52 protein-coding genes, 1 other RNA gene and 1 riboswitch (1 of these 54 running past the window's edge) are annotated in these 57,671 nt (G+C 43.2%); of the genes, 29 read left to right on the forward strand and 24 right to left on the reverse strand.

What is annotated here, in order from left to right; genetic code table 11:
- Positions 1 to 635: 635 nt before the first annotated feature.
- On the forward strand, positions 636 to 2,213 hold the full coding sequence (locus tag ACED60_RS19240; protein ID WP_371728239.1) for a hypothetical protein: 1,578 nt from the start codon (positions 636 to 638) through the stop codon (positions 2,211 to 2,213).
- Positions 2,214 to 2,495: 282 nt separating this feature from the next.
- Here the strand turns inward: ACED60_RS19240 and ACED60_RS19245 are convergent, their stop codons facing one another.
- Positions 2,496 to 2,744, reverse strand: a complete 249-nt coding sequence (locus ACED60_RS19245) for a hypothetical protein (RefSeq protein ID WP_371728240.1) — start codon at positions 2,742 to 2,744, stop codon at positions 2,496 to 2,498.
- 115 nt (positions 2,745 to 2,859) lie between these two features.
- Between ACED60_RS19245 and ACED60_RS19250 the strand changes: the two genes are divergently transcribed.
- Positions 2,860 to 3,960, forward strand: coding sequence for a hypothetical protein (locus ACED60_RS19250; RefSeq protein ID WP_371728241.1), 1,101 nt, complete (start codon positions 2,860 to 2,862; stop codon positions 3,958 to 3,960).
- A 210-nt stretch (positions 3,961 to 4,170) separates the two neighbouring features.
- Entirely contained in the window at positions 4,171 to 4,863 is a 693-nt protein-coding gene (locus tag ACED60_RS19255; RefSeq protein ID WP_371728242.1) for an inovirus Gp2 family protein, read from the forward strand.
- A gap of 34 nt (positions 4,864 to 4,897) precedes the next feature.
- Here the strand turns inward: ACED60_RS19255 and ACED60_RS19260 are convergent, their stop codons facing one another.
- From ACED60_RS19260 to ACED60_RS19270, 3 genes are all read right to left on the reverse strand, one after another.
- Positions 4,898 to 5,398 carry a lecithin retinol acyltransferase family protein gene (locus ACED60_RS19260; RefSeq protein ID WP_371728243.1) on the reverse strand — a complete coding sequence of 167 codons (501 nt, stop codon included), beginning with the start codon at positions 5,396 to 5,398 and terminating at the stop codon, positions 4,898 to 4,900.
- 65 nt (positions 5,399 to 5,463) lie between these two features.
- The gene (locus ACED60_RS19265) at positions 5,464 to 6,285 is read right to left on the reverse strand and encodes a hypothetical protein (protein WP_371728244.1); all 822 of its coding nucleotides are present in this window, start codon (positions 6,283 to 6,285) and stop codon (positions 5,464 to 5,466) included.
- 153 nt (positions 6,286 to 6,438) lie between these two features.
- Positions 6,439 to 6,588, reverse strand: a complete 150-nt coding sequence (locus ACED60_RS19270) for a hypothetical protein (RefSeq protein WP_164880363.1) — start codon at positions 6,586 to 6,588, stop codon at positions 6,439 to 6,441.
- Positions 6,589 to 6,688: 100 nt separating this feature from the next.
- Between ACED60_RS19270 and ACED60_RS19275 the strand changes: the two genes are divergently transcribed.
- Positions 6,689 to 6,913 carry a helix-turn-helix domain-containing protein gene (locus tag ACED60_RS19275; protein ID WP_371728245.1) on the forward strand — a complete coding sequence of 75 codons (225 nt, stop codon included), beginning with the start codon at positions 6,689 to 6,691 and terminating at the stop codon, positions 6,911 to 6,913.
- A 108-nt stretch (positions 6,914 to 7,021) separates the two neighbouring features.
- Here ACED60_RS19275 and ACED60_RS19280 read toward each other — a convergent pair whose 3' ends face one another.
- The 5 genes from ACED60_RS19280 to radC all read right to left on the reverse strand — a co-directional run bounded on the left by ACED60_RS19280 (position 7,022) and on the right by radC (position 9,147).
- A complete protein-coding gene (locus tag ACED60_RS19280; RefSeq protein ID WP_240697024.1) occupies positions 7,022 to 7,237 on the reverse strand; it encodes a hypothetical protein in 216 nt (71 codons plus the stop codon).
- On the reverse strand, positions 7,213 to 7,581 hold the full coding sequence (locus tag ACED60_RS19285) for a tyrosine-type recombinase/integrase (RefSeq protein ID WP_371728246.1): 369 nt from the start codon (positions 7,579 to 7,581) through the stop codon (positions 7,213 to 7,215). The genes ACED60_RS19280 and ACED60_RS19285 overlap by 25 nt, the downstream gene beginning before the upstream one ends.
- Positions 7,582 to 7,768: 187 nt before the next feature.
- Positions 7,769 to 8,212, reverse strand: a complete 444-nt coding sequence (locus ACED60_RS19290; RefSeq protein ID WP_371728247.1) for a DUF2787 domain-containing protein — start codon at positions 8,210 to 8,212, stop codon at positions 7,769 to 7,771.
- Between the two features lie 27 nt (positions 8,213 to 8,239).
- Complete coding sequence (locus ACED60_RS19295; protein WP_371728248.1) at positions 8,240 to 8,674, reverse strand: DUF2787 family protein; 435 nt, start codon at positions 8,672 to 8,674, stop codon at positions 8,240 to 8,242.
- Positions 8,671 to 9,147 (reverse strand): DNA repair protein RadC, encoded by a 477-nt coding sequence (gene radC / locus ACED60_RS19300; RefSeq protein WP_371728249.1) that lies wholly within the window; start codon positions 9,145 to 9,147, stop codon positions 8,671 to 8,673. Before radC ends, ACED60_RS19295 begins: the two co-directional genes overlap by 4 nt.
- A 220-nt stretch (positions 9,148 to 9,367) precedes the next feature.
- Here radC and ACED60_RS19305 point away from each other — a divergent pair, with 220 nt between their 5' ends.
- The 9 genes from ACED60_RS19305 to ACED60_RS19345 all read left to right on the forward strand — a co-directional run bounded on the left by ACED60_RS19305 (position 9,368) and on the right by ACED60_RS19345 (position 21,524).
- Positions 9,368 to 9,805 (forward strand): RNase H family protein, encoded by a 438-nt coding sequence (locus tag ACED60_RS19305; protein ID WP_371728250.1) that lies wholly within the window; start codon positions 9,368 to 9,370, stop codon positions 9,803 to 9,805.
- A gap of 120 nt (positions 9,806 to 9,925) precedes the next feature.
- Positions 9,926 to 10,141, forward strand: a complete 216-nt coding sequence (locus ACED60_RS19310) for an AlpA family transcriptional regulator (protein ID WP_371728272.1) — start codon at positions 9,926 to 9,928, stop codon at positions 10,139 to 10,141.
- Positions 10,142 to 10,301: 160 nt separating this feature from the next.
- The gene (locus tag ACED60_RS19315; RefSeq protein ID WP_371728251.1) at positions 10,302 to 10,499 is read left to right on the forward strand and encodes a ribbon-helix-helix protein, CopG family; all 198 of its coding nucleotides are present in this window, start codon (positions 10,302 to 10,304) and stop codon (positions 10,497 to 10,499) included.
- Positions 10,496 to 13,621 (forward strand): anti-phage-associated DUF499 domain-containing protein, encoded by a 3,126-nt coding sequence (locus tag ACED60_RS19320; RefSeq protein ID WP_371728252.1) that lies wholly within the window; start codon positions 10,496 to 10,498, stop codon positions 13,619 to 13,621. Before ACED60_RS19315 ends, ACED60_RS19320 begins: the two co-directional genes overlap by 4 nt.
- A gap of 39 nt (positions 13,622 to 13,660) precedes the next feature.
- Positions 13,661 to 14,743: an anti-phage-associated DUF3780 domain-containing protein gene (locus tag ACED60_RS19325; protein ID WP_371728253.1), complete on the forward strand. Its 1,083-nt coding sequence runs from the start codon at positions 13,661 to 13,663 to the stop codon at positions 14,741 to 14,743.
- 98 nt (positions 14,744 to 14,841) lie between these two features.
- Complete coding sequence (locus ACED60_RS19330; protein ID WP_371728254.1) at positions 14,842 to 17,868, forward strand: anti-phage-associated DUF1156 domain-containing protein; 3,027 nt, start codon at positions 14,842 to 14,844, stop codon at positions 17,866 to 17,868.
- Positions 17,869 to 17,911: 43 nt separating this feature from the next.
- Complete coding sequence (locus tag ACED60_RS19335; RefSeq protein WP_371728255.1) at positions 17,912 to 18,871, forward strand: phospholipase D-like domain-containing protein; 960 nt, start codon at positions 17,912 to 17,914, stop codon at positions 18,869 to 18,871.
- Entirely contained in the window at positions 18,844 to 20,658 is a 1,815-nt protein-coding gene (locus ACED60_RS19340; protein WP_371728256.1) for a helicase-related protein, read from the forward strand. Before ACED60_RS19335 ends, ACED60_RS19340 begins: the two co-directional genes overlap by 28 nt.
- The gene (locus tag ACED60_RS19345) at positions 20,655 to 21,524 is read left to right on the forward strand and encodes a restriction endonuclease (protein ID WP_371728257.1); all 870 of its coding nucleotides are present in this window, start codon (positions 20,655 to 20,657) and stop codon (positions 21,522 to 21,524) included. The genes ACED60_RS19340 and ACED60_RS19345 overlap by 4 nt, the downstream gene beginning before the upstream one ends.
- Positions 21,525 to 21,577: 53 nt before the next feature.
- On the opposite strand, the gene ACED60_RS19350 is transcribed toward ACED60_RS19345, so the two are convergent.
- The 3 genes from ACED60_RS19350 to smpB all read right to left on the reverse strand — a co-directional run bounded on the left by ACED60_RS19350 (position 21,578) and on the right by smpB (position 23,903).
- Positions 21,578 to 22,819 carry an integrase domain-containing protein gene (locus ACED60_RS19350; protein WP_371728258.1) on the reverse strand — a complete coding sequence of 414 codons (1,242 nt, stop codon included), beginning with the start codon at positions 22,817 to 22,819 and terminating at the stop codon, positions 21,578 to 21,580.
- A 165-nt stretch (positions 22,820 to 22,984) separates the two neighbouring features.
- Positions 22,985 to 23,351: a transfer-messenger RNA gene (ssrA, locus tag ACED60_RS19355) on the reverse strand.
- Positions 23,352 to 23,417: 66 nt separating this feature from the next.
- The gene (gene smpB / locus ACED60_RS19360) at positions 23,418 to 23,903 is read right to left on the reverse strand and encodes an SsrA-binding protein SmpB (RefSeq protein ID WP_004735156.1); all 486 of its coding nucleotides are present in this window, start codon (positions 23,901 to 23,903) and stop codon (positions 23,418 to 23,420) included.
- Between the two features lie 119 nt (positions 23,904 to 24,022).
- On the opposite strand from smpB, the gene ACED60_RS19365 reads away from it, so the two are divergent.
- Together ACED60_RS19365 and ACED60_RS19370 are read left to right on the forward strand one after the other, a co-directional pair.
- Positions 24,023 to 24,451, forward strand: a complete 429-nt coding sequence (locus ACED60_RS19365) for an SRPBCC family protein (RefSeq protein WP_004735157.1) — start codon at positions 24,023 to 24,025, stop codon at positions 24,449 to 24,451.
- Between the two features lie 3 nt (positions 24,452 to 24,454).
- Positions 24,455 to 24,766 carry an RnfH family protein gene (locus ACED60_RS19370; protein WP_009848325.1) on the forward strand — a complete coding sequence of 104 codons (312 nt, stop codon included), beginning with the start codon at positions 24,455 to 24,457 and terminating at the stop codon, positions 24,764 to 24,766.
- A gap of 199 nt (positions 24,767 to 24,965) precedes the next feature.
- Here the strand turns inward: ACED60_RS19370 and bamE are convergent, their stop codons facing one another.
- The 3 genes from bamE to nadK all read right to left on the reverse strand — a co-directional run bounded on the left by bamE (position 24,966) and on the right by nadK (position 28,336).
- Positions 24,966 to 25,325 carry an outer membrane protein assembly factor BamE gene (bamE, locus tag ACED60_RS19375; protein ID WP_009848326.1) on the reverse strand — a complete coding sequence of 120 codons (360 nt, stop codon included), beginning with the start codon at positions 25,323 to 25,325 and terminating at the stop codon, positions 24,966 to 24,968.
- Positions 25,326 to 25,492: 167 nt separating this feature from the next.
- On the reverse strand, positions 25,493 to 27,157 hold the full coding sequence (gene recN, locus ACED60_RS19380; RefSeq protein WP_371728259.1) for a DNA repair protein RecN: 1,665 nt from the start codon (positions 27,155 to 27,157) through the stop codon (positions 25,493 to 25,495).
- 294 nt (positions 27,158 to 27,451) lie between these two features.
- Positions 27,452 to 28,336 carry an NAD(+) kinase gene (nadK, locus tag ACED60_RS19385; protein WP_009848328.1) on the reverse strand — a complete coding sequence of 295 codons (885 nt, stop codon included), beginning with the start codon at positions 28,334 to 28,336 and terminating at the stop codon, positions 27,452 to 27,454.
- A gap of 143 nt (positions 28,337 to 28,479) precedes the next feature.
- On the opposite strand from nadK, the gene grpE reads away from it, so the two are divergent.
- From grpE to dnaJ, 4 genes are all read left to right on the forward strand, one after another.
- Positions 28,480 to 29,061 carry a nucleotide exchange factor GrpE gene (gene grpE / locus ACED60_RS19390; protein WP_009848329.1) on the forward strand — a complete coding sequence of 194 codons (582 nt, stop codon included), beginning with the start codon at positions 28,480 to 28,482 and terminating at the stop codon, positions 29,059 to 29,061.
- Positions 29,062 to 29,449: 388 nt separating this feature from the next.
- The gene (locus ACED60_RS19395; RefSeq protein ID WP_009848330.1) at positions 29,450 to 30,724 is read left to right on the forward strand and encodes a dicarboxylate/amino acid:cation symporter; all 1,275 of its coding nucleotides are present in this window, start codon (positions 29,450 to 29,452) and stop codon (positions 30,722 to 30,724) included.
- A gap of 337 nt (positions 30,725 to 31,061) precedes the next feature.
- Positions 31,062 to 32,975, forward strand: a complete 1,914-nt coding sequence (gene dnaK / locus ACED60_RS19400; protein ID WP_009848331.1) for a molecular chaperone DnaK — start codon at positions 31,062 to 31,064, stop codon at positions 32,973 to 32,975.
- Between the two features lie 284 nt (positions 32,976 to 33,259).
- Positions 33,260 to 34,405 carry a molecular chaperone DnaJ gene (dnaJ, locus tag ACED60_RS19405; RefSeq protein ID WP_371728260.1) on the forward strand — a complete coding sequence of 382 codons (1,146 nt, stop codon included), beginning with the start codon at positions 33,260 to 33,262 and terminating at the stop codon, positions 34,403 to 34,405.
- A gap of 216 nt (positions 34,406 to 34,621) precedes the next feature.
- Here the strand turns inward: dnaJ and ACED60_RS19410 are convergent, their stop codons facing one another.
- Positions 34,622 to 35,104 (reverse strand): type IV pilin protein, encoded by a 483-nt coding sequence (locus ACED60_RS19410; RefSeq protein WP_017103931.1) that lies wholly within the window; start codon positions 35,102 to 35,104, stop codon positions 34,622 to 34,624.
- A 51-nt stretch (positions 35,105 to 35,155) separates the two neighbouring features.
- Here ACED60_RS19410 and ACED60_RS19415 point away from each other — a divergent pair, with 51 nt between their 5' ends.
- The 7 genes from ACED60_RS19415 (at position 35,156) to tadA (ending at position 42,084) form a co-directional block, all read left to right on the forward strand.
- Positions 35,156 to 35,662, forward strand: a complete 507-nt coding sequence (locus ACED60_RS19415; protein ID WP_017098042.1) for a GspH/FimT family pseudopilin — start codon at positions 35,156 to 35,158, stop codon at positions 35,660 to 35,662.
- Complete coding sequence (locus ACED60_RS19420) at positions 35,643 to 36,275, forward strand: PilW family protein (protein ID WP_371728261.1); 633 nt, start codon at positions 35,643 to 35,645, stop codon at positions 36,273 to 36,275. The genes ACED60_RS19415 and ACED60_RS19420 overlap by 20 nt, the downstream gene beginning before the upstream one ends.
- On the forward strand, positions 36,272 to 37,582 hold the full coding sequence (locus ACED60_RS19425; protein ID WP_017098040.1) for a hypothetical protein: 1,311 nt from the start codon (positions 36,272 to 36,274) through the stop codon (positions 37,580 to 37,582). Before ACED60_RS19420 ends, ACED60_RS19425 begins: the two co-directional genes overlap by 4 nt.
- Positions 37,572 to 38,021 (forward strand): prepilin-type N-terminal cleavage/methylation domain-containing protein, encoded by a 450-nt coding sequence (locus ACED60_RS19430; RefSeq protein ID WP_371703286.1) that lies wholly within the window; start codon positions 37,572 to 37,574, stop codon positions 38,019 to 38,021. The genes ACED60_RS19425 and ACED60_RS19430 overlap by 11 nt, the downstream gene beginning before the upstream one ends.
- A 297-nt stretch (positions 38,022 to 38,318) precedes the next feature.
- Positions 38,319 to 39,881 carry an AbgT family transporter gene (locus ACED60_RS19435; RefSeq protein WP_012603342.1) on the forward strand — a complete coding sequence of 521 codons (1,563 nt, stop codon included), beginning with the start codon at positions 38,319 to 38,321 and terminating at the stop codon, positions 39,879 to 39,881.
- 216 nt (positions 39,882 to 40,097) lie between these two features.
- Positions 40,098 to 41,387, forward strand: coding sequence for a hemolysin family protein (locus tag ACED60_RS19440; RefSeq protein ID WP_012603343.1), 1,290 nt, complete (start codon positions 40,098 to 40,100; stop codon positions 41,385 to 41,387).
- Between the two features lie 76 nt (positions 41,388 to 41,463).
- Positions 41,464 to 42,084 carry a tRNA adenosine(34) deaminase TadA gene (tadA, locus tag ACED60_RS19445; protein ID WP_371728262.1) on the forward strand — a complete coding sequence of 207 codons (621 nt, stop codon included), beginning with the start codon at positions 41,464 to 41,466 and terminating at the stop codon, positions 42,082 to 42,084.
- A 61-nt stretch (positions 42,085 to 42,145) separates the two neighbouring features.
- Here tadA and ACED60_RS19450 read toward each other — a convergent pair whose 3' ends face one another.
- Positions 42,146 to 42,280, reverse strand: a complete 135-nt coding sequence (locus ACED60_RS19450; protein WP_010438952.1) for a hypothetical protein — start codon at positions 42,278 to 42,280, stop codon at positions 42,146 to 42,148.
- A gap of 291 nt (positions 42,281 to 42,571) precedes the next feature.
- The gene (gene mltF / locus ACED60_RS19455) at positions 42,572 to 44,140 is read right to left on the reverse strand and encodes a membrane-bound lytic murein transglycosylase MltF (RefSeq protein ID WP_371728263.1); all 1,569 of its coding nucleotides are present in this window, start codon (positions 44,138 to 44,140) and stop codon (positions 42,572 to 42,574) included.
- Positions 44,141 to 44,469: 329 nt separating this feature from the next.
- Here mltF and purL point away from each other — a divergent pair, with 329 nt between their 5' ends.
- Complete coding sequence (gene purL / locus ACED60_RS19460; RefSeq protein ID WP_371728264.1) at positions 44,470 to 48,393, forward strand: phosphoribosylformylglycinamidine synthase; 3,924 nt, start codon at positions 44,470 to 44,472, stop codon at positions 48,391 to 48,393.
- A gap of 168 nt (positions 48,394 to 48,561) precedes the next feature.
- On the opposite strand, the gene dapD is transcribed toward purL, so the two are convergent.
- The 6 genes from dapD to ACED60_RS19490 all read right to left on the reverse strand — a co-directional run bounded on the left by dapD (position 48,562) and on the right by ACED60_RS19490 (position 54,116).
- Positions 48,562 to 49,593 carry a 2,3,4,5-tetrahydropyridine-2,6-dicarboxylate N-succinyltransferase gene (dapD, locus tag ACED60_RS19465; protein WP_009848346.1) on the reverse strand — a complete coding sequence of 344 codons (1,032 nt, stop codon included), beginning with the start codon at positions 49,591 to 49,593 and terminating at the stop codon, positions 48,562 to 48,564.
- A 264-nt stretch (positions 49,594 to 49,857) separates the two neighbouring features.
- Positions 49,858 to 50,499: a MarC family protein gene (locus tag ACED60_RS19470; RefSeq protein ID WP_371695309.1), complete on the reverse strand. Its 642-nt coding sequence runs from the start codon at positions 50,497 to 50,499 to the stop codon at positions 49,858 to 49,860.
- 200 nt (positions 50,500 to 50,699) lie between these two features.
- Entirely contained in the window at positions 50,700 to 51,689 is a 990-nt protein-coding gene (locus ACED60_RS19475) for a GGGtGRT protein (RefSeq protein ID WP_017110228.1), read from the reverse strand.
- A 23-nt stretch (positions 51,690 to 51,712) separates the two neighbouring features.
- Positions 51,713 to 52,405 carry an iron-sulfur cluster assembly scaffold protein gene (locus ACED60_RS19480; RefSeq protein WP_371728265.1) on the reverse strand — a complete coding sequence of 231 codons (693 nt, stop codon included), beginning with the start codon at positions 52,403 to 52,405 and terminating at the stop codon, positions 51,713 to 51,715.
- A 194-nt stretch (positions 52,406 to 52,599) separates the two neighbouring features.
- Positions 52,600 to 52,683: riboswitch (Fluoride riboswitch) on the reverse strand.
- Positions 52,684 to 52,837: 154 nt separating this feature from the next.
- Positions 52,838 to 53,131, reverse strand: coding sequence for a YebG family protein (locus tag ACED60_RS19485; protein ID WP_371728266.1), 294 nt, complete (start codon positions 53,129 to 53,131; stop codon positions 52,838 to 52,840).
- Between the two features lie 88 nt (positions 53,132 to 53,219).
- Positions 53,220 to 54,116: a LysR family transcriptional regulator gene (locus tag ACED60_RS19490; RefSeq protein ID WP_009848350.1), complete on the reverse strand. Its 897-nt coding sequence runs from the start codon at positions 54,114 to 54,116 to the stop codon at positions 53,220 to 53,222.
- 161 nt (positions 54,117 to 54,277) lie between these two features.
- Here ACED60_RS19490 and ACED60_RS19495 point away from each other — a divergent pair, with 161 nt between their 5' ends.
- Together ACED60_RS19495 and recC are read left to right on the forward strand one after the other, a co-directional pair.
- Entirely contained in the window at positions 54,278 to 55,273 is a 996-nt protein-coding gene (locus ACED60_RS19495; protein WP_371728267.1) for a TDT family transporter, read from the forward strand.
- 127 nt (positions 55,274 to 55,400) lie between these two features.
- Positions 55,401 to 57,671, forward strand: the 5' portion of a protein-coding gene (gene recC, locus ACED60_RS19500) for an exodeoxyribonuclease V subunit gamma (protein ID WP_371728268.1). The gene runs 1,242 nt beyond the window's last position; the window shows 2,271 of its 3,513 coding nt (coding positions 1-2,271); its start codon is at positions 55,401 to 55,403; its stop codon lies off the right edge, out of view.

The raw sequence follows: 57,671 nt of genomic DNA on the forward strand, positions 1-57,671 counted from the left end.
ATCTTATTCTTCGTGCCGGTTAATTAGAATGCGGGGTTCATGACGCGCTTACAGTCAAATTATTGAATGTGCGAATACAAAAAGGGCGGTAAATCAGTGATTTACCGCCCTTTCCAAACGTTTGGTGGGCTGGCGTAAGTTGAACTGATTACTTAAGCTTCTGATTTAAATGGATAGATTTAAATTTGATTTCTTCCTGTGTACCTTGTGATGTACCCATTTTTGTTTATCACCTCAGATTTATTCATAATTAGCTTATTTTTTATTTGCTGTTTTTAAAGTCGGACTGCTAACGCATTTCTACTTTAAGGTGGGTATAGGGTGAGTATGCTTTGCAAAAGTTGGTGTTAGGCTCAATGTGTTCGAAACTTGTTGCCAATATGCAGGTAGAGAAACTACCGTAAACATATTAATTTTATCAACGAAGTCCTCACATACTGTGATGGTTTTTAATATATGATATATAAGGATTAATTATGTCTAAAGATAACAGTACTCGTGGTCCATCAAGTCATCCAGGCCCTGGCGGTAATTGGCCTTCTAGCACTGGTGGTAAGTCTGGAGGTGGGCGCGGTAATGCTCCTGCTAAAAAGTAAATAATATTCAAGGAAGGGCCTGTAGGCCCTTTTAAATATATGAAAAATGAACATTGTAGTTTTCCTACCATTGGTGATTTGATTAGGGGAATCTTCAACGCTTCAGGGCTACTCGCTAGGAAAAACTCTGAAGAACGAATTATTAATGAAAGTAATAAAAAAACAATCCAGATGAAACTTAAGAGGTTGTCAGATGAAACCTCAAGGCTTGATGATCAACTTAATGAACTACTCTCTTTATTGACAGATTTACTATATGAGGTAATTCGTGACGAAAAGGTTGTGTTGGCTATAATGGCTTCATTGGATGATGTTTTAGCTCAATACAAAGACTTGATAAGGGAAGAAGGGACTTACTTATCTTATAGTGGTAGTGTGAAATGGTTGATTTACTCTCGAGGTTTGGAGAGATTAGTAATATCGATTAATAAAAATCAGCTAGCTTTTAATATTTCTCAATCTAATTTTAACTTTCCAAAAGATTTTCGGTGGTGGCTCCCAACTTTTAGTAAAGAGGGCGTTGTTTGGCCTATTAAAAAAGTGTGGTTATGGATTTACTCTGAAATGGGTATGTCTCAACGTCAGTTTCATTTGATATCCGGAAAAAATGCTGAACAACAAGAGCGATATTTAGAAAATGTACAACGTTGGAGTTGTGATAGACAATTACCTTCTACCAACGCAATGTTAGATTGTTTGGATAGGTCATTATGTTTATTAAAAACAGATAAGAATATTAATGTTTCAGAGTGCCAGGAAAAGTCCTTTCGCACTGCGTTGCTTATCGCCAGGATTTCAACTTACGTATTTAAATCAATTCAAACACACTTTGGTAATCACTTTACTAAAAGTATAACTAGAACGATTTCTGTTCAGTATAATAGATTGAAAAAAGAGTCTAAAGATATCAGGGGAATATGCAAAAAGGTAAATGACCTCTCTAGTAATATACCGAAAAATATCACAGATAACTTGATATTTGATGCGGTTACTCAATACTGGTATAACAAATCAGATAAAATAATAAATTATTCTCACTTGAATAAGAATGTAATAATTTCTCTTTCAAAAAATAACAAGTTACCGTCTAGGCATAAAATTCGGCAGATAAGGAATCAGGTTGGAGAGTTTATGCTATCCTCTGTATTAAGGCAATATAAGATTGATTTTATAATGATGCCAAGTCAAGACTTTGGCAACTTATATTTTGAAGGGCTAAGTATAAAGAAAGGGCCGAAATCGATAGAAGAAATTGTTAGCTATAGAAATAAATTAATAAATAACAATTTGATTGAACAATTAGAATGGTTAGTGAATTGGTCCTATGCGAATTACTATTACCGAATAGAGTCTTTTTCAGATGCCTATCCTTATTATAAAATGGCTTTTGAACAAGGAAAGTACAGTGCTGGAAAAAATCAATATATGCTAGTTAACCAGTATATTGAGATTTGCGCAAAAAATAACAAACTAAAAGATTTTAAAAAAGGAATCTCTTGGGCTAATTATTTAGGCTTAGATGTTCGTTGGTTAAGGAATATGGAAGATCCTGAATCAGAGGGAAGTATAAAATGCTTGTATACTTTATTTAGTAAAGCAAGATATTTCGATGTGTAACTTTTAATATTGAAATTTGGTTTTTGCTTTTATTTGTATTTTTTGAAATGTTACTTATTTCTGTTTTAGTCTAGATACTTGGTTGTCTAGACTTTTAATTTTATTCTCTAATCTTGTTATTTCTCGTTTGAATACAGAGTTATCAATTAAAGATTCAATACTTTGGCTAATATTTTTTAGTTTTTGAGTCTTTTTTATATACTTTAATTTTTCGTAAGTATCCTTGTTCAAGGTTATTGTTATATCCTTATTATCTTTCTTTTTCCTTCTCTCAAATTGATGCTAGGAATCCTTCATTTTTTTTAAGTCCTGATAACGTATCAGTTGATCTTTTAATGGGGTGAAATATTCAGCGGATTGCTCTAACAGGTGATCTTTCGTTGGGTCTTTTTCTGTTGAGGTGAACTGTAGTAAATCTGGATTAGGAATACCATTTTTTTCAAAATACTGACTTAGCCAAACTCGCATTCTTTTACTACCAAAGTTAACCCATTGTTCAAAGTCTCTATGTTCTTTTGTCTCCACTAACATATCACAATTACCCTGCTCATATGAGATTTTACATGTAATTCTACATGTAAGTTTAGTGCTGTCAAACTATTTGTGATATGTTCATAATAGGTATTATGTATGAAATGGTGGTGTGATGCTAGATGCTTTTGAAGGAAGAAAAGGTATAAAGGCCCAAGATAGGCTTATCTACCTACGGTGGCTTTGGTTCGTTCACAAAGGTAAAAAGGAGGGAGTGCCTATTGCTAAACTAGCCAACATACTGATGCTAAGTGAATCGACAGTAAGAAACGCGATTGCTCGTTTAAATACTGCTGATTATTTAGAGATCACGATGAATGAGGAAAAGACGTCAGAAAAGATCTATAAGATAAAAAACACTCATAAAATACCAGTGTTTTTTTACGGTAAAAAAGCAAATTACATACAAGCCTTGTTAGGCGTTGATGATTTGACTAAATCATCGGCTGAAAGCTTGGCCCGAAAATTTATGAAAGCGGCCTTAGTAATGCTAAGTAATGATATTGGTCTGGTTTCAAATATAGGCCTCAATAAGTTAGCTTGTTTCACGGGCTTATCATTAGCAAGAGTACGTAAATTTATAGATGAGTTACTCCATGATGATTTCATTTTAAAATTTATTTCGGGAGGCAATGTTCCAAATTTATACCCAAAATGTAAGTCAATTTTTATTTTAAACCCTAGTTATTTTGGTGGCGGGTTACTAAGAATAAATAACTTTCCTGAAGAGAGATTGTTTGGACTAAAAGTAAATGATGAAGTAAGTAGAGCGCTAAACAAGCGTAACCGTAAAACAGGCAAAATCATTCTTGAAGTTGAGGTGCTGGCGATAAACAAACACAGATTAGCGCAGCGAATGTATCACTATTTTTATGATCTAGTATCTGAGTCTGTCGCTGAACGTGCTCCGTTTAAAGATAAGCAATTTATTACTTATATGTTAGCACCATCAACTAACACTGTAGTAAATACAGCAATTAAGTCATCTTGTAGTGAAGCTGTAACTCAATACGGTGATTTTATACTTGATCTTATTACCTACCTAGAAAAAAATATGCATTTACTAAATAAAAAAATACAGTTTTATTGTTTTAAAAGTAATGATGATTTTTTCGTCGTTTCGAATGCGAATACGTCATTTGAAGGAGAGTTGGAATGGACAGATCAAACAACCATTAACTTTCAAGGTGCAGGCTTTTCTTGGCAGTTGCACTAGTAATATAACTTTACAGTAGTTTTGAAGCCCTATTTATATACATGGCGGTGTTTAGCGGTATGTTTTATATTCTGTCTGTTTAATATACCAATATCACCTCTTAGTTATGACACCTATTAGGTAACTATAATCCCTGTAGTAGTTAAGCAATAAATCTATAAAAAATAACATCAATAGCCTTTCTATGAATCAAACATAGGAAGGCTTAAAGTGAATCATAACCATCAACGTTCTAAACAAAATAAAAACTTAAAACTTACTACTAAAAAAGCCTTTAGGGGGAGGCCTATACTTACAAGTCATGGTGCACTGTGTATTCCATACTTAGATAAAATCTATAATACGATTGAAATAGCTTTAGATAACTACCCTAGGTTAATGGCTATACGTGTAGACCTAAGGTTCCCTAAGTTAAAAGCGCATCAAGAGTGGGGTAATGTCGTTCAGCTTTTTATCCGCTCGTTACAATCTCAAATCGATTGCACAGCACGAAGAAAACAAAGGCTTGGGGAAATGGTTCATCCATGTAAAGTTCGTTATGTATGGGTAAAAGAACGTTCTACATCGATAGCAGATCATTATCACTTGTTGCTACTTTTTAATAAGGATCGGTTCAATTGGATAGGTACAACCAAAAATAAAAGTAATAACTTGGGTTCACTAATAGTTGAGGCGTGGGCCCGTGTGGTTGGTATTGATTACAACGAAGCTATTGGCCTAGTGTTTTTCTCTAAAGATAAGGGAAGTGTTGTTATCCATCGACTGCATAGTGGTTCAAATAGCTTTGATGATGACTTTGATGATGACTTTGATGAATTGTTTAAACACGTGAGCTATTTAGCAAAAGAAAAAACAAAGCACTATGGTGAGGGTAGTCGATGTTTTGGTTGTAGCAACCGATAGGTATTGGATGAAAAATAAAGGGGAGTGAATCCCCTTAACCTTTGTGACGATGTTTTAAGTCCCATACACGCCACTGACTGGCTTGAATGTGCACACGAGCGTCACGCTTAAGCTGAGTCAATGTGAAGGTGCTTGAGAACATGTCACCGTTTAGACAGTAGCTACAGAACTGATGGCAGTTTTCATTTAGCAGGGAATAGTCTGTTTGTACACCTAGCATGGCTTCTGCCATTTGAGCACAAGACTCACTCCCAACGGCACTACCTTGTACATTGCAACTGATATAAATGGAAATGGCTGTAGTGTCTGCTAGAAACTGACGAATCGATACGGCTTCGATAAGACCTTTCCTATTGCGATGGATGATATGTCCATCTCCCACGTAGACACCTGAATGTTCAGCAGAGCCAAATGCGAGATCGCAATACACAATGCTGCCTCTTTCTGGAGCCTGAGTTGTATGAAAGAGATTGTCGGCTAGACTTCTCCCTAATTGAGTTAGCCCTAGGGCTCCTAGTATTTTTAGTGGATTCATTATGAGCCTGTAATAAAAAAGCCCTGAGTTCTGATCTCAGGGCTTATGGTATGAACGTGAAACTTTTATTGGATTTGGCATTTCAGATCGTTGAGGTAGATAAGGTCATCACCGCCAAAGTTAAGCCGCTGGCTCCAGTGTTTCAGTGTTTGTTTTAATAGATAGTACGTTTCAGCTTGCTGGTCTTTGTATAGAAGGTTTAAAGACTTAAATAGGTCAAACTCGCAGCTTAATGTTTTATCATCAGAAAATTGAGCAGAGAAGCCATTGTATAGAAAGTGACTTTTCTCATTATCATCAACACTCCATTGGTAAATCTCATCGACGTTTACAAGGGTGATAAATTTAGAGCGACGATCTTCTAGTTGAGCGAGAGCTCCATCAATTCCGTCTGGATACTTTTCTTGTAACTCTTGCTGAGCTCGCTTGCTTCTTTCTAAAAGGTTTTCGAAGCGTTTCTTATCAAAGTATCCCGTTGCTTCATCATATTGCTCTTGATAGCTGGCTTGGTTATCAGCTAGCTTTTTGATTTTCTTGTATTCACTTGAATTTCTCTGAGCGAGTTTGTCTGCACTCTTGTTCAGTTCAGCCGATAATAGGTTGGAGAACTTCTGTGAAGGTATATCCATATTACAACGGTATTCAATCACTGTTCTGTCACGATTATCTTCAAATGTTTGCCATTCGACCTCATTACACACCTTACGATGATTGAAGGCTTGGTTGATAGTCAGTGACGGCTCATATTGAGTCAGTTGATTTTCTCCGTTTATATAGCTGAAAGGCTGTAGCTGTAGAGAGTCGGCTACATTGTCACCGCAGCCGAAGAGTAAAAGTGTAGTGGTAAGAGCGCTGATTGAAGTAACGGTACGAATTGGTACTGACATTGTTTTATCCTTAAGTGAAGGAGTGATTGATTCCCCCTAATAGCTGACTATCGTTTTAGTTGTCTTTATCTCATAGTCAGTAGCAGGTGATTTATTACCCGGTTAATTTACAAGGAGGGGGAAGTTGCGGTGATGGTGGGTTTGATGCTTCTTTTAATCAGCAACGACTTTATAAAGAATCCAGGCCAAAATAGGGTCAATTACCAGTCCGAGTAAAAGCCACCAACCAAAGCTGCGACCATTACTCTTCGCGTACAGCGCCAGTATAAAAGCGAAAAAGACCCATAAAAGCACTAAAATCATAATTTATTCTCCTTTTTGAATTGCTTGCACCGATACGGGTGCAATTTAAATAGTACATTAAACATAATCTATCTGCACCCATAATGGTGCAGGTGTGTTTGTGAACAAGATTGAGAAAAACATTACTGGAAATCAAATCCGCAATATCAGATTGTCTCAGCAGCTTTCTCAGCAAGATGTTGAACGAATGTGTAGCCTCAAAGGGTTTGATATGACAAGAAGCAAATTAGCGAAAGTTGAGTCTGGCATGGTTAGAGTGACGGACGAGATGCTAAAGGATCTTGCTGATGTATTGAATGTTGGTGTTGAAGAGTTCTTCTGTTAATTCTTAATCCAATATCGAATGACTTACTTAATATTGCGGTTTCAATAACCTCTGAACTCAATGTTTATAAGGGATCGTCGCTCCCGCCCCCTCACAAAATGTTCATTCTTAAAGTTCAAGAGAAACAAAATCTTTATCGACTTCATCTTGAGTGATACCGATATAGCGAAGCGTCACGCCCTCAGAAGTATGGCGAAGCATTTTCATGACACGGCCTATATCCTTTGTGGATTGGTAAAGAAAGTAACCTCGCGTCTTTCTCATCGAGTGAGTACCTAAAGCGATATTCAGCTCTTGGCCTACTTGCTGAAATGCCATCGACACAGCAAATCTCGCGACGCGCTGTGTCGATGGCATTTCAGCTGTTGGCATCGGTGGGATTGAAACAAGTAAATGTGGTCGGGATGTTGCTCCCTTAATCTAGCAATATGCTGCTGCGCTTTGGTATTGAGTTGAATGTTGGCGATCTTGCCCGTTTTACTTTCACGAATAATGAGTCGCTCCTGATGAATGTCTTCAAAGCGGATTGACAACAAATCAGAAATCCGCAGTGCTAAGTTTAATCCGATATGCCACACATCGGCCATTTGTGGATGACAACGATGACTCAATAGGTGACCAACCATACGTATAGTGTCATCGTCTTTAATTGCTTGGACTTCAGCCATAGTCTGCTTCCTTTTTTTTCTGTACAGAGGTGTTTTGGGAAGCACAAAGCCGACGATATTAAAGAGCCCTTACTGTATAAGGGATGGAAGCTTCCCGTTTTAACAATATGGGAAGCAGCTTCTTTTTGGCTCTGTGCTGATGGTTGTGTAGAGTGTTTGTGAGGTGAAAGGTAACGGGGTGATGTGTCTAACTACACTCGACTTGGATTTGGTCGTAGGCGTCCATCGACATATAGCTAAGAAAGTTTCCTTCCCATAGCTCGTAGAGTTCTCTCATCGTTGGTAAGCGAATGCTTTGCCATCCCGCATAACGCGAAAAGACCACTGAGTTTCCGATATCAAAATCAATATCTCTATCTAGCTCTGGGTAAGCACCACCGCAATAACTGAAGTCAGTGATGTAAAGGATGGTGTAGTGATTGTCTGAAACCTGGCTTAAAGCAATTTCAACAGGATGATAACCACCATTTTCAGCGCTGTAGCTTTTATCTCTGAAGTTCACAATGATGCTCTGCTTACCTCGGCTGTCAGAGTGTTGGCTAAGTACATGGTTTAAGCAGCTATGAAGCTTCTGGGAAATAGGTAAGCATGAAGGACTGAAAGTAACGGTTGATGATTGAGAGTTTGACATAGTCGATCCTTGTTTTTAAATATGAGATTACTTGATGGTCGTTGCAGCGAAGTAATCAAAGCTTTGCTGGTGGAAAGTGTTGGTTAACGCGTGTTGCCAAGAATGAAAGAGTTCGATGACTTGTGGCTGATTGAGGTCGCATCGCTCGATATCTGGTTGATAGAACCATTGATGGCTGAAGTTGAAATAAAGCTCTACTTCCAACTGCTCATCCTCATCGGAAGGAAAAGCAAAGCTGGTCATCGTCGCAATTTTCCAAGCTTCTTCTGGAGACTCTCTGAACAAGTGCACTTCCAATGGATGTGGACCTGATCTATGCGTTAGGTAGGGTGAGTGTCTAAAGTTAAGGGCAATACGCTCAGTAGTCTCAGGAATAGTGCACAAACTAATAGACGCTTCTAGGTAGCGTAGAAGATGCTGTGATAATGATGCGTAGCGACAAGGCAATAATACGGTCTTCATACCCACCCCTTTTCTGCAAATGACACACAATTCTCACCCACAACGATGTGGTCCAATACTCGTATATCCACCAGCTTAAGCGCATCCACTAGACGCTGCGTAATGCGTCTATCAGCCTGAGAGGGCTCGGCAATGCCTGAAGGATGGTTGTGAGCAAAAACCACCGCAGCAGCATTGTGGTTTAGTGCAGCCTTGAGTACTTCACGTGGATAGATTGAGGCCGCATCAATGGTGCCAAAGAACAGTTCTTCAAAACTGATCAACTGATGTTGGTTATCAAGAAACATCACAGCAAATACTTCGCGGTCGTGAGCCCCTAACTTGAGCTTTAAGTACTCTTTAACATTGGTGGGGTTAGTGAAGGTGCCTTCTCGTTTGTACTTTGCAGCCAGTGCTTCGGCTGCACGTTCTAGCAGTTCATTCAACTCTGAGGTTTTAAATGGGTAGTCGTGTTGGTTGTTAGAGTTACGCATAAGAGTTCCTTAGATCATCTGTTTGGTTATGCGTACTGATGAAATATATCTGAGAGCGTTTTGAATAGGGGAGTGAAGAGGATGAATTTCCAGAGACAGGTAAAAAATAACTTACTTACCGTTGTTATGTAGCAATCGCAATAAAGCGACGGATTAACATTCAACACAACAGAGCGGTGCAAAATTTGTATCGGCTGTTTAGTCTCTGGAGAGTATAAAAGTGAACAAAGAAATTTATGTAGAAACGGCCATCGTAAACAAGCAAAGAGGATTGATTGTTGGTGGAGTTGGAATGATTGCTCTTGATGATGGCGGAAGCATTAGTGATGAAGACTGGCAGACCTTTGACAGCATCATGGAGCGTAATTACTTAGAGTTATCAGCACTTGCGTTTGGATTAAAGTGCGCCTGTGATGGCGATATTATTTATTCAAGCAGTGACTATTGCGTTGATGGTTTTAATGATTGGCTTGATGGCTGGAAACGTCGAAATTGGCGTAAAGCAAATAAAAAGCCGATAGCTCATCAAGATCTTTGGGAGCTAGTGGATAAACGAAGTGAAGATAAACAAGTTGAGGTAAGAAAAGTCGCGGCTTGTTCCGCAGGAAAAGATGCGGCGTATAGATACGCACTCGCAGTGGCGAATGGTCAGTTATAACGATAATGAATCACTTGTTGGCACAGCCAGCAGGTGTTTTTTTTGTTGTTACTGGATTTGAAGGTGGCATTGAGCACCACAAGGTACAAAACGGTATTTTTCTACGTGACAGGTAATCCCATGGGAACCAATAACATAGGAGGACGTCCCATGAGATTTCTAAAGCTAAAAGAAGTAATGCAAAAGACGGCACTTAGCCGTTCTGCAATCTACAGAAAAATGGATGAAGGGAGTTTTCCTAAATCCGTGAGCTTGGGTGATAGGGCGGTTGCGTGGATAGAAAGCGAAGTGGAAGAGTGGATGGAGGCGATTCTGTTAGCTCGAATTAGTGTCTAAAATCCAGTAGCTGTTTAGTTAATATGCGTACTATTGACCGTTCTAGATCAAGGTAATTTAAAAACAAATTTTGACTTCGAATTTATGTACCTAGGTACTAGGTAAATTCTTAGACTGAATGTAAAATGCAGTACATCTGCAGGTACTTAGAGATAATAAAATGGCTACTACCAAAACTGCAACGTTGACCATACGAGTAGAACCAAATTTAAAAGAAGCGTTGCGCGCAGCGGCTCAAGCTGAACATCGCTCTATCGCTAATATGATTGAAGTGATGATTCGCGAGCATTGTGAAAAAAACGGTATAGCTATAGATAACGCCCAAGAATTAGATCAGCGTCAGGAGCTTAAGAAATGATTAAAACGGTTAAACAGGCATGTAGTTTCAACCCTGTAATTCAAGATTACAGGATGAGTCAAGGGATTGAAAACCTCGCAGACCTAATCACTGATGCTGGTGATGGAAGTGAGTTCTTTTCTCGTAACTTCGTTACTCACGGTATGGAGCAACTTTTCCGAGAAGGCATGCTGAGGTTGTCAGGAAAGTCTGATCAAGCTGTTTTCGAACTAACTCAAGCAATGGGTGGTGGTAAAACCCACATGATGATCGCCTTAGGTTTACTTGCTAAACATGCTCACCTAAGACCTGCTGTTTTGCCTGAGTCCCTTAATAGTCGTTTAGATTTTGGTAACGCTCGCATTGCTGCTTTTAACGGACGTAATAACCCTGATAATTATATTTGGGGTGATATAGCGACTCAACTTGGTGCTGCTGACGAAATTAAAGATTATTGGGTTAATGGACCAAAGTCAGTTGACCAACAAAAGTGGAAAGAAATTATCGGTGATAAACCAACACTGATTATGATTGATGAACTACCTCCGTATTTAGACAATGCAAGTACACAGGTTTTCGGTTCAGGCACTCTTGCTAATATGGTTGTTTATAGCCTGAGTACGTTGATGAGTGCAGCTTTAGAATTACCAAATTGCTGTATCGTTATGGCGAACCTTTCAGGTAGCTATAAAGCTCAGACAAAAGCACTTGCAGACTCTATATCTAACCTGCAACAAGAAACTCGCCGTCAATCAATGACTATCACCCCGGTACAATTATCGGGCAACGAAATCTATGATATTTTGAAAAAGCGTCTTGTTGATGAAATGCCGAGTGAGCAAGTAATCAACGACATAGCAGAAGAGTATGCACAGCAAATTAAGAAGGCGGAAGACGGCGGTTACATTATTGCCTCAAGCATCGAGCAGATAGCTGACCAAATTCGCGAGACATATCCGTTCCACCCTTCTTTCAAGCATTTAGTTGCTTTGTTTAAAGAAAACGAAGGCTTCCGCCAAACGCGTGGCTTGATGCAGTTTACTGCTCGACTTCTTAAAAGTGTTGACCAGCGGAAAACTGATGATGTGTTCCTTATTGGTACTCAGCACCTCGATTTAAATGACGAGCAAGTTAAAGATGAGATTGAGAGAATCTCTCCGAAGCTAGTCCCTGCAATAACACGAGACATTGCGGATAAGGGAGATGCAATTTCAGAGATTATCGATACAGAACAAGGTAACGATGCTTCAGCTCAATTAATGACTCTTTTGTTAGCTTCGTCTCTCTCTAGAGCGGTTGGTGGTCGCATTGGTTTATCTGAAAGCGAAATTATTGAGTTTTTAGCAGCACCAAACCGAAAAGCAGATGAATTCTTAGATGCTATCCAAAAACTACGTGAGCAAGCATGGTACTTGCACCGTGAAGATGAACGCTTCTTCATCAAAGAAACAGAAAATTTATCACGTCAGATAGAGCGAAGTGCAAAGGAAGTTCCACAACCAAAAGTTGACCAAGCGTTGATTAACCGCTTGAAAGGGATCTTGCAACCAAACTCTCGCAATACCTATCAAGATGTTCAAATTTTACCTCGAATGGATGAGCTTAAGCTAAGTGGTCCTCGTACTCTCATTGTTATTAAACCTGATGGTAGAGTACCACCAAGCGAGCTAATGAACTTTTTTGAATTCCAGCAAGAGAAAAACAACCTTTTAGTATTAACTGGGCAAGACAGTATCATGGCTGATGCTGTAGAAGAGAGGTTGCGTGAGTTATATGCAATAGAGTTGATTAACAAAAAGCTGAAATCTGGTGACACTTTATTCGAAGAAGCTAGAGACCGATTAGAAGAGGCCGAAGGACGTTTTGCCAAAGCACTATCTGCGTCTTATAACACGATTCTTTTCCCAGGTGTCGATGAGTTAGATGGTTCTGAGCGTTTGCTAAAAGTGACGATCGACAATGGATTAAAAATTGGTGATGGTGATCAGTCTGCCGAAGCCCAAATTGACAAGTTAATGGCAGATCCTCGCGCCAACTATAAGTTAGCTGCTGATCTAAAAGACGACTTTGCTCAGTACTTTGCAATGGCAGAGGTGGAGCTTTGGCCTTCTGGTGCAGGAAATAGACGCACTCCATGGAAAGATGTTGTTAGTAAAGCCAAATGTAACTCTGGTTGGCCTTGGATGCCTGGCAACAGTGGCATGGATACGTTAAAAGCAGAAGCACTCAAACAAGGTCGTTGGCGTCAAGGTGAAGATGGTTACGTTGAAAAAGGACCATTCCCTAAAGAGAAAACCAGCGTGAACGTATCTTTACTAAGTACACATCCAGATACTGGAGAGTCAGTGCTTAGCCTAACGCCGAGAAATGCTGGTGACAGTCCTGTAATTCATTATTCAAAAAGGTCTGAGGTTTTAGAAACGGATGCACAAGTTGAAGATAGTGAAAGCTTTAGTACAACTGATAGTACGCTTTACTTCCTAGTGAGAGACCCAAGTGGTAAATATGAAACAGGTGCGGCTACTCGTTGGGTTGCAGACCTTAAGATAAGACATCAGGTAGAGGCGTTGGCAGATAAACGAAAAATCACTCTGCAATGCACACCTAATGCTGACATGTTTTACACTTTGGATGGCTCTAACCCTAAAGATGGCTCAGCTTATGACAAGCCATTCGATATCGGTTCGGATGCAACACTGTTATTAGTTTATGCCAAATCAGGTGAAGCATCTAAGACAGCGGAATTTTCTATTCCACATTTTGGCGATAAAACTGTAAAAATTGACGACACTAAACCAGCAAGAATCAATAGTGCAAAGCGTGTATCACTTGATACTACCGATAAGGTTTTCTCAGTTATCAATCGATTCAAAGACCAGGCTTCAACTCAATTCAAAGGAGTTAGGATCGAAATTGGTGAAGGTGAAAACACCGTTGGTATTCGCTTTGGTGAGCGCCAAGTTACAGCAACCATGATCGAAAAAACAGTGAACAGCCTAAGAGAGCTACTCAATGAGGCAGATGCTGCGGTCACAGTTAACGTGAGAGATGGCATCGAGTTTGAAAATGGCTTTGAAGCAAAAGAGTTTGCTAAGTTAGCAGGTATTGAGCTTCGCCCTGGTGATGTAGCGCAGGAAGAATAACCCTGTATGTATAAAGTAAACAGTGATGAGGATAAATAGATGTCAAAGGTAACAGCAAAACAAAATGCGCCTAAGTATTCGACGCTTGGTTTTGGGGTACCAGCATCCAGCGATCCTCATCACTTTAAAGTTATCATTCCAAAAGCGAATAGCGGCAAAGTAGAAATTAGTGAGCACCTGGGCATGCAAGCGCAGAGCGAACAGCTCTCGGTCGTTGAGCGTGTGGTCCTAGACCGTCCTTGTTGGTCCGCAATACGTGCAGAGGTGCAGCGAGCGTTTAATGCTCGATTGAAAAGCTATGATCTAAAGCCAAGCTCTTGGACAGTCGGTGAGAATGTTGTCGATCGTTTGCTAGGTAAAGAGCTTTGTGTACTTGCCTGGGCTATAGAGAGTATGGAGGTTGACAATATCTCTGTCGCTGTTCGTAACTGGTTAGCACTTCGCCCTGAAGAGCGCTGGTGGTTATTTGGTATGACAGCAATGAGCACAGGCCATAAGGATGACCGTGATGTAGGTTGGCGTATTGCGCTACGCCACGCCCTTGGTGACATAGTACAAACGGAGCTGACGGAAAAAAACAACCAGGTTCGTGAAGTATCACCAAGTTACTCATTGCCTCAAGCTGATAGTGGGGCTAACTCGCTGCCATCTAATGAAGAATTACTGAAGGCTAATGAAAATATAAGTGAGTTGCCAGCTAGCAATGCAAATCCAATACTCCTAAACGAGGAAACTCCATTGCCTGTTACTGAACCTAAAGAAGAGAGTTCATTAGCGGAGGATGTGCTATTCCTATTTGAAGCCAAAAAAGCTAAAGCTGGTGGTCACCCAGTTGGTGACATGAGTAAGCCCGAATTTGTTGTCGGAAAAGGTTCGACGGCAAACGTAGTTGTTGCGAAGTCGTTACGACCTGCTATTCGAGAACTACGACAGAAGCTATTAGATGAAGGTGTTCTGGTGGTGGATGGAGAGGTTTACTCCTTTACATGTGAGTACACGTTTAAAAGCCCAAGTTTGGCTGCTTGTGTGATTGCAGGTAATCCTCGCAGTGGCATGGATGCATGGCGGGATTTAAAAGGACGCAGCCTTAAAGAGTTAGGATACGGTAAAAAAACTAAATAATTTTGCAATGGGGCGGTGAGATGGCTTTGCCCCAAAATGCACCGAAATAAATATAGAGCGATTTTTTAATATATCGCTCTTTTTGGAGATAAAATTAAATGGCACAACTAACGCCTTTTGCATTAAAAGACGCCCCGGCGTTAATTGAGGCAGCTTTTCCCGCACAAAAAGTTTCTTTTGAAGCTCAACAAGAAAGGACATCAGTACAAAGTCAAACTTTGACTGGTCTAGGCTCTTACTGGAAGGGACGTAAGCCATTAATACTGGTCAAAAGTATAATACTCGGTTCATTACTACCAAAAACCGGTGACAGTGAGAAAGACCTAGAAATTTATGAAATGTTAATGGCTTTTGATTCCGAGAGTATAGCCAAAAGAGCTGTTGCTTTGGGCGCAATCAAACCAGTCGACCTTATCTCTTCTATTGACATACATAATCCTTGGGACTATTTCAGCCACAATATCAAACAAGATGATAATAGATTCAGTGACGTTGAGGCATTAAAAGCACCTTTCGATAGTCATGCTTTGGGATTGAAAGTTAGGTGGCGTAGAGATATTGGTGATGATGAAAAAGTTCCTCTGTTTAAAGACTACCTGCAGAGGTTTGATACATATGAGGAAAAAACGTCGTTATGCAAGCGCCCAGAAGAATGCGACCAAAACTGGTTATCTAGTCACGTTTGGGCAGAAACAAACTTGTATTTCTCAGATCTTGGTATTTCAGCAAATAGTTTGGAAGAACTAGTTGAACAACTTGGAGTTCTTCGGTTTGGGAGCAAGCCTTCAGTCGGTGATGTTTTTTCTGGTGGTGGTTCTATTCCATTTGAAGCCGCTAGAGTAGGCTGCAACGCATTTGCTAGCGATTTAAATCCAGTTGCTTGCATGTTGACCTGGGGAACGACCAATATAATTGGAGCCGAACCAGAAAAAAGACAAATAATTGATGCTGCGCAGCAAGAGCTTGTTGACTTAGTTGAGAAGGAGATAGAGCGACTTGAGTTAGAAGTTGACGAGGAAGGAAATAGGGCAAAAGCTTTTCTATGCTGTCTCGAAACAAAATGTCCAGAAACCGGTTGGGTAGTCCCCCTTATACCTAGCTTAGTGGTCTCAAAAACTCGTAGCGCTATAGCTAAGCTTAGGCCTGATTTTCAGGCGAAAAGAATTGAAGTAGACATTATTTCTGGAGTTTCTAAAGAAGAGCTTAAGCAAGCAGAAAAAGGTACAGTTCAAAGCGGTAATCTTGTATACGAGCTTGAAAACAAAATTTATCGAACCCCAATTAAAACTTTAAGAGGGGATCAAAAAACTCGAAATGGGGTCACGCAAAATAGTTTAAGACGTTGGTCAAAAAGTGATTTCAAACCTGATTTTGATGATGTTTTTAATGAGCGGATATATGCAATTCAATGGATTGCAAAGGATACAGTAGATCTTGGTAGACAGGTTACATACTTTTCATCTGTAAGGCCTTGTGATTTAGAAACAGAAGCGAAAGTTGAAGCTATTGTTCATGAGAATATAGAAAGCTGGCATGAAACCGGTTTAATTCCGGATATGGAAATTGAAGCGGGGGATGAAACCGCTCGGCTAGCTAGAGAGCGAGGTTGGACTTATTGGCATCACTTGTTTTCTCCAAGGCAGTTACTTATTGCTGCAATCGTTAAAAAGAATATTTTATCGATGCCTGATTCAGTACAACCAGCACTCTACCTTTCTTTAGCTAAGATGCTTGATTGGTCTAGCAAACTTTGTCGCTATGGTACTGGTGCGGCTAGAGAGTCAATAGCACAAACTTTTTATAACCAAGCTTTCAATACTAATTTTGCATATGGAGTGCGTTCGTTTGTTACTGGAAGAAACTATCTGTTCCTGACTAAATCTAGCAGTGAAACTGCTGGTGAATTAGAAGTTAAGAATACACAGGCAACGGATCTAATCAGTAACTGTGAATATTGGATTACTGATCCACCTTACGCTGATGCTGTTAGTTACCATGAAATTTCAGAGTTCTTCATCGCTTGGTTGAGAAAAAATCCACCAAAACCTTTTGATGAATGGACTTGGGATTCAAGGCGAGCCTTTGCAATTAAAGGTTCGGGTGATGATTTCCGTAAAGGTATGGTTGGTGCATATAAGACAATGGCAGATCACATGCCAGATAATGGGATGCAATGCGTGATGTTCACTCACCAAGATACCGGTGTGTGGTCAGATATGATTGGCATATTCTGGGCTGCTGGACTTCAAGTCGTAGGGGCATGGTATATTGCAACTGAGACAAGTACGGAATTAAAGAAAGGTGGTTATGTTCAAGGTACTGTGATTTTGATGCTACGTAAACGTCCAGTAGGTGAAAACTCCGGTTTCAAACAACGCTTATTACCTGCAGTTCGAGCTGAAGTGAAAAATCAGATCGAAACGATGATGCATCTTAATGATGAAGTGAAAGATAAGATGGGCGAGCCAGTCTTTAATGATTCTGACTTACAGATGGCAGGTTATGCCGCCGCGTTAAAAGTGCTTACATCTTATACCCACATTGGTGGTGAAGACGTAACAGCATTTGCACTACGTCCCCGCACTAAGGGTGAAGTAACCGTAGTTGATGAAATCGTCCAACAAGCGGCAGAGGCTGCAAATGGCCTTCTAGTGCCTGAAGGGTTAAGCGCTGATACTTGGCAGAAGCTAAGTGGTATTCAACGTTTTTACTTAAGAATGATGGATATTGAAACCACTGGAGCTGGCAAGCTAGACAACTATCAAAACTTTGCTAAAGCATTCCGTGTTGAAGACTACACTCGTGTAATGGGAAGCATGGCTGCCAACAAAGCACAATTGAAACGAATCCCAGAGTTTGAATCTCGTGACTTAACAGAAAGCAACGAGATTGGTTCAACATGGTTAGGGCAGTTAATTATAGGCTTACAGCAACTATCAGCTGAAGCAGAGCCGCAAACCGTGATTAGTCACTTCCAGGAAGAATTACCTGACTTTATGGAAATTCGACCAGTCTTGATTGATATGCTGAAGTTCGTTGAAAACAAAGCTCCGGAGCAAACCACCCGTGATGTCGCGGAAGTGCTGGGTGCTCGTTTACGCAATATGCGTGCGTTAGGAAACTAAGCGATAGATGATGAATTACTCATGGTGTGAGGGGAAATAATACATGGCGATCAGACGGTTTTCTTCGCGAACCCATCGACTTGATAGTAGCTTTTTACTTGAACATCTGAAAGGAGCCCGCAGCTACAAGCGCATTGCTGGGTACTTTACCAGTTCTTTGTTTGAAGTTGCTCATGAGCTCATGGAGGCGATCCCCGATGTGAAAATTGTCTGTAACGTGGATATTCATCCTGACGACTTGAAAGTAGCTCAGCTTCGAGAATCTAAGATGATTGGTCGCTGGAATGAGCAGGACATAGAAACAGAAGCTTTGCTTAATCGTGACCGTTATCGAAGGCTTGATAGCTTTTTAGCTAAGCACGGGCAAGTCATTCGTGTAGCACCTGACAGTGTGTGTGGATTTTTGCATGGTAAAGCCGGTGTCATCGAGTGTGCAGATGGCCGAAAGCTGGGCTTTATGGGGTCCATGAATGAAACAAGTAGTGGTTGGCAAAGGCACTATGAGATCCTTTGGGAGGATGATTCTCCTGAGGGGGTCGCATGGATAGAAGAAGAGTTTGAATACTTGTGGAACGCCGCTCGTCAGCTACCCGATGCAGTAATACGTGAGGTTAGGCGCCGTGGATATCGTCGTGAAATCGTATTTGATGAGATAGACGATGAAGATGACGTAGCACCAGCTGCATTGATTGAATCACCACTCTATCGTCAAGGGTTTTCATTAAGGCCCTGGCAACAAGGTTTTGTTACCGAGTGTATTCGTCATTATCGTAATCATGGAATTGTACGCTTGCTTATTGCGGATGAGGTTGGTCTAGGTAAAACTTTATCAATGGCAACAGCCGCATTGAGCCTTTGCCTTCTTAGTGATAAAGAAAATAAAAAGCGTAAACCTGTTATTATTTTTGCGCCAGCTACACTTTGTGAGCAGTGGCAAACAGAAATGATCGACAAGCTAGGTATACCTTGTGCCAGATGGCATACACAAAAAAAGCTTGGATAGATTCAGATGAGCGGGTTATCTCACCTTCTGGACAAGAGTTTATCGCCAAGTGCCCTTTGCGTATTGGTATCGTCTCTACTGGGTTGATGATGCAAGAGTCTTTAGAGAAACAGCATCTATTGGGTTTAAGGTTTGGACTTACCATTCTTGATGAAGCCCATAAAGCGCGAAGCAGACAAGGGTTTGGAAAGGAAGCGGGTACGCCTAATAATTTACTTGCTTTTATGCGTGATATTGCTGTGCGTTCTGATCATGTGATCTTGGGTACGGCGACACCCATTCAAACTCGTTCAGAAGACCTTTGGGACCTTATGGGCATATTGCATCAAGGAGAAGGCAACTTTGTACTAGGAAATGATCTAGCCAAGTGGCATCGTCCAAAAGATGTACTACCTATTTTGTCTGGTGAGCAGCATGTAAGCTCGCCTAGTTTTGCATGGGAGCTGTTACGTTCACCGCTCCCGATGGTTGATTCTAGCAACGAAAAGCATTCGCGGAAGCTGATTCGCTCCATTCGCGAAGATCTTGAGCTATTAAACGATAGAAAGTCGGACATTAGAAATGCACTAACTGATTTATCTGCGGACTCTAGGGACTACCTAGAAGACGAGCTAGATCGTGATATTGCTGGAGCAAGTTTTTTCCAACGAGAGAACCCTTTCGTTCGTCATATCGTTTTACGTAAACGTGTGACATTAGAGGAGGCAAATCTACTCCCTCGTATTGGTGTTCACGTTCACCCAGATAGGCAATTAGCTAAAGAAGAGCATAAGTTTGGTAGCTTGTTTACGAGTAAGGCGCTAATTACTAGTGAAGAGTTTCGCCAAGCTTACACAGAAGCTCGAAATTTTGGCAAAGCGCTTTCGCAAAGCGGTAAAGGTGGTGGTTTCATGAAAAACCTCATGGAGCAGCGTATTTGTTCAAGCATTGTTGCTGGGTTAAAAACAGCCAAAATGCTGCTAGAGGGGCGAACCGTTCGAGAGGAAAGCGATGAGCAATTGATTGAACTAAAAGCGGAAAGCCCAGAAGAAGTAGCGGTTCTTGAACGGATGATTGCCAGTTTAGAAAGTGTTGATGAAGATCCGAAACTACGTGCTGTACTGCATTACTTAGAACAGGAGGACTGGCTCATGCATGGGGTTATTATTTTCAGTCAGTACTACGACACAGCAAAATGGGTTGCGGACTCTTTAGCGGAGCGGTATCCAAATCAAGCAGTAGGGTTATATGCTGGTGCAGGGCGAAGTCGTCTCTACCAAAAAGGTGATAGCGTAAATATTGAGCGTGAGACCTTAAAGAAAATGGTATCAGAACATCAATTAGAAATAATGGTTGCCACAGATGCAGCCTGTGAAGGCTTGAATCTACAAACTTTAGGCACACTTATAAATGTTGATCTCCCTTGGAATCCAACCAAGCTGGAGCAAAGAATAGGTCGGATCAAGCGTTTTGGACAAGTTCGAGAGCAGGTGGACATGCTAAATTTGGTCAATGAACAGACGGTTGATGAAAAGGTGTATGACAAGCTCTCTGAGCGAATGCAGGATCGTTACAACTTGTTTGGTGCATTGCCAGATACGATTAAAGATGAGTGGATAGAAGATATTGAGTCGATGGGCGAAAAAATGGACGAGTACATTGACGCGCAAAAGAAAGCCAATGGCTTTGATCTTCGTTACACGAGCACTATGGAGCCTTCGGATAAAGATTGGCGAGATTGCTCTAATGTCTTGTCCAGAAGAGATTTTAGTGAACTCATGACTTCAGGCTGGAGTGATACAAAATGAGCAGTGTTCAGATGGTCACCTACGATCAACTGATGCTACCGTTAATGAAGGCTCTGGTAAGTTTAGGTGGTTCAGCTAGCATTGATGAAATGTATGAAGAAGTTGTCGAACAGGAAAATTTCAACGAAGAAATCATCACCATATTACATAATCCGGAAAAGAGTAGTCAGACAGAAATAGGCTACCGACTTGCATGGGCACGTACCTATCTAAAGAAAGCAGGCTATCTTGAAAATTCTACTCGTGGTGTCTGGGCGCTCACTGACAAAGCTAGACTGTCAGACCAAATCGATAGCCGTACAGTCGTTAACTACGTTCGCTCTTTAGATAAAAAGATAAAAAAGGTGCCCCAAGATCCAACTGACCCAGCAACTGCTATCGATGATTCCCCAGAAGAAACACTTGCTTGGCGAGAGCGACTTCATCAAATCTTGATTGAAGAAATGAGTCCCGACGCATTTGAACGTCTGACACAGCGACTGTTACGTGAATCCGGCTTTGTTCATGTCGAGGTTACTGGCCGTACTGGTGACGGCGGAATAGATGGGAAAGGAATCGCACGTATAAACGGTTTAATGAGCTTTCATATTGCATTCCAATGTAAGAAATATAAAGGGTCTGTCGGCTCTCCAGAAATTAGGGATTTTCGAGGTGCAATAGTTGGACGTGCTGATCGTGGTATGTTTATAACGACGGGGAGTTTCACAAAAGCAGCAATTGAGGAAGCCAATCGAGATGGCGCATCACCAATCGATCTTGTGGATGGCGACCAGTTAGCAGATAAGCTGAAAGAATTAACTCTTGGAGTTAAGACTGAGCTTGTTGAAAAGGTAACTGTTGATCCGCAATGGTTTTTGAATATATAGATTAGACCAACTAGAAAATTAATTTCAATTGGCCTATCGAATACAACAGTTGTTTACCCAATGACTTTTAAACTTTTAGTACCCGTTACAGAGAGGCTGCCTTTGGCGGCCTCTGTTATATGCCCGCTCCACCAGCTCATCATTGGCTTGCGTCGCTCAAGGTAATCGGTACGGTTGTATGCGCTGCGAACTTGGTTATCGTCGACGTGGGCTAGTGCTGCTTCAATTAAATCAGCTTCGAAACCTTGTTCGTTAAGCGTTGTACTTGCAAGTGAGCGCAAGCCATGACTAACAAGTCTTCCCGCAAAGCCCATGCGCTTAAGTGCCATATTCGCTGTTTGGCTGTTACATGGTTTCTTAGGATCTCGATCAGAGGGAAACACGAACTCTCTATGTCCACTGATAGGTTTTATCACTTCAAGTAATTCAAGCATCTGCTCCGTTAGCGGAATGCGATGATCTCTTCTTTTTTTCATACGTTCTGCGGGAATAGTCCAAACTTTTTCATCCAAGTCAATTTCGCACCAACGAGCTCCAGAAGCTTCGCTAGGGCGTGTCATGGTATAAAGCTGCCATTCAATTAAACAGCGGGTAGTGCGCTTTATACTAGCATTAGCAATAGCTCTCATTAACTCTGGTAATTCAGTTGGTTTGAGAGCGGCCATATTTTCTTTTTTTGGCTTTTTAAAAGCAGCACGAATACCAGTTAGGGGATTGGCTTTTATGAGTCCACAGTTCGCTGCATAGTTCATGACTTCATTTAGACGTTGCGATAATCGCTTAACCGTTTCTAAACTTCCTTTCGCTTCAATGGGTTTTAGAAGGTCGATAATTAAGGGAGCATCGATATCTTTTACTGGGATAGTTGCGATAGATGGAAAAGCATGAAGCTCTAAAGAGCGCCAGATATCAACGGCATAGTCAGGGGTAACGGAGTCTTTTTTTATTTCGAACCATTTTTGTGCAACGTTAATGAAAGTATGTTCGTGAACAGCTTTGTGTTCATGTTGCTGTCGCTTTCTATCTTCTTGAGGATCGACTCCTTGTGCGATCAGCTCTTTTGCTTCCATTATGCTTTTACGTGCATTAGCAAGAGAAAGGTCAGGGTATTTACCCAAGCTTAGATTTGCTCGTTTACCATTTGTTGGTCTGTAGTAGTTCAATAACCAGTGTTTTGAACCATTGGGCTTAATTCGTAAACGTAAGCCATCGCCATCAAAAAGGTTGTATTCTTTATCACCTGGTTTAGATGCTTTGATCTCTTTGTCTGATAGTCTAGTTGTCGTTTTAGCCATAATGGGTACACCAAATTAGGGAACTAAAACTAGTGTACCCTTCTGTGTACCCATAATGCAAAGAAGCTGTGGGATGCTATGGAATCTTATAATACGCTAAGTTGTTGATTTTGCATTATTGCAGGCACAAAAAAAGACGTCCTGGGACGTCTTTAAATGTTGAATTGGTGGAGCTGGCGGGAGTTGAACCCGCGTCCAAAAATCATTCATCATTGGTACTACATGCTTAGTCGATCTTTAATTTCACCAGCAACCTGCGAACCGACACGCTAGTTAAAGGCTAACCTGAATTGTTATTCGCGCTTTTCCTCTCAGGTGGGAGAATCCGCGCTAGCTAGTTTGGGTTTGATCTCTTATTGGTCCCCGTCTTACGAGCGGAAGCTAGGGTAAGAGAGCTCTGAGCAGGTTATTAAGCTGCTAGTGCGTAGTTTTCGTCGTTTGCGACTATTTTTTTGCGGCTTTTAACGTGGCCAACCGCCCCACGGCATGCACCTCAGACTTCAAAATTCCTGTCGAATCCTAAATCAGCCCCAAGTGTTATTTGCATAGTACCAGAAAAGCTTTGCCTGTCTAGCACTGTGCGTTTAAGTGCTTAAAATTAACGCAAATTACTCTTCATAATTCGTGCTTTATCTCTCGCCCAATCTTTTTCTTTCATATCAGTACGTTTATCGTGCAGCTTTTTACCTTTCGCTACGCCAACTTTAATCTTCGCCCAAGAGCGAGACCAGTAAAGCGCGGTTGCGACAAGTGTCATGCCTTCACGGTTAATACGACCGATAAGGTTGTCGAGTTCTTTTCTCGACATTAGTAGTTTACGGATGCGTGTTGGGTTCGCCACGATATGAGTACTCGCTTGAGTGAGCGGAGTGATCGTCATACCACTGATGAATGCTTCGCCGTCTCTGATGTAGACGTAGCTTTCTGCGATATTGGTTTTGCCTTCACGTAGGGATTTTACTTCCCAGCCTTGTAGCTCAAGCCCCGCTTCTATCTCATCATCGATGAAATATTCGTGGCGAGCTTTCTTATTAAGCGCAATGGTATTACTACCGGCTTTTGATTTTGATTTATTCTTTGCCATAATGGCCTCATTATACGGATTGCACCCTAGTTGGGGAATCCTTTTTATTTGCGCTCTGGCCCAATACAATTAAAATTGCAGTTTGTGTTAATGTAACGCTGTCTTTAACAGGAGTCTATATGCCAAAGGTTACTCGTTCAGCATTAGTGTCGTTTAGTGCCGACCAGATGTTCAGCTTGGTCAATGATGTTGCTCGTTATCACGAGTTTTTGCCAGGGTGTTCTGGTTCACGTGTGATCGAATCTTCAGATTCAACTATGGTAGCTTCAGTTGATGTCTCTAAAGCGGGTATCAGCAAAACATTTACCACATCGAACCGCTTAGCGGATGGCGCTGAGATCTTGATGGAGCTGGTGGACGGCCCGTTTAAAAAGCTGCAGGGTGGTTGGTATTTTACTCCGCTCGATGAGCAAGCGTGTAAGGTTGAGCTTAAGTTAGAGTTTGAATTCTCTAGCCGAATGATTGAAATGGCATTTGGTAAGGTTTTCAATGAGCTGACGAGTAATATGGTCAGTGCTTTTACTCAACGCGCGAAACAGGTCTACTAAGCCATGACTATTGAATCGGATATGATCCACGTAGAGGTTGTGTTTGCACTTCCGCATGAACAGCGTGTGTTTACTTTAGTAGTAAACAAGCACGCGACCGTTGAAGAGATCATTGCGCAGTCTGGCGTTTTGGAATTGTACCCAGAGATCGACTTAGCAAAAAACAAGGTTGGCGTATTCAGCCGCAACGTTAAGCTAGATGCGACGGTTCGCGATAAAGATCGTATCGAAATCTACCGAGCACTGTTAGCCGATCCAAAAGAGATCCGCCGTAAGCGTGCTGAGCAAGCGAAAGCAGCCGCAGCTAAATCGTAGTGCTAAAAAAATTCGACTAAGAAGAGAGCTCGCAATGTTGGCGAGCTTTTTTGTGCCTGTTGGTTAGACACGCAGCTAATTTGTTAGCAGATATTAAAAAGCCTGCTCATGTGAGCAGGCTTTTGCGATTCATACCTTGTCGACTGATAGTTTTGTCGACTGGAAAGCTTTATCAGCTGAGAGCTTTGTTGACTGAAAGCTAGCGAAGGCTTTCGAAGAACTCATCACTGGCTTCAAAATCACCATTGATCGTTACTAGAGTGCCAGTGGCATCAAAGTTCACGACAAGGTTTTTCTGGATAGGGTCGTTATGGCCTTTTTGGTGGTGGTAAATGTAGTACCACGTATCTGGGTAGCCATTTTCGATAAGCATAGGTGAGCCCATAACGTAACGAACTTGTGTTTTTGTCATGCCAAACTTGAGCTGATCGACAGCTTCTTGTTCAACATAGTTACCCTGATTGATGTCAATTCGATAAACCAACTTCTCTAGTAGAGAGCAACCGGTCAACATTGTTAGTGCAAGTGGAACTGCAACTAACCACTTTTTAATTCGCATAGTTTGAGATCTTTCTTCGCTAAAATACTGCCTGATAATAAACAAGCTCCAGCAAGAAGTAAAAAGCTCCTTGCGCTTTGAGCTTGTTATGACTGGCAATTTTGAATTAAGTTGCAAAATTGCCAAGAATTTTCGGTAAATTATCAGAAAGTTGCTGAATATGTAACCTATGCAGCGATTAATAACTCTTTTGCATTGGCAAGCGTCGATTCGGTAATTTGGCTGCCACCAAGCAGTCGAGCAAGCTCTGAAACGCGTTGTTGTTCATCAAGCGTGTGCATTTGAGTCTCGGTTTTACCTGATTTCGTGTTCTTTGCAACGAACAGTTGTTGATGTCCACAACCTGCCACTTGAGGTAAGTGCGTTACACACATAACTTGCGTAGATTCGCCCAGCTTACGTAGCATTTTTCCGACAACCGCAGCGGTTGGTCCACTGATACCCACATCGACTTCATCGAAAATCAGGCTTGGTGTATCCACTTTTTGCGCTGTGATCACCTGAATCGCTAGTGAGATTCGTGATAACTCGCCCCCAGAAGCCACTTTAGCAATGGGCTGCATTGGTTGACCTGGGTTGGTCGAAACAATGAAGGTCACGTTATCCATACCTAATGGAGAAGGGTGTGTGTTGGTGTTGTTTACTTCAATGGCAAACTGCGCTTTTTCCATGCTCAGTTCATGCATGCTTTGCGTGATCAGCTTGTTGAGTTCTTTTGCGTAACGAGTTCGAGATTTATGAAGCTTCTCTGATTTAGCCACGAACGACTGGTATTGGTTTTCTACCTCGTTTGCCAATTCTTCCAATTTTTCATCAGAGCAATCAAGCGCTTCAACTTGTTGTAGTAAGTCTTGATGGTGCTTATACAGTTCTTCAGGTAATACGTGGTGTTTACGAGACATCGACATCACTTTAGAGAAACGCTCCTCAACGTAAGCCATACGACCGGGATCAACATCAATGCTGTCTAGGTATGTTCTTAACTCGTTGTTGGTTTCTTCAATCTGAATAATGGCTTCAGACAATAAGTTTGGTAACTCAGCCAATCTTTCATCTAGCTCCGCTAACTGAATTAAGGAGTTATTGGCCGATTGCAGAATACCAAGCGCATTAACTTCTTCACCTTCATAAATAAGCACGATAGCTTGTTGGCAGGTTGTGGCCAGTTCTCCGCTATTGGAGAGGCGCTTATGCTCTTGTTCGAGGTCTTCATATTCTTCCTCCCCAATAGACAGCTCATTTAACTCTTTGATTTGGTATTCAAGAAGTTGTTTTTGAGCTTGGTTTTGCTGGCTATTTTCACGTAACTCTTTCAAGTGGTTATCGGCTTGTCGCCAGGCTTGGTAAGCATTACGTGTCGATTTCAATAGGTTCAAGTGACCTGCGTATTGATCAAGCATGGCCATTTGGTAATCGCTTTTCATCAACTGATGGTGCGCGTGTTGACCATGAATGTTGATCAACAGCTGTCCAAGCGATTTTAATTGTGAAAGAGGCACGGGACTGCCGTTGATGAATGCGCGAGAACGACCTTCTTTAGAGATGGTTCTGCGTAGGATGCATTCACCGCCATCAAGCAGTTCATTGTCTTCTAACCAGCGGGTAGCATGCAGATTGTTCTCAAGTAAAAAAGCGGCACTGACTTCGGTTTTTTCTTCACCTTGTCGAACCATTCCTGCATCAGATCTTCCTCCAAGACACAAGCCTAAAGCGTCGATAGCGATAGATTTACCCGCACCAGTTTCTCCGGTGATTGTTGTCATGCCTTTAGAGAGTTCTAGCTGTAAAGACTTAACAATAGCGAAATTATTAACACTTAGATGAGCCAGCATTTTTATTTACCTGTATAACTGAACAATACTGTATATAAGCTCAGTATATACTGTTTCTTTATACAGTAAAGTCAGCAGGTGAAAATTTTTTGCGACAGATCTCAGAATTGAGGTTGTTCGTAGATCACTGAAACCGCAGTAGATTCCCAACTCAGTTGTTCCTCCCTGTCGGGAGTGGAGGTATAAGGAATTGCAGAGAAGCGAGAGCCTACGGGCTTTCTATGGGCAATAAAAAAGGCTGACGAATGTCGTCAGCCTTTCAAATTTTCGGTTACCACTGGCGCTTTTATTCTTTTAGAACAACTTACTCGACCAGCCTAGTTTGTTACGCAGAACATGGTAGTAGTTGTAGTCTTTAGGGTGGATCAGCTTGAGTACATTCGGGCTTTGGTAAATGTGGATCTCATCACCAGGAGAAACCGGTAGCGAGATTTGACCATCGCAGCTCACTTCCTGAGTTCCGCGGTTATCAGGCGATACGATCAGCTTGATACGACGTTTTCCATCCACTACCAGTGGGCGGCTTGAAAGGGTGTGTGGGAACATCGGTACTAATGAAATTGCATTTAAACTTGATGACAGGATAGGACCACCACCAGAAAGCGAATAGGCGGTTGAACCTGTCGGTGTTGAGACGATCAAGCCATCAGAACGCTGTGAGAAGGCGAAGCTGTCATCGATATACACTTCGAACTCGATCATATGTGCGACTTGACCGGGGTGAAGTACTGCTTCGTTGAGTGCGGCGTTATGGCTTTTTATTTGGCCATGACGATGAATTTCAGTTTCAAGTAAGAAGCGCTCTTCTTCCATGAATTCACCCTTGAGTACATCAGTAAGCGCACTCTGGAAGTTTTCAGGATTAAGATCGGTAAGGAAACCTAGGTTACCTCGGTTTACGCCAATCACTGAAATATCGAAACGTGACAAGATTCTAGCGGCACCGAGCATATTTCCGTCACCACCCACCACAATGGCGAGATCGGCGCGTTTACCTAATTCAATTAGGCTAGAAAAATGTTCTTGTGGGATATCGTCTAAAATTGTAGCGAGTCTGTCATCCACAAACACTTGATAACCCTCAGTACTTAACCACTGATAGAGCTCTCTATGAGTCTGAATTGCTTGCTGATCTCGAGGTTTACCAATAATGGCGATGACTTCAAATGGCTTTTTCATAACGTTTCCAAACGAATTAGGCTTGAATCAAAATTCTTCATCCCCATAATAAAGGCAAGTTGAACGTCTATGCGAGTGTTTTATATCAATTTGGGGTGCAAACACACCTGTCACTTGCATTGAAAACGAATTCTGGAGAGATCATGAGCAACGAAGAAAACAAAGTAACGGAAGAAGAGCTAGATCAAATCATTGCTGAAGCTGAGAAAGTTGAAGAAGCTGAGCTAAATGAAGAGTCTGTTGATGAGCAAGAAGCAAAAATCGCTCAACTAGAAGCTGCACTACTTTCTAGCGAATCTAAAGTGAAAGAGCAGCAAGATTCTGTTCTTCGCGCAAAAGCTGAAGTTGAAAACATGCGTCGCCGTAGCGAGCAAGAAATTGATAAGGCGCGTAAATTCGCTTTGAACAAGTTTGCTGAAGGTCTACTTCCTGTCATCGACAACCTAGAGCGTGCAATGCAAGCGGCAGATGCTGAAAACGAAGTGGTTAAGCCACTGTTTGAAGGTGTTGAGCTAACGCACAAAACGTTCGTAGACACAGTTGCTAAGTTTGGTCTTAAAGAGATCAACCCTGAAGGTGAAGTGTTCAACCCTGAATTCCACCAAGCGATGTCTATCCAAGAAAGTCCAGATCACGAATCAAACACGGTTATGTTCGTAATGCAAAAAGGTTACGAGTTAAACGGTCGTGTGGTTCGCCCTGCGATGGTTATGGTTGCTAAGTAATGACGTGTTATGCTGCCAAGTGATTGAGTCGCGCATTGACTGAGTAAGTCGCGGCGACAAAATAAATCACTGGTTTACGTAAAATGAAAAGAGAGGCATATGCCTCTCTTTTTTTGTGCCTATAACTTGAGAACCCACGTAAATATTCATCAAAACCGCATTAAGAATGTTGTTCCTTTTATATTACCCAGAACAATGATTTAGAGTTTTATATTATGAAACTGGTTGTTAATGAAGAAATGTTTTGATGTCACACTTGTAATGTTTTTGTAAATAAATGCTTTTAATTGTTATCTTTGTATGTAAAATCCACTGCGATATAGCGATTTAACTCGCATATATAACTATAAAAGTACAAATTTCAAACACAACAAACTGGAGAAGAACGATGGACAAATCGCTCTCAAGTAAGATTTTTGTAGGCTTGTTTGCCGGCCTACTTATTGGTACTGCTATTCAGTACCTATTCAACGGTATTGCAGTATTTGATACTTACCTGCTAGGTCTAGCAGAAGGTGTCGGTGGTATGTTTGTCTCTTTGATCAAACTATTGGTTGTTCCACTGGTATACGTATCTATCGTTTGCGGAATTGTTGAATTGAAAGACATCCGTTCTTTCGGTCGCCTAGGTGGTAAAACTTTTGCTCTTTACATTATCAACACCATCATCGCGATTTCTGCAGCCCTAACTGTTGGCCTTATTTTCCAACCGGGTGCTGGTGCAGATTTAGCCGGAACGATCTCTGAGACAGTTCAACTAACAACAACTGAAACTCCAGATATCTTCTCTCTTGTTGTGAACATCGTTCCTAGCAACCCAGTTCAGGCGTTTGCAAGCGGCGACATGCTACAGATCATCTTCATGGCAATTTTGACTGGTCTTGCTATTCAGGCTCTTGATTCACGTGGCGGTCCAGCGATCAAAACGTTCAAGATGGCTAACGAAATCATGATGAAGCTTATCGGCCTGGTAATGAGCTTGGCACCATTTGGTGTATTCGCTCTGATGATTCAACTAGGTGCGACACTGAACGCCGAGACACTTATGTCTGTAGCGGGCTACGTAGCGCTTGTTGTTGCGATGCTAGTGTTCTGGATTTTCTTCTTCTACCCAATGATGGTTGGTATCGCGACAGGTATTACGCCTAAGCAATTCCTACGTGCAACTCGTGAGCAAATCCTTTTCTCACTATCGACGGCAAGTTCGAACGCGACTATCCCAGTAACAATGCGCACTCTAACTGAAAAACTTGGTGTATCAAGATCTGTGGCAGGCTTCGGTGTACCACTGGGTGCGACAATGAACATGTCTGGTGTCTCTATCTACATCGCACTAGCGACAATGTTCGTAGCAAACGCATTCGGTCAACCAATCAACACGGCTGACATCTTTACTCTGGGTCTAACTATCTTGCTACTGTCTATCGGTGCTGGTGGTGTTCCAGGTGGTGGTGTTGTAATGGTCGGTGTTCTATTGCACCAACTAGGTTTACCACCAGAAGGTCTAGCTATCATTGCTGCGGTAGACCGTATCAACGATATGTTCTGTACTTCTTCTAACGTAGTAGGTGATACAGCGGTTAACACTATCGTTGCTAAGTCTGAAGGCGAAATCGGTGTTGAAACAAACGAAGAAGCTGAGCTAAAGAAAGCAGAAGCGTAATCAGAGATTTTCCTCTATAGATGAAATCTAAGTGGAAAGCCTGAATAGACAAACGGAGCCCAAATGGCTCCGTTTTTTATTGGGTGATAATCCCAGTTACTGGGCTTATGTGAAGGTAATGATATGTATTCGTGTCTAACCATTCCTTTTATCAAAATAAATGTGAAAAAATCCAGTATCCCCCTTGAAAAGGATTCGTGAGCCCTTATCTATGGTGCATACGAAAGCAAATTACATTTGCACTTAAATTTGTGTATTAGGGTTGAATCCCTGATTACTACCCCCCACATAGTGGGTATAGCAAAAAACTAAATAGAATTTATTCGGAGAAAGCCTGATGGGTCGAATCATTGGTATTGATTTAGGTACTACTAACTCTTGTGTTGCTGTTCTTGACGGTGACAAACCACGCGTATTAGAAAATGCTGAAGGCGAACGCACAACAGCATCGGTAATCGCATACACTGAAGGCGAGACGCTAGTTGGTCAACCTGCGAAACGTCAAGCTGTTACTAACCCTCAAAACACGCTATACGCGATTAAGCGTCTAATCGGTCGTCGTTTTGAAGATGAAGAAGTTCAACGCGATATCGAAATCATGCCTTTTAACATTGTTAAAGCTGATAACGGTGATGCATGGGTTGAAGCGCAAGGCCAAAAGATGGCTGCTCCTCAAGTATCTGCTGAAGTTCTTAAGAAAATGAAGAAAACAGCTGAAGACTTCCTAGGCGAAGAAGTAACTGGCGCAGTAGTAACTGTTCCTGCTTACTTCAACGATGCTCAACGTCAAGCAACGAAAGATGCTGGCCGTATCGCTGGTCTAGATGTTAAACGTATCATCAACGAACCTACTGCTGCTGCTCTGGCTTACGGTCTAGACAAGCAAGGTGGTGATCGCACTATCGCTGTATACGACCTTGGTGGTGGTACATTCGATATCTCTATCATCGAAATCGATGAAGTAGAAGGCGAGAAGACTTTCGAAGTTCTTTCAACTAACGGTGATACTCACCTTGGTGGTGAAGATTTCGATAACCGCATGATCAACTACCTAGTAGATGAGTTCAAGAAAGAGCAAGGTATCGACCTTAAAGCTGATCCACTAGCAATGCAGCGTGTTAAAGAAGCAGCAGAAAAAGCGAAAATCGAGCTTTCTTCTACTACTCAAACTGACGTAAACCTACCTTACGTTACTGCAGATGCGACTGGTCCTAAGCACATGAACATCAAAGTGACTCGCGCGAAGCTTGAGTCTCTAGTTGAAGACCTAGTTCAACGTTCTCTTGAGCCACTAAAAGTTGCTCTAGCAGATGCTGACCTATCTGTAGGCGAAATCACTGACGTTATCCTAGTAGGTGGTCAGACTCGTATGCCTATGGTTCAAGCTAAAGTAACTGAATTCTTCGGTAAAGAGCCACGTAAAGACGTGAACCCTGACGAAGCTGTTGCAATGGGTGCTGCTGTTCAAGGTGGTGTACTAGCTGGTGAAGTTAAAGACGTTCTTCTTCTAGACGTTACTCCTCTATCTTTCGGTATCGAAACGATGGGCGGCGTAATGACTAAGCTTATCGAGAAAAACACAACTATCCCTACTAAAGCGGATCAAGTGTTCTCTACAGCTGAAGACAACCAAAGCGCAGTAACTATCCACGTTCTTCAAGGTGAGCGTAAGCAAGCGACTTACAACAAGTCTCTTGGTCAGTTCAACCTAGAAGGTATCCAACCAGCACCACGTGGCATGCCACAAGTTGAAGTAACATTCGACCTAGATGCTGATGGTATCCTGAACGTATCTGCTAAAGATAAAGCGACAGGTAAAGAGCAGAAGATCACTATCCAAGCATCAGGCGGTTTGTCTGAGGAAGAGATCGAAGCAATGGTTCAAGAAGCAGAAGCTAACAAAGAAGCTGACAAGAAATTCGAAGAGCTAGTAACTGCACGTAACCAAGCTGACCAAATGATTCATGGCACTAAGAAGCAAGTAGAAGAAGCTGGTGAAGCTCTACCTGCAGACGAGAAAGCTAAAATCGAAGCAGCTATCGAAGCTCTAGAATCAGTTAAGTCTGGTGACGACAAAGAAGCTATCGACGCTAAAGTTCAAGAACTTATGCAAGCAGCTCAAAAGCTAATGGAAATTGCTCAACAGAAAGCTCAAGCTGAACAAGCTGGTGCTGACGCTGGTGAACAACCTAAGCAAGACGACGATGTGGTAGACGCTGAGTTCGAAGAAGTTAAAGAAGACAAGAAATAATTTCGTTGCAGAGTAGCCTGATTTCGTTGTCGGAAGTGCTTACCTACTAACGTAGGCTCCGCGCTTCCTCCTAGAGCTCAAGCTATCTGCTTAGAAATTTGTCTCAAAGACTTATTATTGCGGGCGTCAGAGGTAACTCTCACGCCCGTAAATTTGTATTTAGACTTGTCGATCTAGATAATAGCTTTATTCGGCGTTTCAGCCGACAGAACTTTTATCTAGATTGATACACAGACTGCTGAAGTGATCATTCGGCAGTAGCAATTATTTTGGTGACCTAGAACATGTCAAAACGTGATTTTTACGAAGTATTAGGCGTAAGCCGCGATGCATCAGAGCGCGATATTAAAAAAGCGTACAAACGCTTAGCGATGAAATTCCACCCAGACCGTAACCAGGGTGATAACAGCGCAGCAGACAAATTTAAAGAAGTAAAAGTAGCGTACGAGATCCTAACCGATGCTCAAAAGAAAGCAGCTTACGACCAATACGGCCACGCAGCTTTTGAACAAGGTGGCATGGGTGGCGGCGGTTACGGCGGCGGTGGCCAAGGTGACTTCGGCGATATCTTCGGTGACGTATTTGGCGATATCTTCGGCGGCGGTCGTCGTGGTGGTGGTCAAGCGCGTGCACAACGTGGTTCTGATTTGCGTTACAACATGGAGCTTTCTCTAGAAGAAGCCGTTCGTGGTGTATCTAAAGAGATTGAAGTACCAACACTTGTTGAATGTGACATTTGTGATGGTAGCGGTGCTAAAGCGGGTTCTTCTGCACAAACGTGTGGTACTTGTCATGGCCACGGCCAGGTACAAATGCGCCAAGGTTTCTTTGCGGTTCAACAGACTTGTCCTACTTGTAATGGTAAAGGCAAGATCATCAAAGACCCATGTAACTCATGTCATGGCCAAGGTCGTAAACAGAAGACGAAAACGCTTAACGTTAAGATCCCAGCAGGTGTTGATACTGGTGATCGCATTCGTCTATCTGGCGAAGGCGAAGCTGGAGAGCACGGCGCTCCAGCTGGCGACTTGTACGTACAAGTACACGTAAAAGAGCACAATATCTTTGAGCGTGACGGCAACAACCTTTACTGCGAAGTGCCAGTAAGCTTCTCTATGGCTGCTTTAGGTGGTGAAGTTGAAGTTCCAACACTCGATGGCCGTGTAAACCTTAAAGTGCCAGAAGAGACACAAACGGGCCGTATGTTCCGTATGCGTGGCAAAGGCGTGAAAGGCGTTCGTGGCGGCGGTGTGGGTGACCTAATCGTTAAACTAGTGGTTGAAACACCGGTTAAGCTAAGCTCTCGTCAAAAAGAACTACTGCGCGAATTTGAAGAAACATGTTGTGGTGAAGCTGCAAGCAAGCACAAGCCAAAATCTGAAGGTTTCTTCAGCGGCGTGAAAAACTTCTTTGATGACCTAACTAAGTAATCAACTGATTAGATAAATAGGTTATTGACACGTTAAGTTGTTGATCTTTAAATTATTGATACTTCAATTTAATGATAAAAGTAGAAAAGCCTGCTCATGTAGCAGGCTTTTTTGTGTCTATAGATTTGTGTTTTTTGATTGGTATAAAAGAAGCTCATAGCAAAAATAATCGAAATTTTTCAGATCACCCCCTAGAGGCTTTAGTGTCTCCTCTTGTTACTTCCAACACGCTTGAGGCTCTGAAACACCTGAGTGATGTAACTCCAGAATATCAGTCGGTGAGTCTAAGCAGTCATCATTTGTCTGTGGTGCGTGTGGTTCTGCTTGAATGGAGTATGAGGTACTGCTAGCCGAAATTGTTAGTGTGTACCTGCTTGTATCGGTATCGCAAAACGAGCACGTCCCTCCCGAAACTATGTTTCCAGCAGCTGTGGCATAATTTCCGGCGTAAGCACTCTCAAGTTCAAGTTGAATTTTTGCCATATCTCCTATCGCTGTCATTCGATGCGATTTTAAAACATGGTTTGTGTAGCTTGGATAAGCTATTGCACTGAGTACTCCTACAATGGCAACAGCGATCAATACTTCGATCAGTGTCATTCCTTTCATACTTAAATTGTTGTTGTTACATCTTTTTATTCGAATCTTCACGAGTAGTTTCCTTTCATAACCCTGTCCATTTTTCTCGGGTGGTAGCATCGGTGCAAGATTAAATATGCTTACGCACCTGATTACATAGGAATTTGGGAAATGACTCGCGGGTTTACTTTATTAGAGCTGTTAATAACGGTGTCGATACTGTCGATATTGGTAGCGACGGCTGCTCCGAGTTTTAGTTCAGTCACCCAAACAGTCAAGATACAGCGCCTTGCTGGGGAGTTGAATGGTTTCTTAGTACAGGCAAAGTCTGAGTCTGTGAAAAGAAATCAAAAACTCTGGGTACATTTCTCGACGGCTAAAAATGAAGAGCAATCTACGGGGGAGTGGACAGTATGGTTGAAGCCTACGGAAGATCTGTCTGGTGATACATTGCTGATGTTGTCGGGAGAACCGTTTCGAGATTTATCGTTTTCTCATAACTATACAGGCTCAAAAATCAGCTTTGAAAGTGTAAGAGGAAGGCCTGCCAGAGGTACGATTTACTTGGCTCCTAAAAGAGCTTCAACCGACCGGCTTTTGATTAAACTATCTAGCCCTCCGGGGCGAATTAAAGTGTGCGGCGAATCAGGCGCTCAGTATGGTTACTATGCTTGCTAAGGCCCGCAGCAGAAGCTTGCGAAAGCAAAAGGGCGCATCTCTCATTGAACTGATGGTCACCTCCGTTATTGGTGTATTCGCGATTGCTATTATCGGCAGCGTATTTATGACGGGGCACAGAATAGCCAAAGACAAAGGCATTGAGCTATTGCTGCTGCAAAACCTTACGAGCACGATGCAGGTAATGAAAGAAGATATTCAACGAGCAGGCTACGATGGTTCAAATGGAGAGTCCCTGAAGCTATTAAATGCCGTTAATACGATTCATGTTAGCGGTGGTGTTGAGGTGGGGTTCGTCTATTTGAAAGAGGGATCAACTGACGGAAAAAATTACAGGAATATCGTGTATAAAAAGGAGGGGACTCGAGTGAAAGTTTGTGAAAAGGGCGTTCTTACTCCAGGGAACATTTTAGCCCATGATCAAGTTACCTCATGCTACTCACTTTTCGACGATAGCATTATTTCCGTCGACGATTTATCAATATCCTCACAAGTGTTGAGCAAAAATGGGGTGAGCACTACGCTCACTGATTTGAATATTGTTGCGTCAATTCCGAGTGCTGGGATCTCTAAAGGCGTCGCTATAACCGTTAAGCAAAGGAATTGGCAATGACCTCGGTAAAGCAGCAAGCTGGAGTAGCTACGTTGTTAATCACATCTGTTTTAGTGTTGAGTGCTTTAATTGTTACTTTGGGCACCTATCGCAGTGTTTTTCATCAAATTAAGGTCGCGCAGAATGAAGTTCAAGTTCGCAAAGCTCATTGGAACGCGGAGGCTGGGTTGGAGTGTGGTTTTACCTATATAGCTGAAAATGATCTCACGGCTATTCCCAATGATTTAATGAATCACTGTCAGCAGTCGAAAGTCCTCACGTTGAAATCAGATAACCTAACACCGAATATATTGGTGTCGAGTGCTCACTATTTATCTCTCAACAAAGAGATAAGTTTTAACAATTCGTCGGGGCTAGGGGCGATGCAAACCAATTCGAGTTTGGAGTTTATTTCTGATCACAATATCGATATTACCCCAGATATTAGTCTTACTGCGGTCGGTGGTATTAACGAATGTGTGTCTGTTCGGTTCTTAGATAGTGTGATCTATAAAAACCAAGGCGGCGGGCGTTTAAAGACAATCACACCTACGGGCGGCCTCCCTCCTTTTCCTACCTTTGAGTCTTGCCAACCGACAACCGATATTAGCCGCAATGCAACCATTGATTCAGTTGGGTCATTGCCTTCAAATGCTTTTCAATCAGATTTCAAATTTGACCCAGCCATCGATACTTTCTCTAATTACTTTGGGGTATCTAAAACGCCAGAAAATATTGACCAGATTAAGCGTGATTATCATGTGATTGACCTCATTGACAGGACTGTATCTCCCCCCAAGCACATTGATTTAGTCAATGGGAAGTATCAAGGTAATAAGTGTAGCCAAGCGATTAATAACGCCTTTACTAGTGGCAAAGATAAGGTGTGGGTGATAGGTGATTGCGTGGTCTATCACCCACCAATTAATGTGGTAGAACCTATCCCCGGTGTTATTACTCCACGTTCATTAGTGATTCAAGATGGCATCGTTGCGAACGGTAATGCAAGTGTGTTTGATGGTTCCTTTTATCACCTAAATGATATGATCATATACGACGAACCAGCCTCACCTGATGTTGATACGGACCTATTGAGCGGCTTATGGGCCAAAGTTCCAAATACGATACCTATCGCCGGCTTAGTGCAGAGCAATTCGGTTTATATTGGATTTGCTTCTTTTTTTCCCAAGGGAGGGATGTTCTTTGATTCAGTAGGCGGGTTATCGACAATTCAAGGTTCGATTAACTTAGATTACACAGGCGAATACAACCCCCATAGTGTTCCTTTGAAAGCCAAATGGAAAAAGGGATCATGGAATGACTTATAAAAATTCAGGTTTTAGCTTGATAGAGGTCCTGATCTCTTTTCTATTGATCGGTATCGCTTCGCTAGGGTTGGTTAAGCTACAGGTCTATGCAGAACAAAAATCGGATTACGCGCTGCACAGTGTAGAAGCGCTTCACTTTGCTGAAAGGCAGATGGAGTATTATCGAACTCGTGTATCGGATGTGGGGGGAGCTGTAGGGTTAATCCTTTTTACGGATCTCAATCAAGCGGACTACTGTCGCAATGCGACAAGTTCGGATCCTTTATCTGGTTTGTCGGGCTCTGGGTATACGATGAGCTGTGAGGTGACAAATGCCAGTGGTGCCTTGTCTCACGCTTTGAAAAACATTACGGTGACTGTTGCATGGCAAGATCGCATGAACCGTGCGCAAAGCATTCGCCTCGAAACTATGCTCTCCAAATACAGTGAATTTGATTGATCTATTAAGCAAACGTTTACTGCATGCCAAGCCCTACGCTTCTCCTTTACTGATAGTTTTCACTCCTCGGACATTGTTTACGTGCCAGTTAAAACTCTGTATATGGAATGGTGTTTTTTGTGTTTTTATATTGTTGCTGTTGTACAGTATTTTTGCAAAATATGTCTCCATTTATGGAAAATGATGTGGAACCTTGTGCTTTTTAACAGCGACTTTAATAGAATATGTGCTGTACCAATAGGCCATGGTCAAAACTTATATTAGGCCTAAACAAACAACATCACATATGGAGTTACCATGAGTAACCAAGCCGTAAAAAAAGCACCATCGACTGAGAAGATCAGTGGTATGGACCGCTTTCTAAACTTCATTGAACGCGCCGGCAACAAAATTCCAGATCCAGCAATTTTGTTCTTCTGGGCTCTAGTTATTGTATGGGTAGCATCTGCACTTTTGTCGAACCTTTCATTCGACCTAATCAACCCTCAAACGGGTGCTGCTCTTGAAGTAAACAACCTACTTACTGGTGAAGCGCTTGCTAGCTTCCTAGCGAATATGGTTACCACGTTCACAGGCTTTGCACCGCTAGGTATCGTACTTGTTGCTATGCTAGGTGTTGGCGTTGCTGACTCTTCAGGCTTCATTACGACTGGCCTTAAGAAGATGCTGAATTTCACGCCAGCTAAGTTGCTAACGCCAATGCTAATCCTTGTTGCTATCGTGTCTCACACAGCAGCAGATGCAGGTTACGTTCTAGTAATCCCTCTTGGCGGTATCATCTTCCACGCTGCGGGTCGTCACCCTCTAGCGGGTATTGCAGCAGCGTTTGCTGGTGTATCAGGTGGTTTCTCAGCGAACTTCATTCCTTCAGGTATTGATCCGCTACTCGCAGGTTTCACTCAAACAGCGGCAAACGTTCTTGACCCTGCATATGTGATCAACCCTCTAGCGAACATCTTCTTTACTGGTTTGTCTTCAATTCTAATTGTGGCAATTGGTTGGTACGTTACAGAGAAAATCATCGAGCCTCGTCTTGCTAATACGCCCGTAGATGAAGATGCAGAACAAGCACCTGATCTAGGTACGTTCACAGCCATTGAATCTAAAGCATTCAAATTCGCTGGTTGGGCAATGGTTGCCGGTATTGGTCTGCTTATCGCGGCTCTAATGCCTGAAAACTCAGCACTTCGTTCACCAGAAGGCGAACTAACGGCGTTCTCAGCACCAGTAATGAAGTCTATCGTTCCTCTGATCTTCATCCTGTTTATTATTCCGGGTATCGTCTACGGCCGTGTAGCGGGTACATTCAAGAATAGTAATGATGTTATCAAAGCAATGTCTGAGACGATGGCAACGATGGGCGCATACATTGTAATGTCGTTCTTCTGTGCTCAGTTCCTATCAGCATTTGCTCAATCAAACATCGGTACTATGCTGGCGCTTTACGGTGCTGAAGGCTTGAAAGCAATGGATCTTCCTGGCGAAGCAACGGTTGTTGGTATGATTCTACTAACGGCTTCAGTTAACCTTCTTGTAGGTTCAGCTTCAGCAAAGTGGGCACTGATTGGTCCTATCTTAGTTCCTATGTTAATGGTTGTGGGTATCTCTCCTGAGCTATCTCAAGCGGCTTACCGTGTAGGCGATTCAGTGTCTAACATCATCTCTCCACTGATGGTGTTCTTCCCACTGGTTGTTGTTTACTGTCAACGTTACGTTAAGTCGACAGGTATCGGTACTCTAGCTTCTCTAATGATGCCATTCTCGATTGCTATGCTAATCGGTTGGTCTATCTTCTTGCTAGGTTACTGGGCTCTTGGTATCCCGCTAGGTATCCAAGCTCCTTACACTTACACAATGTAAGATTGAACTAAGCAAAATTAAGCTTTATTCATTGCTAAGCCCGCACCGAAATGTGCGGGCTTTTTTTTGCTATTTTTTTCTGTTTTTTTTATCCAAGACTTTTTATATCCCAAACTTTCTATATCCAAAACTTTTTATATTCAAAATAAAGGCACTCAGCTTATACTCCGGATTACGGCTAATTGTTGGCCGGTAAATTTAGGAAATCCAAGCCACATGAAGATTCTGCTTTTAGTAGGGTTAATTGTTTTAAATGGTCTGTTTGCCATGTCAGAGATTGCACTGGTAGCAGCAAAGAATAGTCGGCTGAAACGCTTAGCCGAAAAACATCGCTCCGCTCAGGTTGCTCTTGAGCTCAAAGAAAATCCAACCCGCTTCCTTTCAACCATTCAAATCGGTATTACGGTAATCGGCCTACTCAGCGGTATTGTGGGTGAGGCGACGCTTTCTGCTCCACTGGCCGTTCAACTTGAACTGTGGGGACTCGATCCAACACAAGCGAATATCCTGTCTACCACGGTAGTCGTTGTGGGTATTACTTACTTCGCGATTGTTGTAGGTGAGCTAGTGCCAAAACGTTTTGCTCAATCTCAAGCTGAAAACATTGCTGTGCTAGTCGCGCTGCCTATCTTCTGGTTATCTAAAATTGCGACGCCGTTTGTGTTTGCGTTGTCTGCTTCTACGGAAGGTATTCTCAAGTTAATGGGACGTGGTGGCGAAGAAGACAGTGTGACTGAAGATGATATTCATGCACTCGTGAAAGAAGGCTCGGAATCTGGTGTTATTGAACGTGGCGAGCAAGAGATGATTCGCAATATCTTACAGCTTGATGACCGTTTGGTGAGCTCGTTGATGACGCCACGTCGAGACGTCGACTTTCTGGATATTAGCCAACCGGTTGAGCAGATATTTAAAAAGCTGCGCAGTTCAAAGCATAGTGTGTTTCCATTGTGCCAAGACCACCTCAATAAAGTGGTCGGTACGGTGTCAGCCAAAGCCTTATTGAATCAGGCGGGCAATTTAAACATTCAAGTGATCATGGGGCTATCTCGCTCTCCGATCTATGTTCCTGAATCGATGAAGGCTTTACGTCTACTTGGCTATTTTAAAGAGTCGGGTACAGAGATGGCATTCATTGTTGATGAATATGGCGATGTTCAAGGCCTTGTGACTCATTACGATATCCTAGAGGCGATTGCTGGTGAGTTATCGAACAACCCTAAAGATCTTTGGACAGAGCAAGTGGAAGATGGATTGCTGGTGGATGGATTGATTCCTATCAGTGAACTGAAAAACCGCTTAGAGCTGTCGGATTTTGAGGGTGAAAGCGAGAGCTTCCAAACGTTGAATGGCCTAGTGACTTGGTTAATAGGGCGCTTACCTGATGCAGGTGAAGTTGTTCAATACCAGCAGTGGCAGTTTGAAGTTATCTCTGTTGAGAACAATCGCATTGTGAGTATCAAAGCGACGCAAATAGCCGATGACATAGAAGGCGCCAATAGCTAGCGATCCGCCTAATCAGTAAGCGGCGATTGTTCATTGCCACTTATCTCTTTATTGTTCATTATCACGAAGATTAGGTATGCTTCACCGCATACCTATTTTCGTTTTTATCCTTTGTTTTCTGGAGCTCCCTTTGTCAGACCATCAATTCAGCCCTCAAGATGAAATCTTCATGCGACGCGCCATCGAGGTAGCTAAGCAAGCAGAAAAAGAGGGAGAGGTTCCCGTTGGTGCTGTTCTAGTGAAAGATGGGGAGGTTATCTCTGAAGGATGGAACCGCTCGATTGGCTGCCACGATGCAACCGCACATGCAGAAATCGAAACCTTGCGTAAAGCAGGTCAAGCCTTGGAAAACTATCGCTTACTTGATACCACCTTGTATGTCACCTTAGAACCGTGCCCAATGTGCGCGGGTGCCTTATTACACAGCCGAGTAAAGCGCATTGTGTTTGGTGCTCCAGACTTAAAAGCGGGTGCGGCGGGTACGGTATTGAATCTCTTTGAAAGCCAAGCCTCATACCACTATGCCGATGTTGAGCATGGTTTGTTAGAGGAAGAGTGTCGTGAACAATTACAGGCGTTTTTTAAGCGCCGTAGAAAAGAGATCAAAGAGAAGCGAAAGCTTGAGCGTTTGCAGGAAGAGCAGCGTTTAGAATCCGATAAGGTAAGTAACAAGAACAAGGTCTGTAACAAAAAATAGCAGCGATCTTTCGGCACTCTCAATCATAAGAGTGCCAAGCAAACTTAGTTGGTCATTACTTTTACTCAGCAATCATCTGCATGAAAGCACGGTTGCGCCAAATGATCTTCTTCTTATTATTTGAAAGCATACGCTTACGACGGTTGGCAGCAACGGTCTTATCAAGGCGTTTCGATTTCAGTTTGTTCTTCATCATTTCAACGATTTCCTATTTGTCGTCTGGCTTTGTAATTATGACTTCAGTTTTAATTATAGTGGTTATTTGTTTATAAGCTCCGCCACGAACTTAGCGCTAGCTTTCTGAACCACCATCGTGATGGCTAAGAGCTGAATGCACCGAGCATTATGTCGCTTATGGTGTGACGTTATAAAGTTCGATTGTTACTGCAATATGACACACTGGATATCGCAGGCGTTTTGTTTGTTTTGGTCATTTATCGTGATGCAATAAAAAAGAGCAATGCTAAATGGCATTGCTCTTTTTCTTTTATTTGGAAGACTCAGCGTCGTTCACTGCGGATTCAGTTTCACTGATTGTTGATTCAGCATCTGATACCTCTAGAGGTGGGATAACGACCAAACCTTCAAGGCTCGCTTCTTCCTCTTTATTACGCTTATTTACATGGCCAATAATGCTCTGATAATAACGGCGAATGTTCTCAACGTAATTCCTTGCTTCATCACCACGCGCATACCCGTAACGAGTTTTGCTGTAGTACTTCTTCTGTCTTAGCAGAGGAAGCCTGTCTTTCACATCACCCCAAGCATCAGGATCACCGCCTTGTGCTTTGGTTAAGCGACGAGCATCCATCATGTGCCCGTAACCTACGTTATATGAGGCAAGCGCAAACCAGATCTTTTCATGCTGAGTGATTGAGTCGGGCACTCGATTCACGATACGACGTAAATATTCAACACCGCCTTGTACCGACTGTTTCGGGTCGAGACGATTGGTTACACCAACGCTCTTCGCAGTAGGCAGTGTCAGCATCATCATGCCTCGAACACCGGTTGGAGAGCGTGCAACAGGATTCCAGTGTGACTCTTGGTATGCTAAAGCGGCAATCAAGCGCCAGTCAAATTCTTGAGAATATTTCTGAAATAGTGGCGACCATTTTGGCAGCTTGCTATCCAATGCACGGATAAATGCACGAGTATCAACGTAATCAAAAGTGCCGATATGGCCGATGTATTTTTCTTCTAGTGAAGCCAGTTCACCAGACTGTTTTAGGTTACCAAAGAACTCAATCAGTAATGCATAAAGGCTTTCATCTTCAGATTTCTGTAAATACCAAGAGATAGGTTGATCTTCTGTCAGTTCAAAAGCTAAGGCTACGTCTGGGTATAAACGTTGTGCGAGTGACAGCTCAATCGAGTCCGCAACAGTAAACAAGCGTTCACCAGTCGACACTTCTTTTAGCAGGTCATTGATGTCAGCATTACCTATTGCATCGTAGATAAAGTCATCGTGCTTGTTCTGGATCTGTTTTAGTGTTGGCTCAAAATGTGAGTCCTTCACTACCACCAAAGATGGCGTCAATGTTTCGGTAGATGCCGTTTCTTCTGATTCAGTTTGTGCTTTTACGAAATCAGCTTGACGCTTATTCTCGAACTTGATCAGTTGTTGAAGGTTTCTTGGGCGCCACTGTCCTTTTTTATACACCACTTGCTGGCTTACATAGTAATAGGCGGGCGCAGCGCGATAAGCGCGTGTCAGGTTATTGTTTTGCGTTAACCCTGTCGCGATAAGATCGATCTCGCCTTTCTTTAAGGCTGGAAAGAGGCCGGATAAACGGTAAGCGGGTTTAATCTCAAGCTGTACACCAAGCTCCTGCGCAAATTCGCGAGCTAACTCGTAGTCCAAGCCTGCAGGACCATCTGGACCGATGTAATAAGAGAGTTGGTTATTCAGGGTGCCGACACGAAGAACGCCACGCTCTCGTATCTGCTCAAGGACACTTTTAGGTTCAGATTCAATCTGGCATCCAGCCAACCCAAAAAGGGCAATAGCGAGCAGAAGGAACTTAGACGAAAAGATGAGCGTAAATTTAGGCATCAAAATGAAATCTCGAAAAGTGGAAGCCCCTTTATACCAAACCCCGCAAGGCTGGCAAAGCAGGTTTATTTAAACAGTTGTAAAAGTGGTGATAAATGCAGCAAAAGTACCATTTACACCGAAAGATAAAAAAAATAACGCAAACGGTTGCTTTTGGTGTTACGTCACAAAAAGAAATGCTTTATAATGCGCTCGCATTGAAGAGGTGGAATCGGCATAGGTTTGGCAACCTTCGGGAATAGCTTCGAAGAAAACAGTTAGGTTGTTCCTATAACCCACTGAATTTATTCCAATACTACCTTAATCAACTGCATAAGAGACGTAAGCACATGAGAATTTTGCGTGGCTCCCCAGCTCTATCTGAGTTTCGTGTTAACAAGCTTTTAGAGCTTTGTCGTGAATTAAGCTTACCTGTAACAGGTATTTACGCTGAGTTTGCCCACTTTGCTGATCTAACGGCAGACCTAGATGAGTCTGAAGTTGAGAAGCTAGAAAAGCTACTGACTTACGGTCCAACGATTGAAGAGCATGAACCTGAAGGTTTATTGCTGCTTGCAACGCCACGCCCGGGCACTATCTCGCCTTGGTCTTCAAAATCAACAGATATCGCACACAACTGCGGACTGGCTAAAGTGTCACGTCTAGAGCGCGGTACTGCTTTCTACATTGAAACCTCTTCTGAACTTTCTGAGCTTCAACTTGTTGAGCTGAAAGCAATCCTGCACGACCGTATGATGGAAGTGGTTTTCACTGACTTCGAGTCAGCGGCGGCACTATTTACCGTGGCTGAGCCTGCTCCTTATGCGGAAGTTGACCTACTAACTGGTGGACGTAAAGCGCTTGAACAAGCAAACGTTACCCTAGGTCTAGCACTTGCAGAAGACGAAATTGATTACCTTCTTGAAAGCTTCACTGAGAAGCTAGGTCGTAACCCAACTGACATCGAGCTAATGATGTTTGCACAAGCGAACTCAGAGCACTGTCGTCACAAGATCTTTAACGCTGATTGGACTATCGATGGCGTTAAGCAAGAAAAATCATTGTTCAAGATGATTAAGAACACCTTTGAAACGACACCAGAACACGTTCTGTCTGCTTATAAAGATAACGCAGCGGTAATGACCGGTTCTGAAGTTGGTCGTTTCTTCCCAGATCCAGAAACTCGCCAATACAACTACCACCAAGAAAAAACACACATCTTGATGAAAGTTGAAACGCACAACCACCCAACGGCAATCTCTCCATGGCCGGGCGCATCAACAGGTTCAGGCGGTGAAATCCGCGATGAAGGCGCGACTGGTATTGGCGGTAAGCCAAAAGCGGGTCTGGTTGCTTTCTCTGTATCTAACCTGAAGATCCCGAACTTCGTTCAACCTTGGGAAACAGACTTTGGTAAGCCGAGCCGTATTGTTACTGCTTTGGATATTATGCTTGAAGGCCCTCTTGGTGGCGCAGCATTCAACAACGAATTTGGTCGTCCAAACCTATTAGGTTACTTCCGTACTTACGAAGAGAAAGTAAACTCTCACGCAGGTGAAGAAGTACGTGGTTACCACAAGCCAATCATGCTCGCTGGTGGTCTAGGTAACATTCGTGATGATCATGTTCAGAAGAAAGAGATCCCAGTAGGTGCAAGCCTAATCGTTCTTGGTGGTCCTGCGATGAACATCGGCCTTGGTGGCGGTGCTGCATCTTCAATGGATTCTGGGTCTTCTTCTGAAGACTTAGATTTTGCTTCTGTACAACGTGAAAACCCAGAGATGGAACGTCGTTGTCAGGAAGTTATCGACCGTTGTTGGCAGCTTGGTGATGCGAACCCAATCGCATTCATCCACGATGTAGGCGCGGGCGGTATCTCGAATGCACTTCCTGAGCTAGTCGACGACGGTGAACGTGGTGGTATCTTTAACTTACGTGACGTGCCAAACGATGAGCCGGGCATGAGCCCACTTGAGATCTGGTGTAACGAATCTCAAGAGCGTTACGTAATGGCGGTTGCTGATAAAGACTTAGCGACATTTGAAGCGATTTGTAAGCGTGAACGCGCTCCATTCGCGATTGTTGGTAAAGCAACAGAAGAACGTGATCTTAAATTAGAAGATTCACACTTCGACAATACGCCAATCGACATGCCGATGGACATCCTATTAGGTAAAACACCTAAGATGCACCGTGACGCGAAGACGCTAAAAGCAAACAATCCTGCGATTGACCGTTCTGGTATCGAACTAAACGAAGCGGTTGACCGTATTCTTCGCCTACCAACAGTGGCAGAGAAAACATTCCTTATCACTATCGGTGACCGCTCGGTAACAGGCCTTGTTGCTCGTGACCAAATGGTTGGTCCATGGCAGGTTCCTGTTGCTAACTGCGCAGTAACAGCTGCAAGTTACGACTCTTACCACGGTGAGGCAATGTCTCTTGGTGAGCGTACGCCAGTTGCACTTCTAGACTTTGGCGCGTCAGCTCGTCTAGCGGTTGGTGAAGCAATCACTAACATCGCAGCGACCAACATCGGCGATATCAAACACATTAAATTGTCAGCTAACTGGATGTCTCCAGCAGGTCACCCAGGTGAAGATGCTGGTCTTTACGAAGCGGTTAAAGCGGTTGGTGAAGAACTATGTCCGGCACTGGGTCTAACTATCCCTGTGGGTAAAGACTCAATGTCGATGAAGACTAAGTGGGAAGAGAACGGCGAGCAGAAAGAAGTAACGTCTCCGCTATCTCTTGTTATCACTGCGTTCGCACGTGTTGAAGATGTTCGTAAGACGATTACGCCTCAGCTTCGTACCCCTGATAACCTTGAAGGCTTAGGCGCTACAAGCTTAGTACTTATCGACCTAGGTAACGGCAAAAACCGTATGGGTGCTACAGCACTAGCGCAGGTTTACAAGCAGCTTGGTGATAAGCCAGCAGACGTAGACAACGCAGCGCAACTAAAAGGTTTCTACGAAGGCGTTCAAGCACTTGTAGCAAACGACCAAGTTGTCGCTTACCACGATAAAGGCGATGGCGGTCTGTTCGTAACGCTAGCTGAAATGGCGTTCGCAGGTCACTGTGGTGTTAATGCAAACATTGAAGCTTTAGGTGAAGACACACTAGCTGCACTATTTAACGAAGAGCTAGGTGCGGTAATCCAAGTTCGTAACGACGACCTAGACGCAGTTCTTTCTACTCTTGCAGCAAATGGCCTAGAAGCATGTTCACATGTGATTGGCAGCGTTGTTGGTGAAGGGGAAGCATCAGATGAAGTCGTGATTAAGTCAGGCGCAGACGTTGTAATCCAGCGTAACCGTACTGAACTACGTACTATCTGGGCTGAGACGACGCACAAGATGCAAGGTCTACGTGATAACCCAATCTGTGCAGACCAAGAACATGAAGCGAAGAAAGACAACTCAGACCCAGGTCTGAACGTGAAACTAAGCTTTGACGTAAACGAAGACATTGCTGCTCCTTACATCAACACGGGCGCTAAGCCTAAAATGGCGATTCTACGTGAGCAGGGTGTTAACTCTCACGTTGAAATGGCAGCCGCATTTGACCGTGCAGGCTTCGAAGCAACTGACATTCACATGAGCGACATCCTAACGGGTCAAGCGGTACTTGAAGAGTACAACGGCCTTGTGGCTTGTGGTGGTTTCTCTTACGGTGACGTACTAGGCGCTGGTGAAGGTTGGGCTAAGTCGGTTCTGTTTAACGACTCTACGCGTGACCAGTTTGAAAACTTCTTCAAGCGTGAAGATACCTTCTCTCTAGGTGTGTGTAACGGTTGTCAGATGCTGTCTAACCTGCGCGAGCTAATCCCTGGTGCTGAGTACTGGCCACGTTTCGTTCGTAACGAATCAGAACGTTTTGAAGCTCGTTTCAGCCTAGTTGAAGTTCAGAAGTCTGATTCTGTATTCTTCAACGGCATGGAAGGTTCTCGTATGCCAATCGCGGTTTCTCACGGTGAAGGTCGCGTAGAAGTACGTGACAACGACCACCTAAACGCGATTGAAAACTCAGGTACAGTTGCCCTACGTTACGTTGACAACAACGGTAACCAAACGCAGCAATACCCGAATAACCCGAACGGTTCGCCAAACGCTATCACTGGCTTAACAACGACGGATGGCCGTGTGACTATCATGATGCCTCACCCAGAGCGTGTATTCCGTACTGTTGCTAACTCTTGGTCTCCAGAAGGCTGGGGCGAGAATGGCGCTTGGATGCGTATGTTCCAAAACGCACGTAAGAATGTGGGTTAATCTGGTTCACTAAACCTAATTGTTTTAAAAGCTAATAAAAGCGCAGACCTAAAGGTCTGCGCTTTTTTGTTAGGTTTGATGTTTATAGAGCTAGGATCAAAAAAGCCGCAGAATTTGACCCCTGCGGCTTTAGACTTTCTATTTATATAGAACTCTAGAATCTAACGATTAGTTGTTGCTGTGTAGCTCGCTGTTCAGTTCAACAGCAGACTTGTTCGCTAGACATTCAATTTGGCCAGTAATCGAGTTACGACGGAACAGAAGGTCAGAAACGCCAGCAAGGTCACGAGCTTTAATGATTTCTACTTCGTTGCCTTCTTTATCTAACATGCGAACCTTAGTACCCGCAGTCACGTAAAGACCAGACTCAACCGTACAACGGTCGCCCATAGGGAAGCCAAGACCAGCGTTTGCGCCTAGTAGGCAGTTTTCGCCGATAGAGATAACCATAGTACCGCCACCAGACAGAGTACCCATGATAGAAGCGCCGCCGCCGATATCAGAACCGTTACCTACAACCACACCTGCAGAGATACGACCTTCAACCATGCTCACACCGGTAGTACCCGCATTGAAGTTGATGAAACCTTCGTGCATTACTGTTGTGCCTTCGCCTACGTGTGCACCAAGACGAACACGAGAAGTGTCAGCAATACGAATACCTGTTGGTACCACGTAATCCACCATCTTAGGGAACTTGTCTACGCAATCTACAGACAGAGCGCGACCCGCTAGGCGAGCTTCGATTTGACGCTCAGCCAGCTCAGGAAGATCGATAGGGCCTTCGTTAGTCCATGCGATGTTGTGCAGTAGACCGAAGATACCGTCTAATACCGTACCGTGTGGTTGAACTAGGCGGTTAGAGATCAGTTGCAGCTTAAGGAAGCCTTCAGCAACTGATGCTGGCTTCTCGTCAGTCGCAAGAACAACAAGAACAAGAGGTTGCTCAGATGCTGCTGCTTTTTCTGCGAAAGATGCGTTTGCTGCATCGTCGTTTGCTGCGAATGCTTTCGCTAGTTCTGCGCTTTGTGCAGCAGAGATTTCGATAGCTTGGTTGCCTTCAGTGTAACCTGCAACTTCACCAACAGCCGCAACAAGAGCGTCGCTTGGGTTTAGAAGTGGGTTAGGGAAGAACGCTTCAATGATTTTATTGTCGCGGTTTTTGGTTGCCGTACCGAAGGCTAGTGAAAAGTAAGCCATGTTGAATCTCCATGTGTTGAGTCTTGATTTTGCTATTTCATAACAGCGGCTCGAATAACAAGCGCTGCCGTTAGCAAAGTTAATTTAATTGCGTTCATCATAAAGAGAGCGCCCTCGTTATGAAAGGGCGCATCGGGATAAAGTCTGTAAAATGATATTGCTTGTCTTTCTGGAGATAGTTTTCTGCAATGAGAAAATGATGCAATTCAACAAAATTTGATATCAAAGTTAGATAACCAACGTTCTTTAAATGAACAACACTCTTTAGATAAATAGCGCTTTATAAGCCTGCTCAATCCCTTCAATCAACATCTGCATACCGATAACGGCGAGTATTAAACCCATCATTCGGGTTATCACGTTCAATGCACTTGGTCCGACAGCTTTAACAAATCGCTCGCCGAATACAAATAAGACATAGGTTAGGGTACACAGTAGGCCGAAAGCGACGATGGTTATGATGGTTTCATAGACCCCCTCGGTACTGGCAAAGTTCATCGCAGTGGCAATGGTGCCGGGGCCAGCGAGAATTGGCATTGCAAGTGGTGAGACGGCGATACTTAGAGCTGCGTCTTTCTGGGCGTCTGAGTTCACTTTCTCTTTTGCTTTTGAATGTGTTGAGTCACCTTGCAGCATGTGAAAGCCAATCAAAAAGACCAGAATGCCGCCTGTGATGCGCAGTGCGTACAGCGTGATACCAAAGAGATCAAAGATCAGTTTGCCAGAAATCGCAAAAGTACTGACGATAACGAAGGCGATAAGTACCGATCGGAATGCGATAGATTTAACCGTTTCCCTGTCATTATCACCGGTTAACCCAAGAAAGATTGGCGTATTAGCGATAGGGTTCATAATGGCAAAAAAGCCCATGAACACGGTAATGGTATGAATGATGAGCTCTTTCATATTATTCCTTTGAAAAGATGCAGTTAAATACAAATAATTATTAGAAATAGATAGTAGAGCAAGTGTGAATAAAAAACAGCCAGCATAAGGCTGGCTGTTTGGTTTTAGTGATAGGTGTAGAGTTTTGGTCGTCTGTTGTTGCTTGTTTCTCAGTTTACGGACTCTACTCTATGGATAGAGCATGGCGCTCAACGTTGTCGTTATGCGTTTTGAGATTCGCTTACTGCTACAGCCAATGCAACTGTCGCACCGACCATTGGGTTGTTACCCATACCGATGAAGCCCATCATTGCCACGTGAGCCGGAACAGAAGAGCTACCTGCGAACTGAGCATCAGCATGCATTCTGCCCATGGTATCTGTCATGCCGTAAGACGCAGGGCCTGCTGCCACGTTATCTGGGTGCAATGTTCTACCTGTACCACCGCCTGAAGCAACTGAGAAGTAAGGTAAACCTTGGCGAGTACGTTCTGCTTTGTAGATACCTGCAACAGGGTGTTGGAAGCGCGTTGGGTTAGTTGAGTTACCCGTAATACTCACATCCACTTCTTCTCTGTGCATGATTGCCACGCCTTCGCGTACATCATCAGCGCCGTAACACAAAATCTCTCCGCGAGGGCCTTGTGAGAAGCGGCGGCGTTCTGTTTCAACAAGCTCACCTGTTTGGTAATCGTATTGAGTGCGAACATAGGTAAAACCATTGATGCGAGAAATTAAGTAAGCCGCATCTTTACCTAGGCCATTGAGTATTACCTTCAATGGGTTGTGACGTGATTTGTTGACGTTGAGTGCGATTTTAATCGCACCTTCTGCAGCAGCAAAAGATTCATGGCCCGCAAGGAAAGCAAAGCAGTGACTTTCTTCATTTAGAAGACGTGCAGCCAATGCACCGTGGCCAATACCGACCTGGCGTTGCTCAGCAACACTGCCGGGTTTGGTGAATGCTTGAAGGCCTTCACCAATGATATTCGCTGCTTGTTCTGCGCTGGTGGCTTTGCGAAATAGCGCCAGTGCTGAGCCAAGGATATAGGCATCGGCAGCGCTTTCGAAAGCAATAGGTTGGGTATCCATCACTAGCGCTTTTGGGTCGACATTGTGTGATAGACAGTATTGGTTCGCTTGCTCTAAAGAGTCGAAGTTCATTTCTGCCAATACGCGAGTTACTGATTCATTAAATTGAGTGTTCATCATATCTTTCCTCTAAATTGGCAAAATTACTGTTGGCGTGGGTTAATGGTGGTAACGGCTTCATCGAAGCGACCATAAGTCCCCGCCGCAAGGTCAGCTGCTTCATTAGCTGGCATGCCTTGGTTAATCGCCTTCATCATTTTGCCGAGGTTGAGATATTCGTAGCCAATCACTTCGCTGTGATCATCAAGTGCAAGCTTGGTCACGTAACCCTCTGCAAGCTCTAGGTAACGTACGCCTTTGGCTGAGGTTGAGTAGCTAGTACCTACTTGGCTGCGTTGTGTTTGACCTAGATCTTCTAATGCAGAGCCAATTTCTAGGCCGCCTTCTGAGAATGCAGATTGAGTTCGACCATAAACAAATTGCAGAAAGATCTCACGCATCGCTACGTTGATCGCATCACACACCAAGTCAGTATTCAGAGCTTCAAGAATGGTTCTTCCTGTGAGGATTTCGGCTGCCATCGCGGCTGATTGAGTCATGCCTGAACAACCAATCGTTTCGATTAGCGCTTCTTCGATGATGCCGTTTTTTACGTTCAGCGTTAGTTTTGCTGCACCTTGTTGTGGTGCACAAGTGCCTACGCCATGGCTTAAACCAGAAATAGCGATGACATCTTTTGGACTAACCATAGCGCCTTCAACTGGAATTGGCGCTGAAGTGTGAAGATCCCCCCTTTGAATAGGGCACATTGATTGAATTTCTGAAGAGTAGTGCATAATGTTTTCTCACTGATAGAGCCATTTAAGACCTAGGGCGTTGAGAAAACAGGACGTGTTGGAAGAGGTGCGGCTAATTCACTACAGATCTTGAGTATCGATCATCCAAAGGTGTCATGAAGCTCGGTCTTAATAGACTAAGTCCATTCCAAAATGGAGGAATAGCGATACATCCAACAGTATTACCTGTTTTCGATTCTGTAGGAGTCATTAGCACGGTTCAAAAGAACGGGCGGTTGAAGCAAAAGCTTAGGTGGAACCCCATCACCTGATGGCTATAGATTAGATCTTAATCACACTTTTGTGCAAGCGAATGTTTAGAGCGATTTCGACTATAAACAGAGTTCATTATATTTCGATAAGTATAAAAAAACGCCAATAACGAGCTCTGATTAGAGACATTATTGACGTTTTTTAGAAAACTTCAGCTAATTAAGCGGCATCTTCTTCTGCGTCTTCAACAGCTTCAAGCTTCTTTTCTTTTTTCGGAGCTGGTTTACGCTTAGCACCTAATGCGTAAAGAACTTCTTCTTTGTTCTTCGCTAGGTACATTGCAAGCTCTTCTTGCTTGCCTTCATCTTCAACTAAATCGCTTTTGCTTAATAGTTCAATAAGCTCATCAGCCATATCCAGCATTTTGTCGTATGCGTCAGCTTCGGCTTTAGAGGTAAAAGTCATTTTCTCTTCTCCGTTGCGTTCGACCACGTACTTGACGATAACAGCCATGGTTAATCCTCTAAGTTTGATAAATTTTACTGGCTTTTTATACAGTTTCTGATGTTAAAAGTCCAGTTGGAGCCCTAACAATGCGGCCTCAATCTTGATGTGTAGCCCAGTCTTCACAATAACTCATGAAAGATTTCAGTAGCGGGCTTTGATATTTGTCTTTATGGACCAGCATCCAGAATCGACGTTTCATGTCGAGTGGGACATCGAGTGCTTTCACTCGGCCTGAGTCAATTGCTCGTTGCGCAGCCAGCCGTGATAAACACGCGAATCCAAGATTGGCAGAAACAGAATTGATGATCGCCTCAGTCGTGTTGAGCTCAAAGGATTCATACCAATGTTCGATACGTGGTGCGACGGCACGCAGGAAAAACTCGCGAGTGCCTGAACCAGACTCACGTAAAATCCAATGACTATCTTCTAAATCGCTTAAAATCACTTTTTCTTTTGAATTGAGAGGGTGTTGATTACTAACAATAATACACATTTCATCGCTACTGAACTGGCTAGAGATTAACTCTGGATGGAGTGTTTTTCCTTCAATTAACGCGATATCCAGTTCATAATCCACCAACTTTTGGCAGATCAGCGCACTGTTTGAAATGAATAAGCTCTGATCTTGATGCTGAGTTAGCTCGCGAAAGCCAGACAGAATAAACGGTGCGACCTGATTACCAATCGTGTCACTCGCGCCAACCTTTAAATTGCCACTTAATGGTTGGTCATCTCGGAATAAAACATCGATGCCTGCGGCTCTGTGAAGAATCTCGTCAGCCAAAGGAAGTAGCTTTTGTCCTTCTTGATTGAGAATTAATCGATTGTTGACCCGGTCAAATAGAGAGTGACCTAACTGTTTCTCCATTTCGCCTAGCGCCATGCTGACCGCGGCTTTAGACAGAAATAGCGCTTCTGATGCGGCGGTAAGCGTCGAATGCTGGGTAATAGTGACAAACACTTTGAGTTGTTTGATTGAAATATTAGCCATCAGGTTCCTGGTTTTACGCTGCTGGTGGAAAGGTGTCGTTCAGTATTAATGAACACTTGTTATATATAATTGGATATTGTTTAACGAAGCGCAAGCGTATTATGGCTTCAACAAGCTGATGAGTTCACAAGTTTAGTGAATTAAGTTTAAGAGAGGCTGACATGATTCAACGTATTAAATATAGATTGACAGGAGCTCCAACACCCATGGCAGGGTTAGCACTCGCAATTGCAAGTTTAGGCTGGTGTTGGGATGGTGTTTTAGTCGCACAAGGTATTTTGCACACACCGGGTTTGGTGCAGTGGGTCAGTGCTGGTATTGCGGCTGTATTGCTTCTTGTTTTAGCTGTGAAATTTTTGATTCACGGCCACTTATTACGTGAAGACCTTGCTCACCCTGTTGTCGGCAGTGTTGTACCCACATTCGCAATGGGTTGTATGGTGGTGTCTGCTTCGTTGGCTCCGATCTCTCAATTCTTACAAGAAGCTGTGTGGCTCGCTTCGGTAGCGTTACATGCCGTGTTCTTGGTGAGCTTCTTATACCACAGAGCTAAAAACTTTGAGATTCACCACATGGTGCCAAGCTGGTTTGTGCCACCAATCGGTATTATCGTGGCAGACGTTTCTTTTTCAGGTAACCCGATCTTAGAGCCCGTTGCTCACGCGACTTTAGTCTTTGGCTTATTGGTTTATGCGGTAATGCTACCTCTCATGATTTACCGTTTGATCTTCTCTCATGAAGTGCCTGACGCAGCAAAACCAACCATTGCGATTATGGCGGCACCAGCAAGTCTATCTTTAGCTGGCTACCTAACGGTGACGGCAAATCCTTCGCCAGTGATCATTGGGTTACTCTTTGGTATTGCAGTGTTGATGACGTTTATTATCTACATCGCGTTTTTCAAACTACTTCGTCTGCCATTCAGCCCGGGCTATGCGGCGTTTACATTCCCAATCGTGATTGGTGCAACGGCGTTATTCAAATTGGCGGCTTGGATGCAAACTGTTGGTGTGGAAACTCACTATGTGGATCAAGTCTTCAACCTAGCGTATCTAGAATTGATTGTGGCAACGTTTGTAGTGGGTTATGTGGCGGTTCGTTATTACATGAATTACAAACCTCACCGTGTTCTAAGTGCGGTAGGCAGTAGATTGTAAGAAGCAATAGTTCAAAAGATAAACGGACCTTAAGTTTTCAGTATTTCATAAGCTTATATTCCTAATCCAAACTCGGTACTTATGCTAATCTGGCTTTATATTGTGGCAAGATTAGCGTGAGTGCACTTTGTTTACTGTTTACCATTCCAATAAAGTCGATACTTTAAAAATCCTTCTCGTTCACTTAATCAAAAGTGATCCTTTAGCCAACCCTTTCGAAAAAGAGCAGATCTTGGTTCAGAGCCCAGGTATGTCTCAATGGCTTAAGATGGAACTCGCCAAAGAGTTTGGTGTAGCAGCAAATATAGACTTTCCTCTTCCTGCAACCTTCATTTGGGATATGTTTACCCAAGTGCTTCCTGATGTACCTAAACGCAGTGCTTTTAACAAAGAAGCGATGACGTGGAAGTTGATGAGTTTGCTACCCGCTAAGCTTGACCACCCTGATTTCTTACCCCTGCAACGCTATCTTGAAAACGACGAGGATGATTCGAAGCTGTATCAATTGGCAGAGAAAATTGCCGATATCTTCGATGGTTACTTGGTGTATCGACCAGAGTGGATGGCGATGTGGGAAGCGGGAGAGCCCGTTGCTGAATTGGTCGATGATGAAGGGCAGCAAGAGCACCCTTGGCAACCGATTTTGTGGCAAGCACTCTATGAGCAAACTCTGTCTCAAGGCCAATCAAAATACCACCGTGGTAACTTGTATCACGACTTCATTGAAGCGCTAGCCAATCAACAAGGTCAACTGCAACATCTGCCGAAACGTTTATTTGTGTTTGGTATTTCTTCGTTGCCTCCTCGTTACATGGATGCGTTGAAAGCTTTGGGTGAGCAGATTGATGTGCACTTGATGTTCACCAACCCTTGCCAACATTACTGGGGCGATATTCGAGACCGTAAATATTTGGCAAGAGTTGAAGCCCAGCGTCGTAAGCAGTTTGCGTTGGTTGATGGTTTACCTCAACTAGAAGGCGAAGTATCACCATTGAAAGATGGCATTGAAGCCAACGTTGAAGACGAACTGCATACCAGCCAAGCGGTCGGTAATAGCTTACTCGCATCTATGGGGAAACTAGGCAGAGATAACCTGTTCTTGCTATCTCAATCAGACAGCGAAGAACATGAGTTCTTTATTGATGTTGAGAGAGATAACCTATTGCATCAACTGCAAGCCGATATTCTCCAGTTAGAAGAACATCAAGACGACCACATATTAGATTCCAGTAACCATAAACAGGTTGTTGAACTTGGCGATCGCTCTCTGACCGTACATGCGTGTCACAGCCCAATGCGTGAGGTTGAAGTCCTTCATGATCAGCTGTTGGCGATGTTTGATGCTGACCCGACTCTGAAACCACGCGATATCATCGTGATGGTGTCTGACATTAATGCTTATAGTCCAGCAATTCAGGCGGTATTTGGTAATGCTCCGGGTGAGCGCTATATCCCATATTCAATCTCAGATAGAACCGCCGACCAAGAGAGCCCAATATTGACTGCCTTCATGCAGTTGGTCGCGCTACCGAACACGCGTTGTCTAGCCTCTGAACTTCTAGAGCTACTAGAAATCCCAGCGATGATGGCACGCTTTGGTATTGATGAATTTCAATTTGAGCAAGCCAAGCAGTGGGTTGAAGAGGCGGGCATTCGTTGGGGTGTCGATGCTTCAACGGCGACAGAGTTTGATCTACCTGCGACCGAGCAAAACACTTGGCTATTTGGCATTCAGCGCATGTTATTAGGATATGCGATGTCGGTCTCTGCGGGCTTGTTTGAAACTGAACACTCTCCGATTGCCGCTTATAACGAAGTTCAGGGTATTAACGCCGAACTTGCGGGTAAGTTAGCGCACTTTATTGACCGTATCGCTCATTACCGCCAACGACTAACTGAAACCCAATCAATCGATATGTGGCGTGAAACCTTGCTGCAAATGATTGATGACTTCTTTGCGGTTGAACTAGAAGGCGAGGTAGTACTTAAGTCGATTCGTGATGCACTTTCACAACTGAATGAACAGCTTGATGACGCCTTGTATGAGCAAGAGTTGTCGCCAAGCATTATCTACCAGTACCTCAATAATAAGTTATCTGGTGCGCGTATTAGTCAGCGTTTCTTAGCGGGGCAAGTTAACTTTTGTACCCTGATGCCGATGCGTTCTATTCCGTTCAAAACCGTTTGTCTATTAGGTATGAATGACGGGGTTTACCCTCGCTCAATGCCACCAGAAGGTTTTGATTTGATGAGCAGCCAAACTCGCTCGCCGAATGGCGTAGGCAAAAAGAGTCTAGCTCGTCCAGGAGACCGTTCTCGTCGTGATGATGACCGCTACCTATTTTTAGAGGCGATGTTGTCGGCGCAAGAGTGCTTGTACATCAGTTATGTCGGCCGT

It is taken from the genome of Vibrio sp. 1F279 (assembly GCF_041439815.1).
GTDB classification, from domain to species: domain Bacteria; phylum Pseudomonadota; class Gammaproteobacteria; order Enterobacterales; family Vibrionaceae; genus Vibrio; species Vibrio tasmaniensis_A.

Bases quoted from the DNA above. Each gene is read 5' to 3' on its own strand.
- ACED60_RS19240 (WP_371728239.1), top strand. From the start codon at position 636: ATGAAAAATGAACATTGTAGTTTTCCTACCATTGGTGATTTGATTAGG.
- ACED60_RS19245 (WP_371728240.1), bottom strand. From the start codon at position 2,744: ATGTTAGTGGAGACAAAAGAACATAGAGACTTTGAACAATGGGTTAAC.
- ACED60_RS19250 (WP_371728241.1), top strand. From the start codon at position 2,860: ATGCTAGATGCTTTTGAAGGAAGAAAAGGTATAAAGGCCCAAGATAGG.
- ACED60_RS19260 (WP_371728243.1), bottom strand. From the start codon at position 5,398: ATGAATCCACTAAAAATACTAGGAGCCCTAGGGCTAACTCAATTAGGG.
- ACED60_RS19265 (WP_371728244.1), bottom strand. From the start codon at position 6,285: ATGTCAGTACCAATTCGTACCGTTACTTCAATCAGCGCTCTTACCACT.
- ACED60_RS19270 (WP_164880363.1), bottom strand. From the start codon at position 6,588: ATGATTTTAGTGCTTTTATGGGTCTTTTTCGCTTTTATACTGGCGCTG.
- ACED60_RS19285 (WP_371728246.1), bottom strand. From the start codon at position 7,581: ATGGCTGAAGTCCAAGCAATTAAAGACGATGACACTATACGTATGGTT.
- ACED60_RS19290 (WP_371728247.1), bottom strand. From the start codon at position 8,212: ATGTCAAACTCTCAATCATCAACCGTTACTTTCAGTCCTTCATGCTTA.
- ACED60_RS19295 (WP_371728248.1), bottom strand. From the start codon at position 8,674: ATGAAGACCGTATTATTGCCTTGTCGCTACGCATCATTATCACAGCAT.
- radC (WP_371728249.1), bottom strand. From the start codon at position 9,147: ATGCGTAACTCTAACAACCAACACGACTACCCATTTAAAACCTCAGAG.
- ACED60_RS19310 (WP_371728272.1), top strand. From the start codon at position 9,926: ATGGGAACCAATAACATAGGAGGACGTCCCATGAGATTTCTAAAGCTA.
- ACED60_RS19315 (WP_371728251.1), top strand. From the start codon at position 10,302: ATGGCTACTACCAAAACTGCAACGTTGACCATACGAGTAGAACCAAAT.
- ACED60_RS19320 (WP_371728252.1), top strand. From the start codon at position 10,496: ATGATTAAAACGGTTAAACAGGCATGTAGTTTCAACCCTGTAATTCAA.
- ACED60_RS19325 (WP_371728253.1), top strand. From the start codon at position 13,661: ATGTCAAAGGTAACAGCAAAACAAAATGCGCCTAAGTATTCGACGCTT.
- ACED60_RS19330 (WP_371728254.1), top strand. From the start codon at position 14,842: ATGGCACAACTAACGCCTTTTGCATTAAAAGACGCCCCGGCGTTAATT.
- ACED60_RS19335 (WP_371728255.1), top strand. From the start codon at position 17,912: ATGGCGATCAGACGGTTTTCTTCGCGAACCCATCGACTTGATAGTAGC.
- ACED60_RS19340 (WP_371728256.1), top strand. From the start codon at position 18,844: ATGGCATACACAAAAAAAGCTTGGATAGATTCAGATGAGCGGGTTATC.
- ACED60_RS19345 (WP_371728257.1), top strand. From the start codon at position 20,655: ATGAGCAGTGTTCAGATGGTCACCTACGATCAACTGATGCTACCGTTA.
- ACED60_RS19350 (WP_371728258.1), bottom strand. From the start codon at position 22,819: ATGGCTAAAACGACAACTAGACTATCAGACAAAGAGATCAAAGCATCT.
- smpB (WP_004735156.1), bottom strand. From the start codon at position 23,903: ATGGCAAAGAATAAATCAAAATCAAAAGCCGGTAGTAATACCATTGCG.
- ACED60_RS19365 (WP_004735157.1), top strand. From the start codon at position 24,023: ATGCCAAAGGTTACTCGTTCAGCATTAGTGTCGTTTAGTGCCGACCAG.
- ACED60_RS19370 (WP_009848325.1), top strand. From the start codon at position 24,455: ATGACTATTGAATCGGATATGATCCACGTAGAGGTTGTGTTTGCACTT.
- bamE (WP_009848326.1), bottom strand. From the start codon at position 25,325: ATGCGAATTAAAAAGTGGTTAGTTGCAGTTCCACTTGCACTAACAATG.
- recN (WP_371728259.1), bottom strand. From the start codon at position 27,157: ATGCTGGCTCATCTAAGTGTTAATAATTTCGCTATTGTTAAGTCTTTA.
- nadK (WP_009848328.1), bottom strand. From the start codon at position 28,336: ATGAAAAAGCCATTTGAAGTCATCGCCATTATTGGTAAACCTCGAGAT.
- grpE (WP_009848329.1), top strand. From the start codon at position 28,480: ATGAGCAACGAAGAAAACAAAGTAACGGAAGAAGAGCTAGATCAAATC.
- ACED60_RS19395 (WP_009848330.1), top strand. From the start codon at position 29,450: ATGGACAAATCGCTCTCAAGTAAGATTTTTGTAGGCTTGTTTGCCGGC.
- dnaK (WP_009848331.1), top strand. From the start codon at position 31,062: ATGGGTCGAATCATTGGTATTGATTTAGGTACTACTAACTCTTGTGTT.
- dnaJ (WP_371728260.1), top strand. From the start codon at position 33,260: ATGTCAAAACGTGATTTTTACGAAGTATTAGGCGTAAGCCGCGATGCA.
- ACED60_RS19410 (WP_017103931.1), bottom strand. From the start codon at position 35,104: ATGCTACCACCCGAGAAAAATGGACAGGGTTATGAAAGGAAACTACTC.
- ACED60_RS19415 (WP_017098042.1), top strand. From the start codon at position 35,156: ATGACTCGCGGGTTTACTTTATTAGAGCTGTTAATAACGGTGTCGATA.
- ACED60_RS19420 (WP_371728261.1), top strand. From the start codon at position 35,643: ATGGTTACTATGCTTGCTAAGGCCCGCAGCAGAAGCTTGCGAAAGCAA.
- ACED60_RS19425 (WP_017098040.1), top strand. From the start codon at position 36,272: ATGACCTCGGTAAAGCAGCAAGCTGGAGTAGCTACGTTGTTAATCACA.
- ACED60_RS19430 (WP_371703286.1), top strand. From the start codon at position 37,572: ATGACTTATAAAAATTCAGGTTTTAGCTTGATAGAGGTCCTGATCTCT.
- ACED60_RS19435 (WP_012603342.1), top strand. From the start codon at position 38,319: ATGAGTAACCAAGCCGTAAAAAAAGCACCATCGACTGAGAAGATCAGT.
- ACED60_RS19440 (WP_012603343.1), top strand. From the start codon at position 40,098: ATGAAGATTCTGCTTTTAGTAGGGTTAATTGTTTTAAATGGTCTGTTT.
- tadA (WP_371728262.1), top strand. From the start codon at position 41,464: ATGCTTCACCGCATACCTATTTTCGTTTTTATCCTTTGTTTTCTGGAG.
- ACED60_RS19450 (WP_010438952.1), bottom strand. From the start codon at position 42,280: ATGATGAAGAACAAACTGAAATCGAAACGCCTTGATAAGACCGTTGCT.
- mltF (WP_371728263.1), bottom strand. From the start codon at position 44,140: ATGCCTAAATTTACGCTCATCTTTTCGTCTAAGTTCCTTCTGCTCGCT.
- purL (WP_371728264.1), top strand. From the start codon at position 44,470: ATGAGAATTTTGCGTGGCTCCCCAGCTCTATCTGAGTTTCGTGTTAAC.
- dapD (WP_009848346.1), bottom strand. From the start codon at position 49,593: ATGGCTTACTTTTCACTAGCCTTCGGTACGGCAACCAAAAACCGCGAC.
- ACED60_RS19470 (WP_371695309.1), bottom strand. From the start codon at position 50,499: ATGAAAGAGCTCATCATTCATACCATTACCGTGTTCATGGGCTTTTTT.
- ACED60_RS19475 (WP_017110228.1), bottom strand. From the start codon at position 51,689: ATGATGAACACTCAATTTAATGAATCAGTAACTCGCGTATTGGCAGAA.
- ACED60_RS19480 (WP_371728265.1), bottom strand. From the start codon at position 52,405: ATGCACTACTCTTCAGAAATTCAATCAATGTGCCCTATTCAAAGGGGG.
- ACED60_RS19485 (WP_371728266.1), bottom strand. From the start codon at position 53,131: ATGGCTGTTATCGTCAAGTACGTGGTCGAACGCAACGGAGAAGAGAAA.
- ACED60_RS19490 (WP_009848350.1), bottom strand. From the start codon at position 54,116: ATGGCTAATATTTCAATCAAACAACTCAAAGTGTTTGTCACTATTACC.
- ACED60_RS19495 (WP_371728267.1), top strand. From the start codon at position 54,278: ATGATTCAACGTATTAAATATAGATTGACAGGAGCTCCAACACCCATG.